Source organism: Companilactobacillus mindensis DSM 14500 (assembly GCF_001434275.1).
Lineage (GTDB): Bacteria > Bacillota > Bacilli > Lactobacillales > Lactobacillaceae > Companilactobacillus > Companilactobacillus mindensis.
The window spans coordinates 1-57,671 of sequence record NZ_AZEZ01000099.1 but is presented as its reverse complement, the minus strand read 5'-3'; the positions used below and the strand labels follow the sequence as shown (position 1 = coordinate 57,671).

The 57,671-nt window shown below is 39.1% G+C and carries 64 protein-coding genes, 1 other RNA gene, 2 pseudogenes, 1 riboswitch and 1 other annotated feature (1 of these 69 running past the window's edge); of the genes and pseudogenes, 54 read left to right on the top strand and 13 right to left on the bottom strand.

All coding sequences use genetic code 11. The features are described from left to right. The 33 genes from gltX to FD29_RS09935 form a co-directional block, all read left to right on the top strand. Positions 1-465: the final stretch of a glutamate--tRNA ligase gene (gene gltX / locus FD29_RS10085; protein WP_057888808.1), read on the top strand. The gene continues 1,032 nt to the left of window position 1, outside the view; only the last 465 of its 1,497 coding nucleotides appear in the window; its start codon lies off the left edge, out of view; the stop codon is at positions 463-465. 90 nt (positions 466-555) lie between these two features. Then, positions 556-1,962 carry a cysteine--tRNA ligase gene (cysS, locus tag FD29_RS10080; protein ID WP_057888807.1) on the top strand — a complete coding sequence of 469 codons (1,407 nt, stop codon included), beginning with the start codon at positions 556-558 and terminating at the stop codon, positions 1,960-1,962. Then, complete coding sequence (locus FD29_RS10075) at positions 1,955-2,368, top strand: Mini-ribonuclease 3 (protein WP_057888806.1); 414 nt, start codon at positions 1,955-1,957, stop codon at positions 2,366-2,368. Before cysS ends, FD29_RS10075 begins: the two co-directional genes overlap by 8 nt. Further along, complete coding sequence (gene rlmB, locus FD29_RS10070) at positions 2,349-3,134, top strand: 23S rRNA (guanosine(2251)-2'-O)-methyltransferase RlmB (RefSeq protein ID WP_057888805.1); 786 nt, start codon at positions 2,349-2,351, stop codon at positions 3,132-3,134. The genes FD29_RS10075 and rlmB overlap by 20 nt, the downstream gene beginning before the upstream one ends. A 131-nt stretch (positions 3,135-3,265) precedes the next feature. After that, the gene (locus tag FD29_RS10065; RefSeq protein WP_057888804.1) at positions 3,266-3,841 is read left to right on the top strand and encodes a sigma-70 family RNA polymerase sigma factor; all 576 of its coding nucleotides are present in this window, start codon (positions 3,266-3,268) and stop codon (positions 3,839-3,841) included. A 77-nt stretch (positions 3,842-3,918) separates the two neighbouring features. Next, entirely contained in the window at positions 3,919-4,068 is a 150-nt protein-coding gene (gene rpmG, locus FD29_RS11310) for a 50S ribosomal protein L33 (RefSeq protein WP_083477843.1), read from the top strand. Positions 4,069-4,082: 14 nt separating this feature from the next. Then, a complete protein-coding gene (secE, locus tag FD29_RS10060) occupies positions 4,083-4,268 on the top strand; it encodes a preprotein translocase subunit SecE (protein ID WP_057888803.1) in 186 nt (61 codons plus the stop codon). A gap of 97 nt (positions 4,269-4,365) precedes the next feature. Then, positions 4,366-4,908, top strand: a complete 543-nt coding sequence (nusG, locus tag FD29_RS10055; protein ID WP_057888802.1) for a transcription termination/antitermination protein NusG — start codon at positions 4,366-4,368, stop codon at positions 4,906-4,908. A 125-nt stretch (positions 4,909-5,033) separates the two neighbouring features. Next, a complete protein-coding gene (rplK, locus tag FD29_RS10050) occupies positions 5,034-5,456 on the top strand; it encodes a 50S ribosomal protein L11 (protein WP_057888801.1) in 423 nt (140 codons plus the stop codon). A gap of 103 nt (positions 5,457-5,559) precedes the next feature. Beyond that, positions 5,560-6,240: a 50S ribosomal protein L1 gene (gene rplA / locus FD29_RS10045; protein WP_057888800.1), complete on the top strand. Its 681-nt coding sequence runs from the start codon at positions 5,560-5,562 to the stop codon at positions 6,238-6,240. A gap of 34 nt (positions 6,241-6,274) precedes the next feature. Beyond that, positions 6,275-6,394: a sequence feature (ribosomal protein L10 leader region), on the top strand. A gap of 51 nt (positions 6,395-6,445) precedes the next feature. Continuing rightward, positions 6,446-6,952: a 50S ribosomal protein L10 gene (gene rplJ / locus FD29_RS10040; protein ID WP_057888799.1), complete on the top strand. Its 507-nt coding sequence runs from the start codon at positions 6,446-6,448 to the stop codon at positions 6,950-6,952. 44 nt (positions 6,953-6,996) lie between these two features. After that, the gene (gene rplL, locus FD29_RS10035; protein ID WP_057867318.1) at positions 6,997-7,365 is read left to right on the top strand and encodes a 50S ribosomal protein L7/L12; all 369 of its coding nucleotides are present in this window, start codon (positions 6,997-6,999) and stop codon (positions 7,363-7,365) included. A 70-nt stretch (positions 7,366-7,435) separates the two neighbouring features. Next, entirely contained in the window at positions 7,436-8,038 is a 603-nt protein-coding gene (locus tag FD29_RS10030) for a class I SAM-dependent methyltransferase (protein WP_057888798.1), read from the top strand. A 43-nt stretch (positions 8,039-8,081) separates the two neighbouring features. Further along, a complete protein-coding gene (locus tag FD29_RS10025; RefSeq protein ID WP_057888797.1) occupies positions 8,082-8,396 on the top strand; it encodes a hypothetical protein in 315 nt (104 codons plus the stop codon). A 1-nt stretch (position 8,397) separates the two neighbouring features. After that, positions 8,398-8,874, top strand: a complete 477-nt coding sequence (locus FD29_RS10020; RefSeq protein WP_057888796.1) for a nucleoside deaminase — start codon at positions 8,398-8,400, stop codon at positions 8,872-8,874. A gap of 43 nt (positions 8,875-8,917) precedes the next feature. Then, positions 8,918-9,000: signal recognition particle sRNA small type (gene ffs / locus FD29_RS11305), an RNA gene on the top strand. Between the two features lie 83 nt (positions 9,001-9,083). Further along, positions 9,084-10,796 (top strand): DNA polymerase III subunit gamma/tau, encoded by a 1,713-nt coding sequence (gene dnaX, locus FD29_RS10015; protein ID WP_057888795.1) that lies wholly within the window; start codon positions 9,084-9,086, stop codon positions 10,794-10,796. A 33-nt stretch (positions 10,797-10,829) separates the two neighbouring features. Beyond that, positions 10,830-11,138: a YbaB/EbfC family nucleoid-associated protein gene (locus FD29_RS10010; protein ID WP_222593573.1), complete on the top strand. Its 309-nt coding sequence runs from the start codon at positions 10,830-10,832 to the stop codon at positions 11,136-11,138. After that, positions 11,138-11,737 (top strand): recombination mediator RecR, encoded by a 600-nt coding sequence (recR, locus tag FD29_RS10005; RefSeq protein WP_057888793.1) that lies wholly within the window; start codon positions 11,138-11,140, stop codon positions 11,735-11,737. The genes FD29_RS10010 and recR overlap by 1 nt, the downstream gene beginning before the upstream one ends. A 1-nt stretch (position 11,738) precedes the next feature. After that, positions 11,739-12,026 carry a YaaL family protein gene (locus FD29_RS10000; RefSeq protein ID WP_057888792.1) on the top strand — a complete coding sequence of 96 codons (288 nt, stop codon included), beginning with the start codon at positions 11,739-11,741 and terminating at the stop codon, positions 12,024-12,026. A gap of 378 nt (positions 12,027-12,404) precedes the next feature. Next, positions 12,405-13,055, top strand: coding sequence for a dTMP kinase (gene tmk, locus FD29_RS09995; RefSeq protein ID WP_057888791.1), 651 nt, complete (start codon positions 12,405-12,407; stop codon positions 13,053-13,055). A 3-nt stretch (positions 13,056-13,058) separates the two neighbouring features. Continuing rightward, on the top strand, positions 13,059-13,385 hold the full coding sequence (locus FD29_RS09990) for a cyclic-di-AMP receptor (RefSeq protein ID WP_057888790.1): 327 nt from the start codon (positions 13,059-13,061) through the stop codon (positions 13,383-13,385). 1 nt (position 13,386) lies between these two features. Further along, positions 13,387-14,340: a DNA polymerase III subunit delta' gene (locus FD29_RS09985; RefSeq protein WP_057888789.1), complete on the top strand. Its 954-nt coding sequence runs from the start codon at positions 13,387-13,389 to the stop codon at positions 14,338-14,340. A gap of 11 nt (positions 14,341-14,351) precedes the next feature. Then, positions 14,352-14,714, top strand: a complete 363-nt coding sequence (locus tag FD29_RS09980; RefSeq protein ID WP_057888788.1) for an initiation control protein YabA — start codon at positions 14,352-14,354, stop codon at positions 14,712-14,714. Positions 14,715-14,732: 18 nt separating this feature from the next. Next, complete coding sequence (gene rsmI / locus FD29_RS09975) at positions 14,733-15,605, top strand: 16S rRNA (cytidine(1402)-2'-O)-methyltransferase (protein ID WP_057888787.1); 873 nt, start codon at positions 14,733-14,735, stop codon at positions 15,603-15,605. Further along, on the top strand, positions 15,605-16,348 hold the full coding sequence (locus FD29_RS09970; RefSeq protein ID WP_057888786.1) for an acyl-[acyl-carrier-protein] thioesterase: 744 nt from the start codon (positions 15,605-15,607) through the stop codon (positions 16,346-16,348). The genes rsmI and FD29_RS09970 overlap by 1 nt, the downstream gene beginning before the upstream one ends. Positions 16,349-16,409: 61 nt before the next feature. Next, positions 16,410-16,505, top strand: a riboswitch (THF riboswitch). Positions 16,506-16,561: 56 nt separating this feature from the next. Continuing rightward, positions 16,562-17,086, top strand: a complete 525-nt coding sequence (locus FD29_RS09965; protein ID WP_057888785.1) for a folate family ECF transporter S component — start codon at positions 16,562-16,564, stop codon at positions 17,084-17,086. A 65-nt stretch (positions 17,087-17,151) separates the two neighbouring features. Next, a complete protein-coding gene (gene tsaB / locus FD29_RS09960; protein WP_057888784.1) occupies positions 17,152-17,874 on the top strand; it encodes a tRNA (adenosine(37)-N6)-threonylcarbamoyltransferase complex dimerization subunit type 1 TsaB in 723 nt (240 codons plus the stop codon). Then, the gene (gene rimI / locus FD29_RS09955; protein WP_057888783.1) at positions 17,849-18,388 is read left to right on the top strand and encodes a ribosomal protein S18-alanine N-acetyltransferase; all 540 of its coding nucleotides are present in this window, start codon (positions 17,849-17,851) and stop codon (positions 18,386-18,388) included. The genes tsaB and rimI overlap by 26 nt, the downstream gene beginning before the upstream one ends. Before the next feature lie 31 nt (positions 18,389-18,419). Then, entirely contained in the window at positions 18,420-19,421 is a 1,002-nt protein-coding gene (gene tsaD / locus FD29_RS09950; protein WP_083477842.1) for a tRNA (adenosine(37)-N6)-threonylcarbamoyltransferase complex transferase subunit TsaD, read from the top strand. Positions 19,422-19,609: 188 nt separating this feature from the next. Then, on the top strand, positions 19,610-19,876 hold the full coding sequence (locus FD29_RS09945; protein ID WP_057888781.1) for an ACT domain-containing protein: 267 nt from the start codon (positions 19,610-19,612) through the stop codon (positions 19,874-19,876). Between the two features lie 9 nt (positions 19,877-19,885). Next, entirely contained in the window at positions 19,886-21,229 is a 1,344-nt protein-coding gene (locus FD29_RS09940) for a PFL family protein (protein WP_057888780.1), read from the top strand. 608 nt (positions 21,230-21,837) lie between these two features. After that, a complete protein-coding gene (locus tag FD29_RS09935; RefSeq protein WP_057888779.1) occupies positions 21,838-22,548 on the top strand; it encodes a hypothetical protein in 711 nt (236 codons plus the stop codon). Positions 22,549-22,592: 44 nt separating this feature from the next. On the opposite strand, the gene FD29_RS09930 is transcribed toward FD29_RS09935, so the two are convergent. Together FD29_RS09930 and FD29_RS09925 are read right to left on the bottom strand one after the other, a co-directional pair. Next, positions 22,593-23,444: a DUF368 domain-containing protein gene (locus FD29_RS09930; RefSeq protein WP_057888778.1), complete on the bottom strand. Its 852-nt coding sequence runs from the start codon at positions 23,442-23,444 to the stop codon at positions 22,593-22,595. 303 nt (positions 23,445-23,747) lie between these two features. Further along, positions 23,748-25,664, bottom strand: a complete 1,917-nt coding sequence (locus tag FD29_RS09925; protein WP_057888777.1) for an ABC-F family ATP-binding cassette domain-containing protein — start codon at positions 25,662-25,664, stop codon at positions 23,748-23,750. Between the two features lie 138 nt (positions 25,665-25,802). Here FD29_RS09925 and FD29_RS09920 point away from each other — a divergent pair, with 138 nt between their 5' ends. The 3 genes from FD29_RS09920 to FD29_RS09910 all read left to right on the top strand — a co-directional run bounded on the left by FD29_RS09920 (position 25,803) and on the right by FD29_RS09910 (position 28,994). Beyond that, positions 25,803-26,450, top strand: a complete 648-nt coding sequence (locus tag FD29_RS09920; protein ID WP_057888776.1) for a redox-sensing transcriptional repressor Rex — start codon at positions 25,803-25,805, stop codon at positions 26,448-26,450. Positions 26,451-26,473: 23 nt separating this feature from the next. Next, on the top strand, positions 26,474-27,442 hold the full coding sequence (gene manA / locus FD29_RS09915; RefSeq protein WP_057888775.1) for a mannose-6-phosphate isomerase, class I: 969 nt from the start codon (positions 26,474-26,476) through the stop codon (positions 27,440-27,442). 271 nt (positions 27,443-27,713) lie between these two features. Continuing rightward, on the top strand, positions 27,714-28,994 hold the full coding sequence (locus tag FD29_RS09910) for a cation:dicarboxylate symporter family transporter (RefSeq protein WP_057888774.1): 1,281 nt from the start codon (positions 27,714-27,716) through the stop codon (positions 28,992-28,994). Between the two features lie 130 nt (positions 28,995-29,124). On the opposite strand, the gene FD29_RS09905 is transcribed toward FD29_RS09910, so the two are convergent. Both FD29_RS09905 and rlmD read right to left on the bottom strand, forming a co-directional pair. Continuing rightward, complete coding sequence (locus tag FD29_RS09905) at positions 29,125-29,862, bottom strand: SDR family oxidoreductase (protein WP_057888773.1); 738 nt, start codon at positions 29,860-29,862, stop codon at positions 29,125-29,127. A gap of 99 nt (positions 29,863-29,961) precedes the next feature. Continuing rightward, complete coding sequence (gene rlmD, locus FD29_RS09900; RefSeq protein ID WP_057888772.1) at positions 29,962-31,344, bottom strand: 23S rRNA (uracil(1939)-C(5))-methyltransferase RlmD; 1,383 nt, start codon at positions 31,342-31,344, stop codon at positions 29,962-29,964. A gap of 66 nt (positions 31,345-31,410) precedes the next feature. On the opposite strand from rlmD, the gene recX reads away from it, so the two are divergent. The 6 genes and pseudogenes from recX to FD29_RS09870 all read left to right on the top strand — a co-directional run bounded on the left by recX (position 31,411) and on the right by FD29_RS09870 (position 36,506). Continuing rightward, the gene (recX, locus tag FD29_RS09895; protein ID WP_057888771.1) at positions 31,411-32,181 is read left to right on the top strand and encodes a recombination regulator RecX; all 771 of its coding nucleotides are present in this window, start codon (positions 31,411-31,413) and stop codon (positions 32,179-32,181) included. A 119-nt stretch (positions 32,182-32,300) separates the two neighbouring features. After that, positions 32,301-32,834 (top strand): nucleoside tri-diphosphate phosphatase, encoded by a 534-nt coding sequence (gene ntdP, locus FD29_RS09890; protein ID WP_057880898.1) that lies wholly within the window; start codon positions 32,301-32,303, stop codon positions 32,832-32,834. 642 nt (positions 32,835-33,476) lie between these two features. After that, positions 33,477-34,487, top strand: a complete 1,011-nt coding sequence (locus FD29_RS09885) for an aldo/keto reductase (protein ID WP_057888770.1) — start codon at positions 33,477-33,479, stop codon at positions 34,485-34,487. A 10-nt stretch (positions 34,488-34,497) separates the two neighbouring features. Next, a complete protein-coding gene (locus tag FD29_RS09880) occupies positions 34,498-35,391 on the top strand; it encodes an amidohydrolase family protein (protein WP_057888769.1) in 894 nt (297 codons plus the stop codon). Between the two features lie 98 nt (positions 35,392-35,489). Then, a pseudogene (locus FD29_RS09875) lies at positions 35,490-36,043 on the top strand (histidine phosphatase family protein). A gap of 73 nt (positions 36,044-36,116) precedes the next feature. Further along, positions 36,117-36,506 (top strand): hypothetical protein, encoded by a 390-nt coding sequence (locus tag FD29_RS09870; protein ID WP_057888768.1) that lies wholly within the window; start codon positions 36,117-36,119, stop codon positions 36,504-36,506. A 16-nt stretch (positions 36,507-36,522) separates the two neighbouring features. Here FD29_RS09870 and FD29_RS09865 read toward each other — a convergent pair whose 3' ends face one another. From FD29_RS09865 to FD29_RS09830, 8 genes and pseudogenes are all read right to left on the bottom strand, one after another. Further along, positions 36,523-37,278 carry an amino acid ABC transporter ATP-binding protein gene (locus FD29_RS09865; RefSeq protein WP_057888767.1) on the bottom strand — a complete coding sequence of 252 codons (756 nt, stop codon included), beginning with the start codon at positions 37,276-37,278 and terminating at the stop codon, positions 36,523-36,525. Continuing rightward, positions 37,278-37,962 (bottom strand): annotated as a pseudogene (locus FD29_RS09860) (amino acid ABC transporter permease). Before FD29_RS09860 ends, FD29_RS09865 begins: the two are co-directional and overlap by 1 nt. Positions 37,963-37,993: 31 nt before the next feature. Next, a complete protein-coding gene (locus tag FD29_RS09855) occupies positions 37,994-38,782 on the bottom strand; it encodes a transporter substrate-binding domain-containing protein (protein WP_057888766.1) in 789 nt (262 codons plus the stop codon). Positions 38,783-38,872: 90 nt separating this feature from the next. After that, the gene (locus tag FD29_RS09850) at positions 38,873-39,664 is read right to left on the bottom strand and encodes a transporter substrate-binding domain-containing protein (protein ID WP_371862713.1); all 792 of its coding nucleotides are present in this window, start codon (positions 39,662-39,664) and stop codon (positions 38,873-38,875) included. A gap of 72 nt (positions 39,665-39,736) precedes the next feature. Then, positions 39,737-40,474, bottom strand: a complete 738-nt coding sequence (locus FD29_RS09845) for an amino acid ABC transporter ATP-binding protein (protein WP_057888764.1) — start codon at positions 40,472-40,474, stop codon at positions 39,737-39,739. Next, on the bottom strand, positions 40,467-41,156 hold the full coding sequence (locus tag FD29_RS09840) for an amino acid ABC transporter permease (RefSeq protein WP_057888763.1): 690 nt from the start codon (positions 41,154-41,156) through the stop codon (positions 40,467-40,469). The genes FD29_RS09845 and FD29_RS09840 overlap by 8 nt, the downstream gene beginning before the upstream one ends. Further along, the gene (locus FD29_RS09835) at positions 41,137-41,796 is read right to left on the bottom strand and encodes an amino acid ABC transporter permease (RefSeq protein WP_057888762.1); all 660 of its coding nucleotides are present in this window, start codon (positions 41,794-41,796) and stop codon (positions 41,137-41,139) included. The genes FD29_RS09840 and FD29_RS09835 overlap by 20 nt, the downstream gene beginning before the upstream one ends. Before the next feature lie 264 nt (positions 41,797-42,060). Then, the gene (locus FD29_RS09830; protein ID WP_057888761.1) at positions 42,061-42,522 is read right to left on the bottom strand and encodes a hypothetical protein; all 462 of its coding nucleotides are present in this window, start codon (positions 42,520-42,522) and stop codon (positions 42,061-42,063) included. Between the two features lie 130 nt (positions 42,523-42,652). Between FD29_RS09830 and FD29_RS09825 the strand changes: the two genes are divergently transcribed. From FD29_RS09825 to brnQ, 4 genes are all read left to right on the top strand, one after another. Continuing rightward, positions 42,653-44,005 (top strand): hemolysin family protein, encoded by a 1,353-nt coding sequence (locus tag FD29_RS09825; protein WP_057888760.1) that lies wholly within the window; start codon positions 42,653-42,655, stop codon positions 44,003-44,005. Between the two features lie 124 nt (positions 44,006-44,129). Continuing rightward, positions 44,130-45,707 (top strand): peptide chain release factor 3, encoded by a 1,578-nt coding sequence (locus tag FD29_RS09820; RefSeq protein ID WP_057888759.1) that lies wholly within the window; start codon positions 44,130-44,132, stop codon positions 45,705-45,707. A 406-nt stretch (positions 45,708-46,113) separates the two neighbouring features. Further along, positions 46,114-47,127 carry a glycoside hydrolase family 73 protein gene (locus FD29_RS09815; protein ID WP_057888758.1) on the top strand — a complete coding sequence of 338 codons (1,014 nt, stop codon included), beginning with the start codon at positions 46,114-46,116 and terminating at the stop codon, positions 47,125-47,127. A 134-nt stretch (positions 47,128-47,261) separates the two neighbouring features. Continuing rightward, a complete protein-coding gene (gene brnQ / locus FD29_RS09810) occupies positions 47,262-48,617 on the top strand; it encodes a branched-chain amino acid transport system II carrier protein (RefSeq protein ID WP_057888757.1) in 1,356 nt (451 codons plus the stop codon). Between the two features lie 27 nt (positions 48,618-48,644). Here the strand turns inward: brnQ and FD29_RS09805 are convergent, their stop codons facing one another. Then, positions 48,645-49,589 carry a sugar-binding transcriptional regulator gene (locus FD29_RS09805; RefSeq protein WP_057888756.1) on the bottom strand — a complete coding sequence of 315 codons (945 nt, stop codon included), beginning with the start codon at positions 49,587-49,589 and terminating at the stop codon, positions 48,645-48,647. A 178-nt stretch (positions 49,590-49,767) separates the two neighbouring features. Here FD29_RS09805 and FD29_RS09800 point away from each other — a divergent pair, with 178 nt between their 5' ends. The 8 genes from FD29_RS09800 to citG are packed head-to-tail and all read left to right on the top strand — an operon-like array spanning position 49,768 to position 57,332. Further along, a complete protein-coding gene (locus FD29_RS09800) occupies positions 49,768-50,916 on the top strand; it encodes an NAD(P)-dependent malic enzyme (protein ID WP_057888755.1) in 1,149 nt (382 codons plus the stop codon). A 45-nt stretch (positions 50,917-50,961) separates the two neighbouring features. After that, the gene (locus tag FD29_RS09795) at positions 50,962-52,236 is read left to right on the top strand and encodes a 2-hydroxycarboxylate transporter family protein (RefSeq protein ID WP_371862714.1); all 1,275 of its coding nucleotides are present in this window, start codon (positions 50,962-50,964) and stop codon (positions 52,234-52,236) included. A gap of 10 nt (positions 52,237-52,246) precedes the next feature. Then, positions 52,247-53,257 carry a [citrate (pro-3S)-lyase] ligase gene (gene citC / locus FD29_RS09790; protein WP_057888754.1) on the top strand — a complete coding sequence of 337 codons (1,011 nt, stop codon included), beginning with the start codon at positions 52,247-52,249 and terminating at the stop codon, positions 53,255-53,257. Continuing rightward, positions 53,247-53,540: a citrate lyase acyl carrier protein gene (gene citD / locus FD29_RS09785; RefSeq protein WP_057888753.1), complete on the top strand. Its 294-nt coding sequence runs from the start codon at positions 53,247-53,249 to the stop codon at positions 53,538-53,540. Before citC ends, citD begins: the two co-directional genes overlap by 11 nt. After that, positions 53,540-54,442, top strand: coding sequence for a citrate (pro-3S)-lyase subunit beta (gene citE, locus FD29_RS09780; RefSeq protein ID WP_057888752.1), 903 nt, complete (start codon positions 53,540-53,542; stop codon positions 54,440-54,442). The genes citD and citE overlap by 1 nt, the downstream gene beginning before the upstream one ends. Continuing rightward, the gene (gene citF, locus FD29_RS09775; RefSeq protein WP_057888751.1) at positions 54,432-55,973 is read left to right on the top strand and encodes a citrate lyase subunit alpha; all 1,542 of its coding nucleotides are present in this window, start codon (positions 54,432-54,434) and stop codon (positions 55,971-55,973) included. The genes citE and citF overlap by 11 nt, the downstream gene beginning before the upstream one ends. 10 nt (positions 55,974-55,983) lie before the next feature. Next, on the top strand, positions 55,984-56,529 hold the full coding sequence (gene citX / locus FD29_RS09770; protein ID WP_057888750.1) for a citrate lyase holo-[acyl-carrier protein] synthase: 546 nt from the start codon (positions 55,984-55,986) through the stop codon (positions 56,527-56,529). Further along, on the top strand, positions 56,520-57,332 hold the full coding sequence (gene citG / locus FD29_RS09765) for a triphosphoribosyl-dephospho-CoA synthase CitG (protein ID WP_057888749.1): 813 nt from the start codon (positions 56,520-56,522) through the stop codon (positions 57,330-57,332). Before citX ends, citG begins: the two co-directional genes overlap by 10 nt. The last annotated feature ends 339 nt before the right edge of the window (positions 57,333-57,671 follow it).

The following is a 57,671-nucleotide window of genomic DNA, read 5'->3' as shown; positions in this document are numbered from 1 at the left end:
TCAGAAATTACTGATCTAGTAATTGCTAACTTGATCGAAGCTAAACGTATTCAAGCCAACCCATCAACTGATGAGATCCAATGGGTCCGTCACTTGACAGAACTTTACATGCCACAAATGAGTTACACACAACAAATCGTTGACTTGTCAGATGTCTTCTTTAACCAACCAGAACACCTAACAGACGACGAACAAAAAGAACTTGAAGATGACGATGCCAAGACAGCTATCAATGACTTGTTAGGCAAGCTAGAAAATCTAGATCGTTTCACAGCCACACAAATCATGAATGCTATCCAATCAGTTCGTGCTGATACTGGCGTTAAGGGTAGAAAACTATACATGCCTGCACGTATCGCAGCTACAAGAACTATGCATGGCCCTGCAATCGCTGAAACTATCGAATTGTTCGGTAAAGATGCTGCTATTAGTAACATCAAGAAGACTCTTGCAGAAATGAACTAAGATTTTTAAAACAGAAAAAAATTAAAGAGAGAGGTTGAAGGAAAACTTAGTTTTGCCTCCAGCCTCTTTTTTATTAGGTAGGTGAAATGTATGTTAAAGATTTTCAATACAATGACTCGTGAGAAGGAAGAATTTAAGCCCATAATACCGAATGAAGTTCACATGTATGTCTGTGGTCCCACGGTTTACAATTACATTCATATCGGGAATGCTCGTTCGATCGTAGCTTTTGATACCGTCCGCCGTTATTTGGAATTTTTAGGATACAAAGTTAAGTTTGTTTCCAACTTTACCGATGTTGATGACAAGATGATCAAAGAGGCTAACCGTGAAGGGATCACCGTTCCTGAAGTAGCTGATCGTTTCATCAAAGCTTTTTATGAAGATATCGATGCGATCAACGTCCAAAGAGCCACTATCAATCCACGAGCTACTGATAACATTCCGGAAATTATCGATTTTATCAAGGACTTAGTTGCCAAAGACTACGCCTATGAATCACAAGGGGATGTCTTCTATCGGGCTAGAAAATTCAAACATTATGGTGAACTTTCTGATCAAAATATCGATCAATTAGTTGAAGGTGCTTCCGAACACGTTGGCGATGCTGAATTTGCTAAGAAACAAGATCCAATCGACTTTGCGCTCTGGAAGAAAGCTAAACCAGGCGAGATCAAATGGGATTCGCCTTGGGGCGAAGGGCGTCCCGGTTGGCACATTGAATGTTCAGTCATGTCGACTAAATATTTAGGTGATACTTTTGACATTCACGGTGGCGGTCAAGATTTGGAATTCCCTCACCACGAAAATGAAATTGCCCAAAGTGAAGCTAAGACTGGTCAAAAATTCGTCAACTATTGGATGCACAATGGTTTCGTAACGGTTGAGAACAACGAGAAGATGAGTAAATCACTTGGAAACTTTGTGACGGTCCATGATTTAGTTAAGAAAACTGACCCACAAGTTTTACGTTTCTTCTTGTCATCAACGCACTATCGTCGACCATTGGAATATTCTCAATCAAATCTTCAAAAAGCAGCCGATAATTTGAATAAGATCAAGACAGCTTATAACAATTTGAAGTTCCGATTGGATGGCGCTACTGACGATGACGATGCTGATATCAAAGCTCAAGTAATTAAGATTGAAACTGACTTTAAGACAGCCATGAACGACGATTTCAACGTTCAAAATGGTTTGACGGAAATATTCAACTTAGTCAGTTTGGCAAACAACTACGCTGCTTCAGAGACGGTTGCGGAAATTCCTGCAAATGTTATCCTAAAAGCTATGGTTGATTTGACAAGTATTTTGGGCGTGAAGTTGGATGATCAAAAAGATCTTTCCGATGAAATTCAAAAGATGGTCGATGAACGTGACCAAGCTCGGGCAGACAAAGACTTTGCTACCAGCGACAAGTTACGTGATCAACTAAAAGATATGGGTGTAATTCTCGAAGATACACCACAAGGAACACGGTGGCATATTAATGACTGATGTTAAGCAACTGAACGGAGTAACTTTGGCATATTTAGGAGATGCGGTCTATGAAATTTATATTCGTGAACATCTCTTGAACAAAAATATTTCTAAAGTGAATGAACTACAAAGACAAGCCAAGCATTACGTTTCGGCGAAAGCTCAAGCTTCTTTGATAACTCTGATGATCGACAAGGACGTTTTGTCTGACGAAGAGATCAGAATTTATAAGAACGGACGCAATGCGAAAAAATATACTAAAGCTAAGAATACAAGTGTCGTCACATATCATATGTCAACTGGTTTTGAAGCACTTTTTGGTTATTTAGATATTACTGGTAACAAAGCACGTGTAGAAGAATTAGCACAGTGGTGCATAAACGAAGTGGAGACAGGTGAAGCCGATGACAGACAATTCGAATAGACGTAACAACAGTAACAATTTAGAAGAAAATGAATTAGTTTACGGAGTACATTCCGTAATTGAACTATTGAAGTCCGCAACTGCAGATCAACGTGTCAATAAAGTTCTCGTTCAAAAGGGACTTTCTAGTGAACATATTGGTGAAGCTATCAAGTTATCCAAACGTGATGGTTTGATCGTGCAAGAAGTTCCTAAGAACAAGTTGGACGACATCAGTAATGGTGGCAATCACCAAGGGATGGCAGCTTATGTGGCTCCTTATCAATACGCTGAATTGGAAGATATTTTCAAGAGTGCCGAAAAGAAGGGGACTGATCCTTTCATCTTGATCCTTGATAAGATCGAAGATCCTCACAATTTGGGCTCAATCATGCGTACCGCTGATGCTGTGGGTGTCGATGGTATTATCGTACCTAAGCATCGTTCAACCGGACTGACTTCAACCGTTGCTAAGACGTCAACTGGTGCGATTGAACACGTGCCAGTCGTTCGCGTAACTAATTTAGTTAATACTATTAAAGACCTAAAGAAACGTAACGTTTGGGTCTTTGGTACGGCTATGGAAGGTGACAACTACCGTAACTGGAATGCCAAAGGGGCCATCGCTCTGATCATTGGTAATGAAGGTAAGGGTATTTCACCATTAGTTCTTAAACAAGCCGATCAAACCTTGAATATTCCTATGGTGGGACATGTACAAAGTTTGAATGCTTCGGTAGCTACTGGTATCTTGTTGTATCAAGCTTTTGCTTCACGTAATGCTTAATTAATAGTATGAAATATAATTTCGTAAATTATATTTCATACTATTTTTTTGTAAACGTACGTTCGCTTACAATCTGGTATAGACAGATGTTATTCTATAACCATAAAATTATTATCCGTAAAAAAGTCTAAATGAATGAAGCTACAGAACAGCTATGGATTGAATGCGTCAAAGAAAACAATGATTCAGCAGCTCTTGTTAATTTAGTTGAAAAGTATCAACCGATGGTCAATAATCTGCGTTCACAATTTTTCATCAATAATTATGAAGCAAATGATTGGTATCAAGATGCCTTGTTAGTTTGCTATCAGACTTGTTTGATTTTTGATGGAAATAGCGGATCAAAATTCGGTAGTTTCTTTAAACTTAGATTTAAAAATTATATTGTCGACTGTATCAGACGTGACAATGCTCATAAGAGAAGAGCTAACATTGGTACTAAGCCACTTGAGTCAGTGCCATTGGCTGAACAGGCTGATGTCGGTGCTATCAATGACAGTAGTCGTATAATCATCCAAAAACAATTACAAGAAGTTCTAGTTGAATTCAGCGAACTAGAGTTGTTAGCTTTCCAATATTTAATTGGAAAATTATCTAAAGAAGATTTACAAAAACAAACTAAATACGATATGAAAAAAATTGATTCGGCTATCTACAGAGCCCAAGCTAAGTTACATAAAGGCAAGTCGTCGACTGATTTGTCATGAGTTTGCAATGGACAATTTATATCTGAACGTATACAATTAAAAAGATTAAGATATAAATTGGATTTTGGAGATAAACAATGGGATTAAGAAAAGTCGCACTTGCTTGTACTGTTTGTGGTTCAAGAAACTACACAGTTACAGAAAACCCTAATCGTACAGAACGTCTAGAGATCATGAAGTTCTGTAAACACTGTGGTAAACATACTTTGCACAAAGAAACAAGATAATTCTGGAGGAACAAATGAAACTATTTAAATTTTTTGGTAGTGTCAATAAAGAAATGAAATTAGTCGTTTGGCCTACATTCAAAGAAAACAGACGTGATACATGGACTGTTGTCGCTACATCATTAATGTACGCAATCTTCTTTGCTTTAGTGGATTGGGGACTAATTTCTCTATTACAAACATTTGTAATGGGTAAATAGATTGTAAGACGTAGCAAAATTTGCTATGATATTATCAACGAGAAAAACTTCGACCTTAGTTCGGAGTTTTTTTATTTTGAATTTTTTGGAGGAAATTATGGCTGAAGCTGGCGAAAAACAATGGTATGTACTACATACCTATTCAGGTTACGAAAACAAAGTTAAGGAAAATCTTGAATCACGTGCTCAATCAATGGGTATGGAAGATTACATTTTCCGTGCAGTTGTTCCTGAAGAAGAAGAAACAAAAATGAAGAACGGTAAAGAAAAGAAAGAAATGGAAAAAACTTTCCCTGGCTACGTTCTAGTAGAAATGGTTATGTCTGATGAATCATGGTTTATCGTTCGTAATACACCAGGTGTTACCGGATTTGTCGGCAGTCACGGTTCGGGTAGTAAACCTGCTCCACTATTACCAGAAGAAATTGACAACATTTTGAGTCAATTCGGTATGGATTCACAAAAACCATCAGACTTTGAAGTGGGCGAAGTAGTTAAGATCACTGACGGTGCTTTCTCAGATATGACTGGTAAGATTACTGAAATCGATGACGAACACAGAAAACTCAAGGTCGACGTTGATATGTTCGGTCGTATGACTTCTGCTGAAGTAGACTTCACATCTGTTGAAAAACAATAATAATACTTATTGCTAATCTTAGTAGGCCGTGCTACTATATAACGGTATGTTTTTGAGACATACATGTGGGAGAGAAAATTTAGATTCTCATCATGACCACATCACGGAACAAGGAGGTATGCACCGTGGCTAAAAAAGTTGCTAACGTAGTAAAATTACAAATCCCTGCTGGACAGGCTACTCCAGCTCCTCCAGTTGGTCCTGCTTTAGGACAAGCTGGTATTAACATTGTTGCCTTTACAAAGGACTTCAATGCACGTACACAAGATCAAAGAGGAATGATTATTCCTGTTGTTATCTCAGTATATGAAGACCGTTCATTCGATTTCGTTACTAAGACACCACCAGCTGCTGTTCTATTGAAGAAAGCTGCTGGCGTTGAAAAGGGCTCTGGCGAACCTAACACAAACAAGGTTGCCACAGTTACTGAAGACCAAGTTCGCGAAATTGCTGAAACCAAGATGAAAGACCTAAACGCTGCTAGTGTTGAAGCTGCAATGCGTATGGTTGCTGGTACTGCAAGAAGTATGGGCTTTGAAGTAAAGTAAAAGACTAAATTTTCGCAGTTACAGGGATGTGAAAGCATTCTTAACAAGTGGGAGGAGAAAATATTATTCTCCGCATAGACCACAAAGCAAGGAGGAACTTAGCATGGCTAAGCATGGAAAAAAATATACAGAAGCTCTAAAACAAGTAGATAAAAACGCAACTTATACTGCTGAAGAAGCTGTTGAGTTATTAAAGAAGGTTGACTTTGCTAACTTTGATGCAACTGTTGAAGTTGCTTACAATTTGGATGTAGATCCTAAGCAAGCTGACCAACAAATTCGTGGTGCCGTTGTTCTACCTAACGGTACTGGTAAGACACAAAAGGTTATCGTCTTCGCTGAAGGACAACAAGCTAAGGATGCTGAAGCAGCCGGTGCTGATGTTGTTGGCTCAGATGACCTTGTTGAAAAGATTCAAGATGGCTGGTTGGACTTTGATGTTGCCGTTGCAACACCACCAATGATGGCTAAAGTAGGTCGTTTAGGTCGTGTTCTTGGACCTAAAGGTTTGATGCCTAACCCTAAGACAGGTACAGTTACAATGGATGTTACTAAGGCTGTTAACGATATTAAAGCCGGACAAGTTACATACCGTGTAGATTCAAACGGTCTTATCCACGCACCAATCGGTAAGATTTCATTTGATACAGCTAAGATCGTTGAAAACTTCAATACTTTCAACGAAACAATCTTAAAAGCTCGCCCTGCATCATTGAAGGGTGCATATGTTGTTAGTGTAAACATGACATCTACATTTGGACCTGGTCTTAAAGTTAACGCTTAATTAGTGTTGACTAACTACCAAAATAATGATAGATTAATATAGTTGATTTCTACCGAAGACTCAGGTGATGAAAGTCTTAATATCCTGCCGAGGCCAGAAGATTATTTCACTTAATCTCTGTGTCCCTTGGGCACAGAGATTTTATTATTTTTAAGCCGAAATTTGTAGATAATTAACTAAAAAATTGTGGAGGTGAAACGTAATAATGAAGCAAGATGTATTAGCAGCAAAACAAGCACAAGTTGATGAAATTGCTAAACAACTAGTTGGCGCAAAATCAGTAATCGTTGTTGATTACTTAGGTCTAACTGTTGAACAAGCTACAGAAATGCGTGCTGAATTACGTGAACAAGGTGCTACAATGCAAGTCGTTAAGAATACAATCTTGAGACGTGCAGCTGAAAAAGCCGGTGTTGAAGGCCTAGAAGAATACTTCGTTGGACCTACAGCTATTGCTTATTCAGAAACAGATCCTGTTGGACCTGCTAAAATAGCAGCTAAGTTTGCCAAAGATGTTGACGCCGTTGAAATCAAGGGTGGTATCATCGAAGGTAAAGCAGCAACTCTTGAACAAATTCAAGAACTTGCAACACTACCAGACAGAGATGGCTTGCTATCTATGTTGGTATCTGTATTACAAGCTCCAGTTCGCGACTTTGCTATGGTTGTTAAGGCCGTTGCAGACTCAAAAGACGACGAACCTGCCGCTTAATTTAATTTAAAACAAAAAAACTCAATTATTTGGAGGATACAATAATGGCTTTAGATACACAAAAGATTATTGATGATTTAAAAGATGCTTCAATCCTAGAACTTAACGACCTTGTTAAGGCTATCGAAGAAGAATTTGACGTTAAGGCTGCTGCTCCAGTTGCTGCTGCCGGTGCTGCTGGTGGCGACGCTGCTGCAGAAAAAGACTCATTTGACGTTGAACTTACAGAAGCAGGTCAAGAAAAGGTTAAGGTTATCAAGGAAGTTCGTGGTATCACAGGACTTGGCTTGAAGGACTCAAAGGACCTTGTTGATGGTGCTCCTAAGGTTATCAAGGAAGGCGTTGCTAAGGCTGACGCTGACGACATGAAGGCTAAACTTGAAGCTGTTGGTGCAACAGTTACATTGAAGTAATAACTTTATGTTAAAATTAATCCTCGTAAGAGGATTTTTTTTTACCCTAAAATAAAGGAAGGGGAAAGATATGGCTAATCAATACTTTGAAAATGATCCCGATTTGGAGCACGAACTGAAGAAATTCGATTTCACTTTGCGCAAGCACAACCTCAACTTCATTTCAGACAGTGGGGTCTTTTCACGACAGACGATCGACTATGGTTCCAGAGTCTTGATCGAAGCAGTCGATTTTTCCAATATCCCAGCTGGCAATATTTTGGATGTCGGCTGTGGCTATGGTCCAATTGGTTTAGCTTTGGCCAAGGAACAAAAGACTCGTCAAACAACAATGGTCGACGTGAACTTACGGGCTTTGAAATTGGCTAAACAAAATGCAGCCGACAACAATATTGATAATGTTGAGATCTTTGAATCTGACGTTTACCAAAATGTTTCGAATAAGTATGCACTGATCGTTTCAAATCCACCTGTCAGAGCTGGTAAGAACGTTGTGACGGCTATTTTGGCTGAATCAAAGGATTACTTGGAACCAAATGGGGAACTTTGGATCGTGCTACAAAAGAAACAAGGAGCACCTTCAGCTAAGAAGTTGATGGATAAAACTTTTGGCAATGTTGAAGTTGTTACTCGTGATAAAGGTTATTATATTTTAAAAAGTAAATTAATTTAAATTAATCTCTAATATGGTATATTCATATTGGAGGCGTTTACTTATGAAGAAAAAAATATTTATCGGCATAATTTTATCCGCAATTTCAACTGGATCATTCTTTGCAGGACGTGCATTAGTTAAACATATGCAACACAGTGCAGTAAAAAAAGACCGTGAAAAATTGGAATCTTATGTTGAAAAATATCTTCACGGTAATGAGAAATTGATGGAATTCGTGGGAACTTTATCCGATACCCAAGTGAAAGAATTGCTTGATATCCTTAGTTCTTTACAAAAGGAACAAGATCAATTAAAAATCAAAGCACCAGTTTTTCCAAAATACTTAGAGAAGAAAGTAACCAACTTAATTAGTTAAAATGATATTTTCAGAAGATAAAATAAATGAATACATGGATTTAGCAATCGCTGAAGCCAAAAAAGCTGAGACTAGAAGAGAAGTGCCCATCGGTTGCGTGATCGTCGATAATACGACTGGTGAAGTGATCGGTAGAGGTTCCAACGAACGTGAAGAGACCCAAAATGCCATCAAGCATGCGGAGATCATTGCGATCGAAGAGGCTTGTGCTAAAGTTGGCAGTTGGCGTTTGGAGCATACTAGCTTGTTCGTAACTTTGGAACCATGCCCAATGTGTGCCGGAGCGATTATCAACAGTCGCATCGAAGAAGTTATTTTTGGAGCCAGCGATCCCAAGGCCGGATCAGTTGGTTCAATCAATAATTTATTGGCTGAAACGCGCTACAATCACCAACCAGAGGTCCTCGCCAATGTTAAAGCTGACGAGACGGCTGCTTTATTACAGAATTTCTTTCGGGAAATTAGACGCAAAAAGTAGCATAATTCACTGATTTATAGTATTATAGTTATTGCCGCAAGGCCTTAGGGCAATGGTGCTCTTGTGAATCGTGTCAGGTTCGGAAGAAAGCAGCACTAAGTAAGGTGTGCCATGTGCCTTTTGTTATGTAAATTAGCCTCCTAATCTGTAAGGGTTAGGAGTTTTTTTGTGTTAAAATTTAGATATCCGAATTTTTTAAGGAGCAAACAATGGCATATCAAGCACTATATCGAGTTTGGCGTCCCCAAACTTTTTCTGATGTAATCGGCCAGGAAGTAATCACGCAGACATTGCGCAATGCGGTCGCTAGTCATATGACCAGTCATGCCTACTTGTTCAGTGGTCCCCGTGGTACAGGAAAGACTTCTTGTGCCAAAATCTTAGCCAAAGCAGTCAACTGTCTGAATCCACACGATGGCGAACCATGCAACGAATGTGAAATCTGCAAGGCTGCTAACGAAAATCGTTTGAATGATGTGATCGAGATCGATGCCGCCTCTAACAACGGTGTTGAAGAGATCCGTGATATTCGTGACAAGGTTAAATATGCACCGACTGAAGCCAAATTCAAAGTTTATATTATTGATGAAGTTCATATGCTTTCTCAGGGTGCTTTCAATGCCTTATTGAAGACACTAGAAGAGCCACCTGAAAATGTTATGTTCATTTTGGCAACAACCGAACCACAAAAGATCCCAGCAACAATTATTTCTAGAACGCAAAGCTTCAACTTCCGCAGAATTTCTAAGCAAGATATTTTGAAGCGGATGACTTACATTTTGGATGATAAAAAAATCGTCTATGATGAAGAAGCTTTGAATATTATTGCCGCCTCAGCTGAAGGTGGAATGCGTGATGCTTTGAGTATTTTGGACCAAGCTTTGTCGTATGGCGATGATGAATTGACTCTGAAAAATGCCCAAGAAGTTACTGGTGCCTTGAGCAACGAACAAATCGTCTCATACATGACGGCAATTGCGGACAACCAACCAGCTGAAGCTTTGACAAGTTTGTATCAAATTTTAGCCAGTGGGCGTTCAGCTTTGCGTTTTACAGAAATGATCATTCGCGTCTGCCGTAATTTGATCTTGTACAATTCCAATTCAGATTTATCAAAGCAGATGGACAATTCAGTGATGACCCAAGAGTTACTTGATATTGCGGACAAATTCGACAATACACGCTTGTTTTACATTGTCGACCAAGTCAGTGCAACGCAAAAGAATCTCAAGAACTCGAATCAGACTGACATTTATATGGAAATTTTAACCGTCAAGATCAGTGAGCCCAAAGTTGCTCAAGTTCCAAGCGAAGCTCCCCAAGAAGCCAACGGTGAATCAGAAAACCTTGAGATCGACAAGTTACGTGACGAGATCTCACATCTTCAAAATGAGGTTCAGGGCTTATCCAAAGGCGTTCAAGTTCCAGTCCAACCTAAGCCAAAAACTCGCCGCCGTTCCAATACTAATGCTCGCTTAAATAAAACAGCGATTTACAAAGTCTTGGGCAGTGCGACAAAAGATGATTTGATGAATGCTCGTGATGTTTGGCCGGACCTAATGAGTATGCTTTCAATCACACAACGTGCTATGATGAAGGTCGCTGAACCAGTGGCAGCCTCGTCTGAAGGTATCGTCGTGGCGTTTGATTACGCAATGTGGTTCGAACAAGTTCAAGATGATATGGACTTTTTGAAAGAACTCAGCGACAATACAAGTCGACTAATGAAAAAAGATTGTCAGATCGTTTTAGTACCTAAAGCCGATTGGCCTAAGATACGTAAAGAATATATTGACAATAATATTGATTTGAACAGTAAAGACAATGTAAAATCTAAGAAAGAAACTAAAAAGACTGATCCTACCGTTGATGAAGCATTAAAATTATTCGGTAGCGATGTAGTGGATGTAAAAGACGACTAGGAGGAATTTATTATGAGTAAAGGTATGCCAAATATGGGTGGAATGGGTGGCAACATGGCCAACATTATGAAACAAGCCCAAAAGATGCAAAGAGAAGTTCAAGCAGCTACTGAAGAATTGAACAAGACAGAATACACAGGCAAGTCAGTTGATGACTTCGTAGTTGTCAAAGTTACTGGTGAAAAGAAGATTGCTGACCTTACAATCGATGACAAGATCATTGATCCTGATGATCCTGACACATTGCAAGATATGTTGATCGATGCACTAAATAATGCCTTCGATGCCGTAGATAAGGATAAGAGCACCAAACTAGGCAAATACACAAACGGGTTGATGTAATGAAATATCCAGAACCAATTTCTAAATTAATTGATAGTTATATGATGTTACCCGGAATCGGTCGCAAAACCGCAACCCGGATGGCATTTTTCACCCTTGGAATGGATAAAGACCAAGTGGATGAATTCGCTAAGAATTTGATTGCTGCCAAAACCGATTTAAAATCATGCAAGATTTGTGGCAATATCACTACTGATGAGATTTGTTCAATTTGCAGTGATAAGAATCGTGACCAATCAACGATCCTAGTCGTAGAACAAGCCAAAGATATCATGTCGCTCGATGACATGAATGGCTACAATGGTTTGTATCACGTCTTAGGAGGCGTCTTGTCGCCAGTTGATGGTATTGGTCCCGAAGATTTGAATATCAAGTTGTTGCTGAACCGTTTGAAGGAGAATCAAAACGTCAAAGAGTTGATCCTCGCTACAAACGCAACTCCAGAAGGGGAAGCAACGGCTCAATATTTAGCCAAATTAGTTAAGCCAGCAGGAATAAAAGTAACTAGATTAGCACATGGATTAGCTGTCGGATCTGATATCGAATATGCAGATGAAATGACTCTAAAGAGTGCCGTTCTAGGTCGCAGGGAGATTTAGCATGTTTGGTAGAAAAAAAGTAACCGTCCAACAAATGGAAAATGATCGCCTTTTAAATAATATTCATCAGATTCAACAAAGAATTGGTAATACACAGAGAATGATCAACAATTCAGTTGACGTGGATGACACAACAAGAGTCCACTTAAAATTGGACCAGTTGAAATATCAATTCTTGTACTTAGAAGCTAGAAGAAGAAAAGCTACCGCTAAGGCTACGACTAATATTATCTTTGGCGAAGAAGATACTTTTTTAAGACAACCAAGCCGAGCTGAAAAACACTGGTAAAAATGAAATAGTGTTAATTGAAGAAAGAATCTATACCAATGAAATAATGGTATAGATTCTTTTTAATTATCTGTTTAGTTATAGATTATTTAGATACAAGGAGACGGATAAGTATTATTTAGAATACTATCATTCATTCTAGATAGGATTTACATATTAGTGGGAATTAGTCTGGAATGGAATTTCGTTAGATGCTCTCGCAGCGTTCCAGCGTCTAACGAAATTTCATGGAAGACGGGAAGTAAAAAATTCTTTAACTAAAAAGGGGAATAAGTTATCCACAATCTACCGTCTTTTTAGAGTATATCTAAGAGCTAAAGTTTCATTTATTTGTATTTTCAAGTAAAATAGTAGTAATCATCTAGGAGAGATTATTATATGTCAGGAATATTTATATCATTTGAAGGACCAGATGGGGCAGGAAAAACAACTGCTCTCAAAAAATTAATGCCACTGTTGCAGGAAAAGACCGACCAAGAGATCGTGCTTTCCAGAGAACCTGGTGGCAGTCCCATTTCTGAAAAAATCAGAAAGATCATTTTGGATATTCATGATGAAGAAATGGATCCTCGGACGGAAGCCTTGTTGTACGCAGCGGCTAGACGTCAACATTTGATCGATGTTATTTTGCCAACACTAAAAGAAAATAAAATCATGTTGAGCGACCGTTTCGTTGACAGTTCAATCGCGTATCAAGGTGGCGGACGTGAAATCGGTACGAAAGAAGTAGCTGAGATCAATGACTTTGCTATCGACGGCCACTTGCCGGATTTGACGATTTACTTTGACGTTACGCCAGCAGTTGGTTTAGCGAGAATTCGTAAAGACCATGAAGGTCAAATGGACCGTTTGGAAAAGGAAGCCATCAGTTTCCACGATCGGGTCTATGATTCATATGAACAAATAGTCAAGGATAACCCTAAACGTATTAAGAAAATCAATGCCGAACAAGCTCCTGAAAAAGTTGTCAGCGATGCTTTGGCAGTTATTGTGAACAGATTTCCTGAAATTTTTAACAAAGGAGAATAAATTATGAAATTAATTTTAGCCATTGTCCAAGATAAGGATAGTCAACATCTTCAAACTAAACTGGTCAAAGGTGGCTTCAGAGCCACACAACTACCTTCAACTGGTGGTTTCTTGAAGGCTGGTAACTGTACATTCTTGATTGGTGTCGAAGAAGAAAAAGTCGACGCAGCCTTGGATGTCATTAAAAAGACTTGTCACACTAGAACACAATTTGTTACTCCAACGTTCATGATGCCAGAAGCCGCTTCAAGCATGACTGATCCCGTTGAAGTTCAAGTCGGTGGCGCAACTTGTTTCATCTTGCCTGTCGATAAATTCGTGAGATTCTAAAATGGAGAGTTTAGTAGAAGAGCAACCCAAGGTTGTTCATGAATTTCAAAAGGCTATCTCCGCCAATATGTTGTCGCACGCCTATTTGATCGACAGCGCCTCTTCAAAGATCAGACATCAGATGGCAATTTGGCTGGCTCAAAGTCAATTCTGCGACAATTTAAAAGATGGCGCGCCGGATCAAACTTGTCAAAAATGTCAGACGATTGCTTTGGGCGACAATCCCGATGTCTTGGAAGTTAAAACCGACAAACAGAGCATCGGTGTCGATGATATTAAGTTTTTCAAAAAAGAAGCTAGTATGACGGCCACACAAGGTAAACGACGGATTTTGATCATTGATGAAGCTGAAAAAATGACCAATGCCGCCAGCAATAACTTGTTGAAAACAATCGAAGAGCCAGAAGGAAACTTGATGATGATCTTGTTGGCTGATTCGGCTAAGCAAATGTTGCCAACGATTCAGTCACGAGTGCAGATCTTTCACCTTTCCAATAAGAGCAACGATGATGAGATCGATTCATTAGTCAAGCTTTGTTTCAAAGCGGAACAAGCGCAAAGAGCATTGAGTGTAACTGATATTAAATATTTAGAAAGTATCGATGGCGAAAAATATCAGTCTTTAGTCGTAGCAATTACGAATTGGCTAAAAGAAGTTAATAACCAAAAAATAAATTGTTTTATCGACGTACAGACTGATATCATGCCGTTGATTGAGAATAAAGATCAACAACATTTGTTATTCGACATGTTGAATCAATTTTTTAGTGATATATTATCAATTAGGTACAATTTCGAAAAATCAACATTGACGTCTGTGGATATCTTAAATAAAAAATCGATCAAAAGAGTCGTTGGGATGTCCGATGACTTATTCACAGCCGAACAGATGTGGAAAAGCAATGTATCGTTTCAAGCAATTTTAGAAGATTTGTCATTAAAATTTGTGGATTAGTAGGTGAGATTATGGCAGATAAAGATTTATATGATGAATTTGAGACAATCACAGATCAACTAAATGATATTAGTAAAAAAGTTTCACTACTCAAGGAAGAACTTTCTAAAACTCTGGAAGAAAAAGAAGAGTTAAAGATGGAAAATCATAACCTCAGAAAACATTTGGAACAAAGCGGTTATGAAGAGGAAGACTTCGATGGCAATAAATTATCCAATTCACGTTTGAATTTGGAAAACTTATACCTCAAAGGATTCCACGTTTGCCAACAATTCTATGGTGCACATCGCGATAGTCATGAAGATTGTATCTTCTGTACCGATGTACTATATGGAAATAAGAAAAAAGGCAAAAAGAATAAAGTTAAAAATTAGATAAGGGGAGCTATTTGAATGAAGGAACAAAGGAGTTTTGTTGATAATTCGAAGGGCTGCCTTTTTTTAGTACCAACACCAATTGGTAATTTAGAAGACATGACTTTTCGGGCTGTGAACACATTAAAGGATGCAGATCTAGTCGCAGCTGAAGATACTCGTAATACCAAGAATTTATTAAATCATTTTGAAATACCAACAGAATTAATAAGTTTTCATGAACATAATACTGCTCAACGTATTCCAGAATTAATAGAAAAAATGAATGACGGCCTAAAAATTGCCCAAGTCAGTGACGCAGGTGCACCTTCGATCAGTGATCCAGGTAAAGAGTTAGTCAAAGCCGCTATCAAAGCTGATATTCCAGTCGTACCATTGCCCGGAGCAACTGCCTCAGTTACGGCGTTGATTGCCTCAGGTATTGCACCGCAGCCATTTTATTTCTTCGGTTTCTTGCCACGTAAGGGTAAAGAAAGAACGGAAGCTTTGAACAATCTGGCTCAATGTGAAGAGACGACTATCGTTTATGAATCGCCCTATCGGGTCAAAAAGACGATCCAAGACTTGATCGAAAATTTTGGTGGAGATCGCCAAATTACCTTAGCTCGAGAATTGACGAAGATCCACGAAGCCTTTTTAAGGGGAACTTTGGATCAAGTAGCAGAATATTATCAGGACAATGATCCTAAGGGTGAATATGTTTTGATCATTGCTGGCAAACCAGAAGAAGTCGCTACACAAATGGAGTCAGATGATGATTTAGTTAAGGCTGTCGATAACTTGATAAAACAAGGTCAAAAGCCTAACAAAGCTATCAAAGAAATTGCTACGCAAAATGGCTTAAAGAAACAAGACGTTTATAACCTTTATCACGGAATTGGAGAAGAATAGTGACAGAGAAGAGAACTTTTTCTATTGAAATGGAAGTACCATATTATTTTGTAAACTTTACCGGCGACATTCGTTTGTCAGCTTTGGTCGATATGATGCTTTTGACATCGGAGAAGCAATTGCACCAAGCGGATGCAGACAGTACGGAAATGGTAAAAAACAACGGTTTAGGCTGGGTCGTAGTGCAATATCACATGGATGTCAAAAAGATGCCTAGACTTGGTCAAAAATTGAAGATCACTACTCAAGCTACGAGCTACAACAAGTATTTCTTCTACCGTGACTTCTGGGTCGATGATGAGGATGGCAACCGCATGGTGGAAGCTACCAGTGCTTTTGTATTGATCGACATCAAGGCTAGAAAGATCGTCAGTGCCGCTGACCGTTTGGAAGATAAGTTCGGTGCAGAAGAGACGACTAAGTTAGTTCGTTTCCCTCGAGTAAAAGTGCCAGATGAATTCGACTTTGAACAAGCTCAACACATCGGCTATTACAATATCGACGTTAATAAACATGTTAATAATTCATATTACTTCGACTGGATGGTCGACACTTTAGATATGGACTTTATCAGCAGCCACAGTCTCAAGAGTATGGATATTAAATACGATAAAGAATTGAATATGGCCAGTGATCCGGTATCGTATGCTAAACTCGATAATACGAATAATAAATCTATTCATTGGATTAAAAATGGTGACGTCCTGAACGTTGTTGCTCAATTTGAGTGGAATGATAAATAAAATCCAAACAAACTACTTGCCACTTCAAAATATAGTGATATTATATACGAGTACTAAAAAATTTGGGGTAGGATACAGGGCGTTAAGTGCCGATGGAACGGAATGCTGAACGTCGGACAAAGAGTTTTCTCGCGATCCTGTATCCGCATTCGCCACTTTATATACGTCTCTATGCCTATATCTGGTGGCAGCTCCGTCTAGGAGATGTCGATTATGAACAGTAGAAGTACAGTAGTAAGCGTGCAAGAAGTAACTTGGATGGCATTGTTGATTGCCATGCAGATGGTTTTATCCAAACTGTCTATTGGTAGCAATACTTTAAAAGTTGGCTTCAGTTTTATCGCAATAGGATTATTGGGTTATTATTTTGGACCATTTAAAGCTGCAGTAGCTAACGTCTTAGCTGATGTGATCAGTAACGTCGTGATGCCATCGTCAGGTGGATTCTTCTTAGGATTCACTTTCTCAGCTTTAGTCGCTGGAGTTATTTATGGATATATGTTGTATAACCATAAAGTAACGATTTTGAGAACTTTCATCACCGTCCTATTGATTACCGTTATCGTCAATACCGGGATGAACACCTTGTGGATTCACATGATGACAAATGTTCCTTATCCAGCATTATTGATCCCAAGACTTACCAAAGAGGCGTTTAGTTTGGTTTACCAAACAGGTCTTTTATATATTGTCCTGAAGTGGATTGATAATTCGAAGTTTAATAAAATCGGCCGTTAAGGCTGGTTTTTTTTTTGCACAAAATTCTGTGTTAAAATAGGTTCTATTAAGAATGAGGGATAAATATGAAAATATTAGCGTTTGATACATCAAATAAACCGCTATCCGTTGCCGTTGTAGATGATGGCAAAGTTTTAGCACATACCGAATCGACAGAAATGAAGACCCACAGTATTTCAATTTTGCCAGATATCAAAGAAGCTTTAGAAAAATCTAACTTGACGGTCGATGATATTGATCTGATCGCAGTTGCCAAAGGACCGGGTTCATATACCGGCGTTAGAATTGCTGTGACCGTAGCGAAAACTTTGGCTGATACGTTGGCTAAAAAATTAGTCGGTGTTTCCAGCTTGAAATTGTTGGCTGCCAATGGTGATCAAACACATATTTTGGTTCCTTTAATGGATGCTAGAAACGACAATGCTTTTGCCGGTGTTTATCAAACCGTCGACGGTAAATTAGAAAACATTATCGAAGATCAGCATACTTCCATGGAAAAACTATTTGAAAAGTTGGCTCAGTACGATGAGAATAGTTTGGAATTTATCAATGCAACGCCAAGGTTACAAGAATTAATTCAAAATCAATTTCCAAATGCTCAAGTTATTACAACTGAAAATTCATTGCCAGATGCTGCCAAACTAGCTCAATTAGCTCAAACAACTAAACCAGTCGAGGATATCGATAGCTTCGTACCAACTTATCTTCGTTTAACGCAAGCTGAACATGACTGGTATGCTAAAGGACATAAGGACGACGGCAATGTTTCCTATGTTGAAGAAGTTTAAAGATTTATTTTTAAACAAAACTGAGAAATTTGATTTTGAAGAGCAAAATGTAACGATTGAAGACCAAAAGTTTGCTTTGCGAAAGGCCCAACAAAAAGATGCCATCGAATATATGCAGATTCAGGAGACGATTTATCCAATTCCAGTACCTTGGCCAATCGATATCGTCCAAATGGAGATCGACAATAAGAAAGCACTCTACTTATCATTAGTTGACGATAAGAACGTGATTGCTTTTATTGGCGTTTCCTTGAGTGATCAAGTGGAGTCGCATATTACTAATTTGGCTGTCCATGCCGATTATCACAATATGGGGATCGGCCACTTGTTGTTGAACGAAGTATTCAAATACTGCCGCAAACGTCATTTTAAAAAGATGTCTTTGGAAGTCGATGTCACTAACGACTCGGCTCTGGCACTGTATGATGCTTTTGGCTTCAAAGTTCGGACTGTACATAAAAAGTATTATTTTAGAAATCATCACGACGCTTTAGAAATGATGGTTGATCTGTGAGGAGATTATTGTGGAAAAGGATACATTAATAATGTCATTCGAAAGTAGCTGCGATGAAACATCAGTCGCAATTATCAAGAATGGCAATGAGATACTATCAAATATCATCGCAACACAAATAAAGAGTCACCAACGTTTCGGCGGGGTCGTTCCAGAAGTTGCCAGTCGTCATCACGTTGAAGAAGTTACTAAATGTATCAATTTGGCAATGGATGAAGCCAAAGTCACTTATGACGATATCGATGCCGTAGCTGTTACTTATGGACCAGGTTTAGTTGGTTCATTGTTGATCGGTATCATGGCGGCTAAAACAGTTGCTTTTGCCCACAATTTACCTTTGATCAAAGTTAATCACTTGGCTGGACACATTTACTCGGCTAACTTTGTGACTAAGTTGCAATATCCATTCATGGCTTTATTAGTCTCAGGTGGCCACACAGAACTTGTTTCCGTTACCGCTCCCGGCGTGTTCCATACTTTGGGTGATACGCGTGACGATGCTGTTGGTGAAGCCTACGATAAAATTGGCCGTGTCTTAGGTATCAATTATCCAGCTGGTAAAAAAGTCGACCAAATGGCTGCTGTTGGCTCAGACACATTCGATTTTCCAAGAGCTATGGTTCAAGAAGATAACTTGGACTTCAGTTTCAGTGGATTGAAGAGTGCCTTTATCAATACTGTTCATCATGCTGATCAAGTTCATGAAGAATTGAACAAAGATGATTTAGCTGCTAGTTTCCAAGGCGCCGTTTTGGATATTTTGACTAACAAGACTTTCAAAGCTTTGAAAAAGCATCCCGTAAATCAATTGATCGTTGCCGGTGGAGTTTCAGCTAACCAAGGTTTGAGAAAACGTCTCGCTGCTGAAATTGCCAAAAGAAACCTCGATATCGAGTTGGTTTTCCCACCACTACGTCTATGTGGCGACAACGCCGCAATGATTGGAGCTATGGCCCAGATTCAATATGAGAAGGGCGATTTCGCTGATTTGAGTTTGAACGCTGATCCTAGCTTGGATTTTGATATGGAATAAAAATTATTGAATATTAATGTAAAACTACCTCTAATTCAGAATTTTTGAATCAGAGGTAGTTTTTTTTAAGTGGAAAAATAGTTGTGTCGAAAATTATTTTTATTATTAAAATATTTTAATTTTTCTATTGTCCCCAACAAATTTATACCTTATGATAGTCTCAATACTTTTGCGAAAGAGGGATCACTATGAAAGCTATTCTGACAGTTCTAGGACATGACCAAGTAGGTATTGTTGCCAAAGTTTCGACAAGGTTGGCGGAATTAAATGTCAATATTATCGATATTTCTCAAACATTGATGCACGGCAATTTTACGATGATGATGATGGTAACTTGGGATGATGCAACAAAATTTGAAGTTATCAAAGAAAAGTTGACCGATTTGAGCAAAGAAACAGGTTTGGACATCAAGATTCAACGTGAAGAGATCTTCGATGCGATTCAAAAACTTTAGGAGGTTATCATGGAAACTAATTCAATTTTAGAAACGATTCAGATGATCTCTGAAGAAAAACTCGATATTAGAACTATCACGATGGGAATCTCACTCTTTGACTGTATTGACAGCGATGGGAAGAAAGCTCGTCAAAAGATTTATGACAAGTTGACTACTAAGGCTAAAGATTTGGTCAAAGTTGCCAATCAAATCGAATCTGAATATGGAATTCCTATTGTCAACAAGCGTATTTCCGTCACACCAATTTCAATGATTGCCGCAGCTTCTGGTGATAGCGACTATGTTGAATACGCAAAGACGATGGATAAAGCTGCCGCTGACTTAGGCGTCGATTTGATCGGTGGTTTCACATCATTAGTTCAAAAGGGCTATCAAAAAGGCGATGACATTTTGATCAAGTCGATTCCCCAAGCTTTGACAGAAACCAGTCGGGTCTGTGGCTCAGTCAATGTCGGTTCCACGCGTTCGGGAATCAATTTGGATGCTGTAAAGCAGATGGGACAAGTCGTCAAAAATTTGGCCAAAGTCGATCCAGTCAACTGTATGAGTTTGGTGATTTTTGCCAATGCGGTTGAAGACAATCCATTCATGGCTGGGGCTTTTCACGGTGTCGGCGAGGCTGATTGCGTGATCAACGTCGGTATCAGTGGCCCCGGTGTGGTTAAACGTGCTTTGGAAAAAGTTAAGGGTCAGCCAATCGATGTAGTAGCAGAAACGATAAAGAAGACTGCCTTTAAAGTAACCAGAATGGGTCAATTCGTCGGTAATTTGGCTTCTGAGGCCTTAAAAGTTCCTTTCGGTATCGTTGACTTGTCGTTAGCTCCAACGCCTAATGAAGGCGATTCTGTGGCTGAGATACTTGAAGAAATCGGTTTGGAAAGTGTCGGAGCTCCCGGAACCACTGCTGCCTTGGCTATGCTCAATGATGCTGTCAAAAAAGGTGGCGTCATGGCTTGTGAACACGTCGGTGGTTTGTCAGGCGCCTTTATTCCTGTTTCTGAAGATATCGGCATGATCCGAGCTGTTAATGCGGGCAATTTGAACATCGAAAAACTCGAAGCAATGACAGCCGTATGTTCAGTTGGTTTGGACATGATCGCCATTCCTGGTGACACAACTGCAGAAACTATCAGTGGAATGATTGCGGACGAAGCTTCTATCGGTGTGATCAACAACAAGACCACAGCGGTCAGAATTATTCCAGCAACTGGCAAAAAAGTCGGTGACGAAGTTGAATTTGGCGGACTGTTTGGTCGAGCACCAGTTATGGCGGTCAATACTAATAGTCCTAAGGACTTTATTCACCGTGGTGGCCACATTCCATCACCAATTCACTCATTCAAAAATTAGGAGATATTGGTGGTTGGTTCACTGCCGTCTTCCATGAAATTCTGGTGGATTTGGAATACTGTGAGAGCAACTTCGAACCAGTTCTACGAACTGTTTTGAAGCTTGTCTGTCTCTAAGCTGGCAAAGAACGACCAGCCAAGAGACTACCACGGCTGAGCATCCACCAGAATTCCATTCCAGACTAGAGGGTTTAAGGATTTTGGTTCTTGAACTATTTCATATAGTCAGTTTAATTAAAATATCAGTAAAAAATCGAACTGTATAAACAAGGCCGTAACTCCTAGTAATTAAGAGTTACGGCCCTTTTTAAATTAAAAAACATATTATCAAATATTATATATACCAACTAAACAACGAAAACCCTAGCCTGGAGAGCAAAAGCTGATGGGCTCAGTGGTGGCTTAATCTTAGTCAGCGTTTTTCAGCTGGCTTAGATTACTGACGAGCTTGAAGACGATTTTTAAATTGGCTCCAAGTCGTGCTCACTACGTTCCAGCCCAATCAGCTTTTGATCGGAAGGCGGCATATTTAAATTACCTCAAAATTTATTTCACAAAAATTGTTAAAAAAAACATTCATTTATGGTAAAAATAATGGGAGGTGTCTTAATGAAAAGTAGAACAAGAATTTCATACGTCGTTTTAAAGTATGACGACGAGACTGATAGTATTTATACTAAGTTGCTTGCTAACGATAGCCGCATATATGAAGTGCCGAGCATTAATTATCGGCAAAAAGATGATGCCACTTTTCAGGATTTGAAGAGTTACCTCCTTGAAAAGCTGATCGATGTCGACACAATAGTTGATGAAAATCACATCTTTATACCATATGTACAAGTAAGTTTTGAAAAAGAATACATAATTTATAACTATATTGCCTTAGTTCTGGAATCAAAATATGATTTCTTTACTAACCTGACTACTGAGGCTTGGAATCGGGTTGAATATGACCGCGAGAATTCAACTTGGCAATTGCCTTATGAACGTGGGATCCATGAACATATCAGTTATCGGATCAAAGATTACTCGTTGGAAGATTATCATCTTGATTACGATGGAAACGATGATACTATCTTCACGAACGTGATGCACTTTATTTCGGAAACAACCAAAGAATTTCCCATATTGGGCTTGATGGCTGGCAACAAATTTACAATGAAACAAGTGTTGCATTATCAAGATTTATTGGGCATGGATGCTTTGAAAGCTGGCAACAACGCAACCTTCGAAAGCCAATATGCTAATTCGATCCAAACGATCCAAGATAATCATCTGACAACGTCATACAAAATAAAAAATGAATTTTTACAAAAATAAAATAACAGCTTAGTACAAAACTAAATTAGTTTTGTACTAAGCTGTTATTTATATTGGTCTTCTAATTTGCTCATCCACAAGGCCAACAGGCAGCCGAGAATAAAAAGGATGACGCTGAGAAACATTTCTAAACTTGTGATTCCTTGATAAGAAATGCTGTCGGGAACAGAAGGGTTAGGAATCAAAATCAACACGGTACTAGCTAAAACAATACCGAGGATAAAATGATAGACGCGGGAATGATAGTTTTTGATCAGATTCTCCATGACTTTGGAAAAAACCAAAATCGATACGATTCCACCTAACGCAATCGGAATGAAGACTAGAGGGTTAAAAGTTTTGAAACCTTGGAGCATCGGTGTATATAGCCCCAAAATGATCAATAAATTAGATGGACTCAATCCGGGAACTAAGACGCCCAAGGCAATCAGAATTCCCGCGATGAAAAAGCCCAAAAAGTTAGCGGGGATAGTCCCGAGAATTTGGTTCATGAAGAAGAGAAATAATCCGCCACCGATAAACATCGTAAAGAACCAAAGTAAATCGATTTTGTCACGTTTAGTTTTTGAAGTTGACGTTTTGATCAGAGTCGGCAATGTTCCAAGAATCGTTCCGGCAAAGCCCCAGAGAACGACAACTTGAAAGTGTTGCAGTAAGTATTCCAGTGGTTTTGATAACAAGCCGATGCCGACGATGCCACCGATACCAACCGGAAGAAAATAGAGAAAGTCGCGTTTGAAATTTTGGCGGACGTGAGCCATAAAGCTCAAAAGTCGTTCGTAGATACCAAGGATCGCAGCTAAAACTCCACCGGAAACGCCCGGTAGAATAAAGCCTAAGGCAATGATCACTCCTTTAATAAATCGACTGAGAAAATTGTCTGTTTTGGTTTTCATAGGCTCCTCTGTGAAAATGTTATTTAAGTCAATTTAGCAAATTTTTGGTGATAAGGCAATGATGAAGTGATATACAAGGTGGGACACACAACTATATTTTTCATTAAATATGCAGCGTAAGGAACAAAATATGGCCAGCTTTCGTTAATACTCGAAAGCTGACCATGTTTTATTTTTTTTGAAACGAGTTACACAAACCAGATTCTTGTGCATTGCTACGCCTTAAAAATCATCCACCAAAATCGGATGGCTAATTTCCAAGTCTAGGCAATTGCTCAGAATCTAAGCAGTTTGTTCCACTCTCTATTCTTCATTTTTAAAATCTTCGAGTTCGATCGACTTTTCAGTCCATTCTTCTTCGACTTTATCTTGTTGAGCTTTGTTTTCATCGAGTTCTTTTTGGAGATCAGCTAATTTGCTATATGAAGTGAGATTTTCTTCTTTGGTCATTTCCGCTTGAATAGCGCTGTTCTTTTCTTCTAGCTCGGCGATTTGTTTCTCTAAGTCTTCAACTTGGCGGCGCAATTTGCGTTCTTGCTTTTGTTGTTCCTTAGATTGTTGATATTGAACTTTCTTTTCACTGACAGTGGAGACTTTTTTCTCTTCGGCGACTGGTTGATCGGTCGTCTTTTCGAGATAGTAGTCGTAATCACCCAGATAGATTTTGCTGCCGTGAGAACCGATATCAACGATTCTGTCGGCAAGAGTGTTCAATAAGTAACGGTCATGGGAAACGAAGAGGACGGTTCCGGCAAAACTCTTCAGAGCGTCTTCCAAAACTTCCTTACTGTCGATGTCCAAGTGGTTAGTTGGCTCATCCATGATCAAGAAGTTGTTGTTTTCCATTGAAAGGACCGTTAGTGTCAAACGGGCTTTTTCACCACCGGATAGCCCAGCAACTGGTTTCAAAACGTCATCGCCACTGAATAAGAAAGCCCCTAAGCGTTTACGGATAACTTGTTCATCTAAGCGAGGGTAGCGGTTCCATAGTTCGTGAAGAACATCCTTAGTAGGATCTAATCCCTTGAGATTCTGATCGTAGTAACCAACAGTAACGTTAGCTCCGAATTGAGCAGTACCTTTGATCATAGGGATTTTGCCAAGGATGGACTTCAAGAAAGTTGACTTACCGATACCGTTAGGTCCGATAATACCAACACGTTCGCCTTTTTTGACGTCGAGATTGATCGGTTCAGACATGATCTGATCATCGTAACCGATAGCGGCATCTTTGACCAAAAGCACGTCGTTACCACTTTCTTTGTCGATATCGAATGAGAAGTGGACGGAACCTTGGTCGGAACCTGGCCGATCCAAAACATCCATGTGCTCCAACTTCTTGCGACGACTCTGTGCCATTTTAGTCGTTGAGGCCCGGACAATATTCTTTTGAATATATTCTTCGGTCTTTTTGATCTCAGCTTGTTGTTCTTCGTAATGTTTCCAAGCAACGGCTTGATTCTTCTTCTTTTCTTGCAAGTAGAAAGTATAGTTGCCTGAATAGTGAGTTGAAGAATGTTGGTTGATCTCAACGATTTCGGTAACAACTTTGTCAAGGAAGTACTGATCGTGAGAAATGATCAAGAGGGCGCCACGATAGTTTTTCAAATAACCTTCAAGCCACTCGACGGTGTTGATGTCCAAGTGGTTAGTTGGTTCATCCAACAGCAAGATATCGTGATGTTCCAAAAGCATCTTGGCCATTGCTAAACGAGATCTTTCACCACCGGATAGGGTTGAAATCTTGTCTTGCCAAACATCTTCGTCAAAGCCAAATCCTTTGAGAACGCTGCGGATCTCTGATTGATAGCCGTAGCCATTTTCTTGACGGAAGGTGTTTTGTAGTTGGTCGTATTGCTTCAAGATACTGTCATAATCATCTGTCGATGGATCAGCCAGTTTTTCTTCTAAGGCGTGCATTTTCTTTTCTTGTGCCTTGAGATAGTCGAAGACTTTTTCCATTTCGGCAAAAATTTGATTATCGCTGTTGAGACCTGAGTCCTGAGCTAGATAACCGATATTGGTATCTTTTTTGAGGGCAATATTGCCACTGTTATAGCTTTCTTGGTCGGAGATGATCTTCATCAAAGTCGATTTACCGACCCCGTTGCGACCAACTAGACCAATGCGGCTGTTGTCTTGGATTTCGAAACTTACATTAGAGAAAAGTTTCTTAGTACCAAAATTTTTCGTAATGTTTTGTGCTTGTAATAAAATCAAGTTAATAACTCCTTTACCTTATTCACAATTTTATCATTAAATAATAATTTATGTCTTTATAGGTTTAACGTATTGCGTTTTTTCTGATTTTTATTTACTATGAATGTTAGTGAAATGAAACACATATGGTGGTAAATTATGACAAAAACAACAGTTCCAAACGCAACAATAAAGCGCTTACCGATTTATTATCGCTACTTCCAATTTCTTAAAGATGAAGGAACAAAAAAAATATCTTCTGGTGAATTATCGGAAGGTGTTAAGATCGATAGTGCTACAATAAGACGTGACTTCTCATATTTGGGAGCACTTGGAAAACGTGGATATGGTTACGATGTAAACGATTTAGTTGCTTTCTTCAAAAAGCTTCTAAATCAAGACAAACGTACCAATGTAGCTTTAGTCGGTGTCGGTAATTTAGGTAACGCCTTACTAAATTATAACTTTTCTCGGACGAATAATGTTCGAATTGCGGCAGCTTTTGACATTAATAAGGAAATTGTGGGCACTGTTAAGAGTGGCGTCCCTGTTTACGACATTAGTGAATTGAAAGAACAACTCAACTTACAACAGATCGATGTTTGTATCTTGACGGTCTCTTCCAATGCTGCGCAAACGACGGCTGACTTGTTAGCTGACGCAGGCGTTCGCGGTATTTTGAACTTTACACCGGTCATTATCAACGTTCCAAGCAGCATCCGCGTTCACTATGTCGATTTGGCAAATGAATTGCAGACACTGATCTTCTTCCTAGATCGTGACAAGTCGAGTGAAGAAACTAATTAAATTTTTTGGGGGGGAAATTTTTTATGAGTGAACCACTATTTTTGAAGCCAGTATTCCACGAAAAGATTTGGGGTGGAAGAAAACTAGAAACCAAATTTGGCTACAAGATTCCAGATGGCAATATCGGTGAATGTTGGGCTATTTCCGGACACCCACATGGTAGATCACAAGTCGAAAACGGAGAATTTGCTGGTCAATACGTTGATGACCTTTGGAAGAACCATGGTGAATTATTTGGCAATCCTAAGGGTAAAGTTTTCCCAATGTTGACAAAGATCTTAGATGCTGAAGCTAGTTTGTCAGTTCAAGTACACCCTGACAATGCCTATGCTGAAGAGCACGAACATGAATTAGGCAAGACTGAATGCTGGTACATTATTGATGCGGAACCAGGTTCATATTTGATCTATGGCCACAATGCTAAAAACAAAGCTGAACTCGACCAAATGATCGAATCAGGAGACTGGGATCACCTTTTGAGAAAAGTTCCAGTTAAGAAGGGTGAATTCTACTATGTTCCAAGTGGTACAGTGCACGCCTTGAATAAGGGTATCATGGCTTTGGAAACACAACAAAGCAGTGACACAACTTATCGTTTGTACGACTATGACCGTGTTGAAAAAGCAACTGGTGAGAAACGTGAACTTCACATCAAACAATCTGAAGATACAATCACGGTTCCTCACAAAGATCCACAATTGGATATCGAATCTAAACAAGTTGGTAAGAACAAATTTACTACATTTGTTAAACCACCAATCTCACCATTCTTCTCCGTTTATCGTTGGGAAATTCAAGAACCAGTTGAACTTCACCACCAAATCGGTAAGTATACTTTAATCTCTGTTCTCGATGGTGAAGGTAAGATCACTGTCGACGGTAAGGACTACGACTTGAAGAAGGGTATTCACTTGATCGTTCCTGCAACAGTTGATGCATGGACTCTATCAGGTAACCTTGATATTATTGCCTCAGAATCCGGCGAAGAATAATTAGAATAAATCAAAATTAGTGAATAAATTAGCACTAAATACGTTATAAAATGAGAAAAATACAGAATTACGGAAAAATAAATCCGTATATTCTGTATTTTTTCGTCTCAAAAAGAAGTAGAAATAGAACAATAATGACGTTGCAACTAAAAATTGTTCGTACTAATTAACAAAATGAAAAATATTTTAATTTGAAATCGCTATCATTTTCCGATTTGGTGAAAAATCTTCTATACTAAGAGATAAGTTAATTCTAAAGGGGACTTTTAAAGTGCAAAGACAACGTTTTTTTCGAATTAGTCTAGGCTGGCAGATTATTATTGGTCTGATCCTAGGTATCGTATTAGGACAGATATTCTACCAGAACAAGGCGGCTATTCAGGTCATGCAAAATATTGGGACGATGTTTATCTCAATGATTCAAATGATCGTTTTGCCAATTGTTATTTCGTGTTTGACCGTCGGAATCGCCAATATGGGGGATATCAGAAAACTCGGTCGAATTGGATTAAAAACTTTAATTTATTTTGAAATTATGACAACATTAGCGATTATTATTGGTATTATCGTTGCCAATGTTACACATCCCGGTACATATATTGATATTCACAGTCTAAAAAGTTCGGATATTAGCCAATATGCAGCTACGGCTAAGACGGCCAAACATTCGGGTATTTGGTCAATCTTGATGAGTATCATTCCAACCAACATTTTCGCTTCACTTGGTAAGGGCGATATGTTACCAATCATCTTCTTCTCAGTACTATTTGGTTTAGGAACAGCCTCGATTGGCGAACAAGGCAAGGTCATCGTCGATATTTTAAATGCTGTTGCTAACGTAATGTTCAAAGTAACTAACTGGGTCATGCGTCTGGCTCCCATTGGTGTCTGTGCTTTGATTGGTGTTACTGTTGGTGAAATGGGCTTTAGTTCATTGAAACCTTTGGGATTATTCATAATTATCGCGTATGCGACGATGGCCTTTTTCGTTTTCGTCGTCATGGCGATCGTTGGTCATATCTTCCATGTTAGATTCTTTGAATTATTCAGAATTATTGAAAACGAAGTTGTGTTAGCTTTCACAACTGCCAGTTCAGAAGCTGCATTGCCTAAGATGATGGAAAAAATGCAAAAGTATGGTTCATCCAAAGGTATCGTTTCTTTCGTTATTCCAACTGGATATACTTTCAACCTCGATGGATCCGCTATCTATCAATCATTAGCAGCCTTATTCTTGGCTCAAGCATATAATATTCACCTAACTTTAGGGCAACAAATTACCCTTGTGGTCGTATTGATGCTAACATCTAAGGGGATGGCCGGTGTACCCGGAGCATCGTTCGTTGTACTCCTAGCCACAGTATCAACAATCGGTGTGCCAATGGCAGGTTTAACCTTCATTGCCGGGATCGACCGTCTCGTAGATATGGGACGTACTGCAGTCAACGTCGTTGGTAACTCATTAGCAACTGTTATTATTGCTAAGAGTGAAAACGAGTTCGATGAGGACAAACGTGAGAAGTATGTTGCATCCTACACAAGAGGGGATTAGTGAAAACATTCCTCGTTTAGTACAAACATTTTAAACACACATGAGAGAGCGGGACAAAAATGTTCAGCTTTCGACAAAGTCGTCTTTGATTCAGCATTTTGAATCAGGGACGGCTTTTTTTTTATCAGATTTAAATCTGAGCGGTTGGTCTGATGATTATCTCATTCATCGTGGTGTCTGCCGGAGCGTTGATGGCAAAGTCGATTGCGTGAGCTACACGTTCAGGTTCCACGGCATAATTTTGATAAAATTTATCCAGTTGTTGTTTGGTCTCAGAATCTTTGACATGGTCAGTCAATTCCGTAGCGATTGCTCCAGGAGAAATGACGGTAATGCGGACATTGGTTTTATCATGTGCTTCTTCTTGGCGCAACGATTCACTCAAGGCCAAAACAGCTGCTTTAGTGGCAGAGTAGACACCAGAACCAATGCTGACTCGATGTCCGGCAACGGAGGAAATATTGATGATCTGACCAGAATGTTGTTGACGCATACTTGGTAAAGCAGCATCGATACCATAAAGCGTACCTTTCAAATTGACATCGATCATTTGGTCCCATTCGTCGACGCGACCTTTGTACAATTCAGAACGGGGCATTAACCCTGCATTGTTGATCCAGACGTCGATATTTTGGAATTTGTCGATAGCTACTTGAGCTAAATTTTTAACTTGGGTCAGGTCAGTCACATCACAGGTTTGATAAATAGCTTGACCACCTTGGTGTTTGATCTCGGAAACAATTTTTTGTAGTCGGTCTTCACGGCGAGCAGCCAAAACGACTGTATTGCCATTTTTTGCTAGTAGTTTGGCAGTACTTTCACCGATACCACTGGAAGCACCTGTTATTACGATAATTTTTTTATCCATAAGAAAAAATCTCCTTTGAACTTGAATGTCCAAAGGAGATATTAAACTATTGTATTTGATTGTATTAATAATTTGATTGAATCTGACGAAATGTCTGTTCTAACGACGAATCATTTTGACGATAGTTTCAACGTGCGGCGTTTGTGGGAACATGTCGACTGGCTGTAAGTAAACTACTCGATATGCATCAGACAACTTAACCAAGTCTTTAGCTAGTGTAGAAGGATTGCATGAAACGTAGACTAACTTATTGACCGGATTGCGAGTCAAAGTAGCCAATAGTTTGCTATCTAAACCAGTACGTGGTGGATCGACAACGATGGCATTGACTCCTTTGCCTTCCTTTAATAATTTAGGATAGATCTCATCGGTTGAACCGACGTAGTAGTCAGCGTTAGTGATATTGTTTAGCTTAGCATTTTCTTTGGCATCGTCGATAGCTTCGGGAATGATTTCGATTCCGTAGACATGCTTAACTTTTTCAGCCATCGTGATACCGATCGTACCAACACCACAGTAAGCATCCAAGAGTACGTCACGAGAATTTGGTTCGAGCGCTTGATTGACTAAATCGTATAATTTGTCAGTTTGAAGTGAATTCAACTGCAAGAAAGCACGTGGTGAAAAGTTGAAGACATAGCCGTTGATATCTTCTTGTAAATACTTGTCGCCCCAGAGCAATTTAGTTTCGTCGCCCCAAACAGCCCCTTTGTCTTCCTTGTTGACGTTTTGTGAAATGGAGCTGACTTCGGGAATTTCCTTTTGAATGCGTTCGATCAATTGATGTTCCTTGACGAACTTAGGTGAACGAGTGATGAAAGTGACCTGGAGTTGGTTGAATTCGACTGATTCACGAATGACGATCATGCTCAAAATGCCAGATTTAGTTTCGGGGTTGAAAACCGGAATATCTAAATCTTTGATCATTTGGACGATCTTGCGCATGGCTTGCATCGTTAAGTCCATTTGAGTTGGCATTTCTGTCAGATCAACTAATTCTTGCGTGCCAGTTTTGTAAAGTCCACAGCGGATTTTGCCATCGATTTCTTGGATCGGGAATTGAGCTTTGTTACGATATTTTTCTTGTTGAACAGAACCGACGGTTGGTTTGATCATGTATTTATCGTGGGCGTAAGGCTTATATTTGTCCAAAGATTCTCGAAGAATATTGGCTTTGAAGTGAAGTTGGTCCTTGTAGTTGATGTGAGCAAATTCTAGTCCACCAACTTGATTGGCTAGTTCTGGCGTGTCAGGATTGCGGAAACGACCTGGTTTTCTGATCTTGTGAATCCGGCCGTTTAAGAAGCGTTCATGGATATCGGTAATTTCACAAACGATGACATCTTCAGGGACAGCTTTGGGAACAAAGACGATAACGTGTTTGAAGAAACCGATCCCTTCACCGTTGATACCGATACGTTTAATCGTTAGCGGAAATCTGTCGCCAACTTTTAATTCTTGCGTAATATTATTTGTGTTCATAGTTTTTCCTTTGATTAGTTTTGCGATAAACTCATATTAGAGTATAACATGGAGAGGTAAATTATATTGTCAAAAGTCACGAAAATCCAAGCCCAGAAACGTAAGGGACGTTACAATATTTACCTTGATGGTAAGTATGCGTTTCCGGTAGCCGAGAATACTTTGATCGAATTTCGACTGATGAATGGAACTGAATTGACCGATTCTCAGATCAAAGAGATCCAGGACCGTGAGAACGTCAATAAGGCGTATGGAGATGCGGTCAATTATTTGAGCTACCAGTTGCGGACGGAAAAAGAAATCAAAGAGTATTTATATAAGAAGGAATATCACAAGGATGCCGTAGAGTTTGTCTTAAAAAAACTAGAAGATCTGCATTATCTTGACGATAATTCTTATGCGACAAGCTTTATCAATACACAGTTGCGAACGACAGCCAATGGACCTAGGATCATTGAACAAAAGTTGGCTCAAAAAGGTGTTCCCAAGGTAATTATTCAAGATAAGATGTTTGAGATCAATCAAGATATCTTGCTGGAAAATGCGACTGAGTTTGCCAAGAAACAAGCCCGCAAACAAAAACGAGCTTCATTTTCACAAATGTTGACTAAGATCCGCCAAGGCCTCTATCAAAAAGGTTTTGACAAAGAAACGATTGAAGATGCTATCAAAACACTTGATTTAGAACCGGATGAAGATGAGGAAATCGATAAACTCAAGACTTTGATCGACAAGGTCAAACATCGTTATGACAAGCCAGCCAAGTTGATCAATTATTTGATGACCAAAGGCTATCATTATGATGAAATAAAACGAGTTTTGGATGCCGATAATTAATTATTTGCCGATTTGGGATGTGGAAAGAATCACAATTGGAAAATGATGACTTTTATTAGTTTCACAGCTCTGGTATAATTTTTTTGGATAAGAATTAGATTCGAGAAAGCTGGTACGTTATGCAAATTCCTAGAGAAGGGGATTACGTAGCAATCCAGAGTTATAAGCATGATGGTCATTTACATCGTACTTGGCGTGAAACAATGGTGCTAAAGACAAGTGAAAACGAAATTATTGGTTGTAATGAGAATACTCTTGTCACAGAAGCGGATGGACGTCGTTGGGTAACAAGAGAGCCCGCATTAGTCTACTTTCATAAAAAATATTGGTTCAATATTATAACTATGATAAGAGAAAGTGGCGTATCTTATTATTGCAATTTAGCGACACCGTTTGCGCTCGACAAAGAGGCCATCAAATATATTGATTATGATTTAGATGTTAAAGTTTTTCCAGATGGAGAAAAAAGACTGCTGGATGTAGACGAATACGCTGCACACAGCAAAATGTGGAATTATCCACCTGAAATAGACACGATTTTACATGATAATGTCGACGTTTTAATTGATTGGATCGATAAGGGCAAAGGACCATTTTCACAGGCTTATGTTGACCTTTGGATGCAAAGATATAAGGAACTGTCACACCATTAGGATTGCTATATCCTAGCGAGAACCGCCTGTTGGGTGGTTCTTTTTTTTACAAACTCTTAGCGACTTGTCACTTAGAGTTCGTTATGGGGTTGCGCAAGCAACCGTATACCTTGATAGTGACTTGTCGCTTAGAGTTTGTTATATGGGGTGTTGCCGAAGGCAACCTTCTGACTTATTGAAGCAATTGTTTAGGGTTTATAATGCTAATCACGATAGCAATAAAAAGTCATTACGATTGATATTCAGTTTGATTTTCAAAATGAATCCACTCATATAATACGAATATCTTCAAGTTCACTATCATAAACCAAAAGAGAACCCATTAGTCTGGAATAAAATTCTGATGGATGCTCAGCCGTGGTAGTCTCTTGGCTGGCGAACTTTGCCAGGTTAGAGACAGACAAGCTTAGAGACAATTTGAACTGTAATTGGCTCTAAGTTGCTCTCACAGCGTTCCAGCGTCCACCAGAATTTCATGGAAGACGGCAAGCAAAAAATAAACCAACATTTTTAAAAAAATTATATAACTAAAAAACATATTTATTGATTAATAATAGGTATTATACATTTCACCAATTTGGCGCCATACTAAAGATGTTCTCCTGCGAGGACGTCTATTTTTTTACGAAAGGTGAAATTTTAATGGATTATCGAAAATTAGGTAACACAGGATTAGATGTTTCACGGATTTGTTTAGGAACTATGGGCTTTGGTCGTCCAGAGTCGGGGATGTTTCCTTGGGCAGTCGATTATGATCAGAGTGAGAAAGTTATCAAGGAAGCTTTGAAGTTAGGAATTAATTTCTTCGATACCGCTAATATTTATTCACACGGCGATAGTGAAGAATATCTTGGTAAAGCTTTGAAGAAAAACGCCAACCGTGACGAAGTCGTCGTTGCCACCAAGGTTTTCTTCAGTCCATCGGATAAGCCTAACCAAGCAGGATTATCACGTAAGGCTATCATGTCGCAGATCGATCAGAGTTTGAAGCGTTTGGACATGGATTATGTCGACCTTTATATTATTCATCGCTGGGATTACAACACGCCGATCGAAGAAACTATGGAAGCTTTACACGATGTTGTCAAAGCGGGTAAAGCTAGATATATTGGAGCTTCAGCTATGTACTCATGGCAATTTGAAAAGGCTCAAGCAATTGCTAAAGAACATAATTGGACACCATTTGTTTCAATGCAAAATCACTTGAACTTGTTGTACCGTGAAGAAGAACGTGAAATGATGCCCCTTTGTGAGGACCAAAATATTGCCGTGACACCATATAGTCCTTTAGCCTCAGGACATTTGACTCGTCCAACTTGGAATTCAAAGACTAAACGTTCACAAACTGACAAAGTAGCTGTCAGCAAGTACGATCAAGCTGAAACTAATGACATGGAAATCGTCAAGCGAGTTCATGAAGTTGCTAAAAAGTACGATGCTACAATGGCTCAAGTAGCTTTGGCCTGGTTGCTACAAAAGAAACAAGTTGTCGCTCCAATTATCGGGGCAACTAAACCCGATCACTTAGCAAGCTCAGTTGACGCCTTGAAATTGAATTTGGCCGCAGACGACATTGCTTATATGGAAGAACCATATCAACCGCACGCTTTAGTCGGTGCCTTCACTAAAAAGAATAATGACTTTACTCGTTAAGGAGAAAACTATGAAAATTGATGCTTTCGCACATGTTTTGCCAGTTGGCTTGTTGAAAGAGTTACAACAGAGAGTGCCGGATATTATTGAACAAAATCCCTTCTTGAAGATTCCAGCTTTGACTGACCTAAAGTTGCGTAGGGAAAATTTTCCTGCAGATGTCAAACAAATCATTTCTAATGTTAATTTGAATCCTGAGGATTACGTCGATTCAGAAACAGCCGGAAAATTGTGTGTCGATGCTAATGATGAGCTTTTACAGTTGGTAAAAAATAATTCCGATATCTTTACCGAAGCTGTGGCAATGGTACCAATGAATAATTTGCCAAAGGCTTTGGAAATCATTGAACAGTTGCCAAACAATTTTGTGGGGATTCAGTTGTTTACTAGAGCTTTGGGCAAGTCGATTGCTGATTCTGAATTTGAAACCATCTTTGCCGCAATGGCTAAAGCTGATTTGCCGATCTTTTTGCATCCAGTCTTCGACAAACGAAAGCCAGATAACAATATTACCTTTAGTTGGGAATATGAATTGACGCAAGCTATGTATCAAATCGTCAAAGCAGGGTACTTTGAAAAGTATCCTAATCTCAAAGTTATCGTCCATCATGCCGGAGCAATGGTGCCATTTTTCGCCGGTCGAATCAAATATACGATGACAACACAAGAGTACCAAGATTTCCAGAAATTTTACGTAGATACGGCTATTTTGGGAAATCCTAAGGCCTTAGATCTAGCGGTGGATTTCTTTGGTGAAAGTCATGTCTTATTGGGAACTGATGTGCCGTTTGCCGTCATGCCTAATGGAGCAACTGAAGAAATTTTGCAGACCATTGAACAAATGAATGTTGCAGCTGATGTTAAAGAAGATATTTATAGTCGTAATGTTTTGCAGTTGATTTGATTGAAGGAACGAATAGTTACCAATTTATGTGTGATACAATTTATTTTGTTACCGCTTTCAAATAAGGAGAAATAACTTTGACAAAAACACTGTATTTAATGCGTCACGGACAAACTCTATTCAATCAATTACATAAAATTCAAGGTGCTTGCGATTCACCTTTAACACAACAAAGCATTGACGATGCTAAAAAAGTCGGCCAATATTTCAAATCAGCCGGATTGAAGTTTGACCACGCTTATTCATCTACTCAAGAGCGTGCTTCAGACACGTTGGAATTGATCACTGATCAGCCATATCAACGTTTGAAAGGAATTTCGGAGTTTTTGAGGCAGAGTCTGAGGCGTTGAATCCTAAACATCCCGGTCAAGACTCTTATGGCGACTTCTTTGTGCAATATCAAGGTGAAGCAGCCAGCGCGGTTCAAAAACGGGTGAGCGATACATTGACTAAAGTCATGCAACAAGCTGACGATGGGCAAAATGTTTTAGCTGTCAGTCACGGCGGTGCGATCCACATGTTCCTTTTGAAGTGGATGGACCCAGAAGTTAAGCGTGAAAAGGTTCATTTGGGCAACTGTGCGGTCGTCAAATTAACTTTTGCTGATGATAAATTTCACTTTGAAAAAGTGATTGATGCCTTAAATAATTAAATTTTCTATAGGAACAATCCCAAACAATTGATATCTTGCTATACTAATAAGCAGATTTTAAAGGGGGATTTTCGTGATCGTTAATAATTTATTGCCAAACCTACTTCTGTTAGCTGCATTAGTTATGACGTGCGATACTCGAATGAGATTGAAGGATGCTAAAGGTATTACAGCTTACGTGTTGATTGCGGCAGCTTTTGCAATCAAATTGCTGACGCAAACTTGGGGTCACAATATTTGGCTTGTATTATTTTTAGTAGTTCTCATTCAGAGTAATTCGTTAGTTCAAAATATGGTAACCGGCTTTCGAGAAGAATTAGGCTTTTGGCCATTTTTAGGTGTGATCCTGATAGGATTGATCGGCTTTAGAATGTTGTATGCCATGGTACGCTTGTTGTTGCCACTGGCAATCGTTATCTTATTGATCTTTTTGGTCAGTACAAAAAAATCCAGTCAACGTTAATTCGTCGACTGGATTTTTATTTTGAGATTTTACTATCATCGAAAGTGATTCCCGAAAGGAAATCTTTGATTCTCGTTGTAGGGTGATTGAAGAAATCATCCGGAGTGCCATCGAAGAGAATGTCGCTATTTTCAACGAAGACAATTTTGTCAGCAACTGAGCGGGCAAATTCCATATTGTGAGTCACGATGATCATTGATTGATCATTTTTGCTCAACTCTTCCAAAATCAATAAGACTTGTGTTTCCAATTCTGGATCCAAGGCACTAGTTGGTTCATCTAACAAAATGTATTCGGGATTCATTGCCAAAGCCCGGCAGATCGAAATACGTTGTTGTTGACCACCAGATAATTGGCTAGGATAACGATCCTTATAATCAGCTAAACCGACCGCTGCAAGCAATTTAGTAGCTTGAGCTTCAACGTCATTTTTGGAACGTTTTAAAACGGTCATTGGAGCGGTAGTTACGTTTTGGAAAACCGTCAAGTTAGGGAAGAGGTTCCAATTTTGAAAGACCATGCTAGTCTTTTTACGAAGATCGAAACTATCCTTTTTTGAAACTGGTTTACTGTAATCCAAAGTGATATCAGGAAAACTGATCGTACCACTTTCTGGACGAACTAAGAGGTCCAATGATCTTAACAAAGTAGACTTACCAGAACCAGATGGTCCTAGGATAACAGTCGTTTTACCTTCAGGAAAATCAACTGATAGATTCTTTAGAACGGTTTTATCACCGTATTTTTTAACGACATTCTTAACTGAGAGCATTAGGCTTCACTTCCTTTAACGTATTTTGAAGTTCTGCGTTCGAGATAATGTTGCAATAGTGTGAGCAACGTGCAGACAACCGCATACAAGAAAGCAGCTAATGAGTACATCAAGAGTGGTTGGAAGTTCTTGGCCGTGATCTGTTGACTGACTTGGAACATTTCCAAAATAGTGATGGAACTGGCCAAAGAAGTATCTTTTACCAAACCAATAAATGAATTGGATAGTGGTGGCAAAGCGATTCTAACAGCTTGTGGCAAGACGATTTTCATCAAAGTTTGCTTAGTCGTAAAGTTCAATGTAAAAGCAGCATCCCATTGATCTTGTGGGACTGACATCAAGGCTGAACGGATGGTTTCTGAAGCATAAGCCCCAGTGTTCATTGAGAAACCGATAACGGCAGCAATGAATGGCGATAGTTGTTGGAAGACCAAAGAAGATGATAAACAATTGAACTAGCAATGGAGTGGAACGGAACAACCAAACGTAAAAGTCCGCAATCGCACGGAGTACGAGCCAAGGATATTTGATCAGTTTGTTTTCACTCGGTTTAATAAATTTAATTAATGCGGTCAAAACGGCTAAGATCAAGCCAAAGATGAACGAGATGATTGCCAAAGGAATGGTGTACTGCAACATTGCAGAAATCATTGCTGGCAAAGATGTAATGATAGTATGCCACATGAAGTTAAAACCCCCTCAATGAGTTTAAGATTTATTTTTTAGTAATGTCTTCACCGAAGTACTTAATTGAAAGTTTCTTCATTGTGCCGTCAGCGTAAAGTTCTTTGATAGCTTTGTTGACGCGGCCACGTAGGTGAGTAGATTTCTTGTTGTAGATTGGAGCAATCTTTGATGGTTCTAGTTTGTTATCAGGAATAGTGATGTATTTCAAATCAGTACTCTTGTGACTCTTCTTCCAATATAAGAAAGCTTCCTTAGAGTTGATAGCACCAGCAACACGTCCTTGGTCGATCATTGACATGTCAGTTTGGAAATCAGCTGCAGGAACTACTTTAGCACCGAATTTTTCAGCATGGTTGTAGTTGTCAGTACCAGTACCGGCAGAAATCTTCTTACCTTTGATATCGTCAACTGAGTTGATACCTGTACCATCTTTAGTGATGATAACTGATTTTGAGTAAATGTAAGGTGTTGAGAAGATGTAGTGCTTTTGACGTGATGGATTTTCAGCCACGTTGTTTAATACTACATCAAATGTGTTTGAGTTCAAACCTGCAATTAGTGAATCCCACTTTGTAGGTACGAACTTAGCCTTTAGATCAAGTTTCTTAGCTACGGCCTTACCAAGGTCAACTTCAAAACCAGTGAGTTTACCATTATCACGGTAAGAGTATGGTGCGTAAGTACCCTCAAGACCAATAGTCAAAGTACCGGCTGTCTTAGTGTCATCATTGGCACTCTTTTTACCATTAGAGCAACCAGTCAAAACCAAGACCAAGGCTACAATTGTGGTTAAAATTAAAGCAATTCGCTTTTTCATTTTGTATATCTCCCTCTATAAATATAAAAATTCATCATTTTTTATTGTCTCATAAATTAAAGTTACGTAAAAAGAATATGACTTCTATTTTTACTTTTGAGGCAAAATAATGTCAGATGGTTTAACTTCACTACCAAAGTATGGTTTCAATTGAGCATTGTAATCATCGGTGAAGAAACCTTGTTTGTTTAATTTAGTGATCTCTTTATTAGTCCAGTTAAGTAGTGACTTGTTACCTTTCTTAACAGCAGGTGAAACATATTGCTTAGGTCCGATACTCTTGATTCCAACCGTGTAAGTTGGGTTGTTCTTGACCCAGGCATAAAGATACGAGTTGTCATCAGCTAGAGCTACACCACGATTATTCTTTAAGGCGTTGAATTGTTGCGTCTTGGAATCAAATTTTAAGAGATCAACCTTTGGCTGTTTAGAAGTGAAGTAGTTTTCGGCGGTCGTACCTTTAGTAACAATCAAGTTCTTACCTTGAAGTTGTGAAGCTGAGGTGATGGCTTTGTCTTTTGGTGAAATAACTCCCACAGAGACTTTCATATATGGTTTAGCAAAGTCAACGATACCTTTACGTTCAGGTGTGACGGTGAAATTAGCTAAAACGATATCGACTTTATCAGAGTTCAAAGCATCAACTCGATTATTGGCATTAACTTGAACAAACTTAGGTTTTACACCGAGGTCCTTAGCAATTTTACGAGCCAAAGTAACATCGTAGCCGACACGTTGGCCATCTTTATTGACCCAGCCGTAAGGAGGTAAGTCGCCGAAGACAGCAATTCTAATTGTGCCACGTTTTTTGATGGCCGCAACACTACTGTTGTTATCGGAACTGGCTGAACTACTATTGCCACAGCCAGCTAGAACCAACATTAAACTAGCGATAAGACTGATAATTGCAATGGTTCTGATCCATATTTTTCTCATAATAATAATCCCCTTAATTTAAAAATTCATACTCTCTAAAAATTCTTTGGCACGCGTTGTTTGTGGATGGTCGAAGAACTGATTTCCCGGTGTATCTTCTAAGATTTTGCCATCTTGGAGAAATAACACCCGGTCGGCAACTTGTTTAGCAAAGTCCATTTCGTGAGTCACGATGATCATCGTCATATCATCTTGGTCAGCGAGGTCACGGATGATATTTAACACGCCTCGAACCATTTCTGGATCCAGTGAAGCTGTTACTTCATCAAATAACATGAATTCAGGATGGAGAGCTAAAGCTCTGACAATAGCAATACGTTGTTTTTGTCCACCGGATAATTGTCGAGGGTAGGAATCTTCGTAATCAAGCAAGTCGACTTTTTTCAACAAGGCGCGTGCTTGGGCGATAACTTCTTCTTTAGCACGTTTTTGGACTTTCGTGGGTCCTAAGATGATATTGTCCATGACGGTCAAATTAGGGAAGAGGTCATAACTTTGAAAGACCATCCCAATTTTTTGCCGAAGGGTTTGCCAATTTTTATCATTTGGAACCACTTTCTTTCCATTAAAAGTGATTGTCCCGGATTGATATTTTTCCAAACCGTTCAAAGTTCTGATCAAAGTACTCTTACCAGATCCAGATGGACCAAGGAGGGTAACCACTTCACCTTTCGCAATGGAAAAGTTAATGTCATGTAAAACAGGTTGCTTTTGATAGGATTTATCTAAATGTTCTACTTTTAAAACCTCAGTCATTGATATTCTCCATTCTCTTTTGTTCTAAGCGATTGGCCCACCAAGATAGTGGGTAGTCGATTAAGAAATATAATAGGAAGATTAATCCATAAACCCAGAAAACACCGGTTGGATAATGTTGATTGTTAGCTTCGATGATTTGTTGACCGATATTGATAACATCCATTACGCTGATCAACATCAATAAAGAAGTTGTCTTGATGATTCTGGTGATCAAATTGATGGTTGCTGGTAGTTCTAGGGTAAAGGCTTGTGGAATCAAGATGTAACGATAGAGTTGATATCTTGAAAGCCCAATTGCCAGGCCTGATTCACGTTGATGTTTAGGTACGGAGATCAAGGCTCCACGTACGATATCACTCATTTCGGCAGCCATCCATAAGGCGAAGACTAATGTTGCCATCTGTGGTCCCGGTAAGTGGATATTCATTTGCCGTGGCAAAATATAATAGAATAAAAAGAGAAGCACAGTCGTTGGTACGATCCGGAAAAACTCTAAATACAGGCGCAAAACTAAGCGTAAGAGTGGATTATGAAAAGTTCTTAAAACACCCAAGATAATCCCTAAGATCAGACCGATAATGATGGCCACTGCAGCTATTTGAACTGTAGTCCACAAGCCTCCCAACAGACGTGTGAAGTTGGTGCCTTCAAATAGTACGTTAATTCCCGAATGTGCCATAACGAACCCTCTTTTCTAAAAATGTCAAAATAATTGAGAGTGGAATCAAGATGATGGCATAAGCAATTACTAAGACGAATAAGTATTCATTGGAATTGTAGTAAAGTCCAATCAGATCCATTGCTGTATTAGTTAGCTCTGGAATGGCGATGACGGTGAAAATCGATGTTTCTTTGATCAAAAAGATGATGTTAGCCGCTAGAGCCGGAACGCTTAAAGCAAATCCTTGTGGAAAGACCACATAACGAGCTAATTGCCAATTATTGAGGCCAATAGCTTTACCAGACTCAATTTGATTTTTCTTAACGCCGTTGAAACCCCCCGTAAAACCAGAAGCCATGTAACTGCCACCTAAGAAAATTAAGCCGATAATGCCACACAATTGAGCACTGATTTTAATGCCAATAGCTGGAAAGGCGTAGTATAAGAAAAATAACTGAATCAATAGTGGTGTGTTACGTGAAATCTCCACGTAGATAGCAACGATTCGTTGTAAGACCGGTATTTTAAAATATTTAATTAGGCTACTAGCCAGTCCCACAATGATCGAACCGATAATACCGACCAGTGATAAGTAAAGCGTTAACTCGAATCCTTTTTGAAACATCGGTAAACTTTGTTTAATGATTTCCCAATTCATTTCCCCTGTATTTCCCTTCTAAGTAGGTCTAAAAGCACAAAAAAAGCGGGGCTGACTAATGTCAACTCCGCTTGATAGTTTTTAGTTTTCACTACTTGATTATCAATTGAGTGGTATTAGACATGCTGAAAAAGTATAGTAATGTTCGTTCATTACTACACAACAACATGATTCAACTTGTTTTTGATTAAAATTCAACATGTCCGATTCCTCCTGCAATTAAGTTGTCTCAAATTTACAATTAAAAATTTGAGAAGTCAAGGTTTATTTCTTTTTTTCTGTATAAATCGATAATGATTCGAATTCCAAATATGAGGCCAATGTCAGTGATATCACTAAAACAAGTACCAACCAGCCAAGCGTTCTACCCAAAACGATCGTTAGTGGCATGAACTTAGCAACTAAGTAAATACTTAACATCGACAGACAGAAGTCGACTGCCAAATTGGCTCCGATAACTACTTTGCTACGTTCAAGAATAAAGAAGTTCAGCAAGCTCTTTAAGATTTTACGTGTCGAACTACGATACATGATCAAAACTGGACGTTGAGCGATAACTTTGACCGCAAACATTCCAAAGGCGCCCACGATGCCACCGACGATAATTCTCCATGTCAGTGCGTGCAAGACGAGTGAGTTATATGAGACCCCAATGATCGATAAACAGAGAACATAAGGAATGATAAAGAAGAGTAGGTAGATCACAGCAATTTTTTTATTAGACATATTAGAATACTCCCTATATACTGATATTCTTATTTTAGCATTAAAAAGCCTTATTGTTGAATACATTAACACCTGTTATAATTGTTTTGTTTCTATTCTAATTTTACTAATGAAAGAGAGTGCGAGTTAAATGAGTGGTGACTCTTCTGGAGCGTCGCTGTCCGGACAGCTGATTTTAATAATTGTTTTAACAATGTTGAATGCATTTTTTGCAGCCGGCGAAATGGCGATTGTTTCTTTAAATAAAACGTCGGTTGAGGAGAAGGCTAAAAGTAGCAAGAAAGCCAAGAAAATCTTACAATTGATCAATGAACCAAACAAATTCTTATCAACGATCCAAGTGGCAATCACTTTGGCAGGTTTCTTATCATCTGCCAGTGCCGCAACGACTTTGAGTGCAGGTTTGGAAAATTTGATGGGAAGTTTTCCTGGTAGCCGGGAAGTGTCCATTGTGGTCATAACGATAGTTTTGTCGTTTATCACTTTGGTTTTGGGAGAATTATATCCCAAAAGAGTAGCGTTACAACGCCCATATGAAGTGGCAAGTTTTACACAACCATTGATTGGATTGTTCGGTTGGTTATTAAAACCGTTCGTCTGGTTGTTGAATATCACGATCATTGGTCTGATGAAGATCACACCGATCGATTTCAGCCAAAAGGACGAGCCAACAACTCGTAACGAAATGATTGCGACCTTACGAAAGTCGCGGAATAATGGTTCGATCAATTCGGATGAGTACCAAATGCTTCAAGGAATTATCCGCTTTGGCGACAAAACAGCGCGAGAAATAATGGTTCCTAGAACCGATACTTTTATGATCGATATCAATGATTCGGTCGATGAAAACATCGATGCTATCTTGAACCAACCATATTCAAGAATTCCTATTTATGGTGGCGACAAGGATAATATTATCGGTATTATTCATATCAAGGACTTATTGAAGAAGTCCCGTGAAGTTGGTTTTGAAAATATCAGCCTCAAGAGCTTGATGAAGGAGCCATTGTTCGTTCCTGAAGCTACTAATATTGATAGTTTATTAGTAAAGATGCGTAGTACCCAAACACAGATCGCCATGGTCGTTGATGAATATGGTGGAATCGTTGGGTTAGCTACGATCGAAGATATCTTGGAAGAAATCGTCGGTGAGATCGATGATGAGTACGATGACGTAACCAAGAATTTCCAAAGATTGGGAGCCAACAAGTTCTCAGTTACTGGTTTGATGACAATCGAAGATTTTGATGATCTGTTTGAAGAAGAAATCAAAGTTGACGATGTCGATACGATCGCCGGTTATTTAATTATGAATATCGGTGAAATACCTGATGCAAAACATCCCAAATCGTTTAAACTAGATGATGGCATTGTAATTACATCTGGTGAGTTGAATGGTTCACGAATCGAAAATGTTATCGTGACCGTTCCAGACGACAAATTAAAGAATGTAACTACTAACATGTACAAAAAGGAATACTGATGTATTTCTTTTTTTTCGAGGAAAATTATGTTGTAAATATATTACCTGATATATCCAATATTGAATTTTTACTTATATATGGAGGAAAAGTGTTCCAAAGAAATTTGCAAGCACTTAAATAAAAATGGATCAAAAACAATTAGAACAAGAAGTAAACAAACGTAGAACCTTTGCCATCATCTCTCACCCGGATGCTGGTAAGACAACAATTACAGAACAAATGCTTTATTTTGGTGGAGTTATTCGTTCCGCTGGTACTGTTAAAGCTAAGAAGTCTGGTCAATTTGCTACATCTGACTGGATGGAGATCGAAAAGAAACGTGGTATTTCCGTTACCAGTTCAGTTATGCAATTCCACTATCGTGACAAGGATATCAACATTTTGGATACCCCAGGACACGAAGATTTCTCTGAAGATACTTACCGTACTTTGATGGCGGTTGATGCGGCTGTCATGGTTATCGACTCGGCCAAAGGTATCGAACCACAAACTAAGAAATTATTTAAGGTTGTTAAAAAACGTGGTATTCCTATCTTCACTTTCATGAACAAATTGGACCGTGATGGTCGTGATCCGTTGGATCTGATCGCTGAACTTGAAGAACTGCTCAATATCGAAGGCTGTGCTATGAACTGGCCTATTGGTATGGGTAAGGAACTAAAAGGGTTATACGATATTCGTAACAGCCGTTTGGAACTTTACCGAAAAGATGGCGACGACCGCTTCTTACCATTGAACAAGGATGGCCAATTGGCTGAACACAATCCAATCGAAGATGAGAGTGTTTACGAACAAGCTCTTGGTGAAGTTGATTTGATCAAAGAAGCTGGTAATCAATTTGACTTGAAAAAGATCATGGCTGGTAATCAAACACCTGTCTTCTTTGGTTCAGCTTTGACAAACTTCGGAGTTGAAACCTTCTTGAACAGCTTTTTGGATATGGCTCCAGCTCCAGCTGCGCATAAGGAACAAGATAGTGATGAAGTTGTTAAACCAGATGATCCTGAATTTTCAGCGTTCGTCTTCAAGATCCAAGCTAATATGAACCCTAATCACCGTGATAGAATTGCTTTCGTCAGAATTTGTTCCGGTGAATTCGTTCGAGGAATGGATGTTACCTTGAATCGGACCGGCAAAGTGATGCGTTTGAACAATGCGACTGAGTTCATGTCTGACCAAAGAGAAACTGTTAAGACAGCCGTAGCTGGAGATATTGTTGGTTTGTACGATACGGGTAATTTCCAAATTGGCGATACGATCTATTCTGGTAAAAAGGCCGTTCAATTCGAAGATTTGCCACAATTTACTCCCGAAATGTTCATGGAAGTTCAAGCTAAAAACGTTATGAAACAAAAATCCTTCCACAAGGGAATGCAACAACTAGTTCAAGAAGGTGCCGTTCAGTTGTACAAGAAATACACAACTAACGACTACATCTTAGGTGCCGTTGGTCAACTACAATTTGAAGTCTTCCAATTCAGAATGAAGAACGAATATAACTGTGATGTTATTATGAAACCAATCGGCTCAAGAATTGCTCGTTGGGTCGACCCAGAACAACTTGATCAATCGATGTCTTCAACTAGAAATATGCTTGTGAAAGATTTGGATGATAAGCCATTGTTCTTATTTGAAAATAAATTTGCTGAGAACTGGTTTGTAAGTAAATATCCAGATGTTAAGTTAAGTTCAAAATTATAGGAAATCGCTGAATAGCGGTTTTTTTTATTGTAAAATTTTGTTGGTAGTGTAAAAACTCACAATTAAAAGGAGGCCTAAGGAAACGTTCAATAAGGCTCGAAACGCGTGACAGCAGGGGATTTTAAACGATTAATGAAAAAATAATTCAAACTACCAATTATTCTTTAAATATTAAGTCAAAATAGTTATTCAATTTGATAAGGAAAAAAGCCTTAAAAAAAGAATATAACTATTATTTAATGATAAGAATTCTTTAGATTCTTAAGGAATTCTTTAAGTCAAGAGACAAAAAATTACAATTTATTTTCGAATGTTTAATTCTTGTTACAAAATCCGAGTTTTATTGAAACTACTTTTTTTAAATAGTAGTCTATAACTAGATTATTTATTAAGGGGAAACCATTCTATGTCTAAAAAAACTCTACTCACTAGTGCTTTAGTACTTAGCACTTTAGCCGCAACTGCTGCTCCTTCAGTAGTATCAGCTGCTACAACTAATGATGCAGACTCAGCTACATCTCAAACAAGTACAGAACAAGTAAGTAATAAATCACAAGATAACAAATCAAACATCATTGCCGGATCAGACGTAAAAAAGGCTGATACAACTGTTGCTAACTCAGCTACTGTTCAAGCAGCTAGTGAAACTTCAGCAACTGCTTCAAATACTACTGCAATTATTCAAGCAGCTTCAGGAATCACATCAGCTCAACAACAAGCTTTCTTGAACTCTGCTGTACCAATGGCTCGAAAAGCTGCTAATCAATATGGTGTTTATACTTCTGTTATGTTGGCACAAGCTATCCTTGAAAGTGCTTGGGGTACATCTACTCTAGCTACTCAAGGTCACAATTTGTTTGGTATCAAGGGTGATTACAACGGTTCATACGTAACTATGCCTACAGCCGAATGGAGTGCTTCAGCCGGTTGGTACACAATCAATGCTAACTTCAGAAAGTACCCAAGCTACTACGAATCATTTGCTGACAATGGTAACAAATTGCGCAACGGTGTTTCATGGAATTCAAGTTATTACAGTGGTACATGGAAAGAAAACACAAGTTCATACAAGGACGCTACTGCTTGGTTGCAAGGTAGATATGCCACAGCACCTAACTATGCATCTTCATTGAACAACTTGATCCAAACATACAACTTGACTCAATACGACAATGCTAGTGGCAGTGCCGAAACAAATGGTAGTTCACAAACAAACAACCACAGTATTACTGTTAACAATCCTAACGCTTCATACGTTAGATTAGTTTCATTTAACAGTGACGGCTCAACTTCATTGATCGGTAACCGTGCCTTGGCAAATAACACACCTTGGTACACTGATCAAACACGGACATACAATGGTCACACATATTACCGTGTTGCTACAACTGAATGGGTTGAAGATACTTATCTAGCTTAATGCAATAAAAAAATAGAATTGATCCATTTTGGATTAGTTCTATTTTTTTTGTCTAATTAGTTGTCATGGAAGCAGTTACTCGCTTATTATATTTAGATGGACTTTATGCAAAAATAAGAGAGTGAAATAAATAAATGAATGAAAAATTAACGTGGAGAAATTTATTCTTTATCGGATCAATGTTGTTTGGACTGTTTTTCGGTGCTGGTAATCTGATTTTTCCAGTCTTCTTAGGTCAACAAGCCGGTAGCAACGTCTTTTACGCTATTATTGGACTGTTGATCACCGGGGTAGGCTTGCCACTTTTAGGTGTAGCCAGTATGGGGATGACCGGCTCCAACAGTGTTTTCGACTTGGCGGGCAAAGTGAATCGTCCTTACGCTTATGGATTTACGATTTTGCTGTATTTAACGATGGGACCATTCTTTGCGATTCCCCGGTTAGCAACGATTTCGTTTCAACTAGGAATAGCTCCGTTTGTCGGACGTGGCAGTCAAAAAATGGTTTTGCTGATCTTTTCGGCTATTTTCTTTATCGTAACTATTTTATTAGCTAGAAAGCCAAGTAAGTTAATGACTTATGTTGGCAAGTGGTTAACGCCAATTTTCTTGGTATTGTTGGGGATATTGGTTGTAACGGCCTTTATCAAACCAATGGGGAGTTTAAATGTTGCTCCGCACGGACAATATGTGAAATCACCAGTCTTGACCGGATTTACAGAAGGCTATAATACGATGGACGCTTTAGCTTCGTTGGCCTTTGGAGTTGTCGTGATCGATACGATCAAATCACTAGGCGTTAAACATCCCGGTCAAATTGCTAAGGATACGATCCGTTCAGGCTTGATCAGTGTGGTTTTGATGGGAATTATCTACGCTTTCTTAGCTCTGATTGGAACGATGAGTGTCAATAAATTGCCGCTGGCAGCCAATGGTGGCGTGACTTTGGCTCAAGTGTTCAATTACTACTTTGGTTCATTTGGTAGTTTATTGTTAGCTTTGATAGCTATTATTGCTTGTTTGAAAACCTCGATTGGCTTGACGTCGGCTTTCGGTGAGACAGCCAAAGAGATGTTTCCTAAGTTTAATTATCAGTGGGTTTTGATTTTTGCCAGTGGTTTGTCATTTTTAGTAGCCAATATTGGTTTGACTAGATTAATCAACTATTCAACGCCAGTTTTGATGTTCTTGTATCCGTTGGCAATGGTCTTGATCATCATTGCCGTTTTGGAACCATTGATTGGCGATTCTAAGTGGATCTATAATATTACGACTTTGTTCACAGTGATCCCAGCCTTGTTTGCTGGATTGGATGCTTTGCCAAGTGCTTTAAAACAGACTGGCTTCGTTCAAGAAATTTTAAGTTGGAATAACTATTTGCCATTGGCACAACTCAGTTTGGGTTGGGTAGTTCCAGCAGTAGTTGGTTTAGTGATAGGTCTAATAGTTAGTAAAGTAAACAAAAGCGATATAAAAACAGGTCTCGAATAATTTCGAGGCCTGTTTTTTTGTGAAAAATTATAATTCAGCCAAAACTTTATTAGCTGTTGGTTCATTCAAAATTACGTCAGTAAAGTAATCGCCTTGTAAAGCTGCATTTAAAGCTGATGATTTGAACTTGTCGTTGACGATAGCGACCCTAGTAGGAACTTCTAACACTTTTTTGAAATTGATACCAAAGACTTTGTCATCTTCCTGACTGACGAGCAACTTACCATTTTTGTCGATTGGCCGACCATAAACTAATGCCGCAATTGAATTGGGATTGACGTCAGGGAACAAGATGTTTTTACTGCTGTCCCAAGAGTCGATACTGTTGAGCGAATCAAGCGTTCCAACACTCGTGAAAATCAGATCCAATTGTTGAGCGGTAGCCAAAGTAGGTTGAATAGCTGGTTCCAATGAGAGCAGCCGTCTGACTTCCTTATTAATGATGTAAAGTGGGGCATCGATGGTTAAGTATTTACCATTGTAGCGAGTGGCAACTTTTTGGACCATGCGCATCGAACCGGCCAGTGAATTGTGCTTACCATTTTCACCGATGAATTGGGTAAAAACCATATTGTCTTTAGCCGATGTTTGGAATGAATCGATGACGTGATAGATCGTGTCTCCCCAAGTTAAACCGATGATTTTTTTGCCGTCAATCAAATCTTGTAAATATTTGGCGGAAAAGGAATAAAAGCGGTCATTTTCGTGAGCAATGTCTTCAGTATTCTTCAAAACGTAAAAATTAGGATTGGGGAAGGCTGATTTGAGTCGACTTTCAAGGTCATGACTTCGTGAAAAAGGTGAACTAATACTAATTGTCACAATTTTTTTGTCGACTGCTTCATTCAAGTATTTGGAAATTTTGTAACGACTGATATTGTACTTTGCGGAGATCTCACCCAAATTTAAATGGTTTAAATAGTAGTCTTGAGCCAAATCTACTAAAAGCGAAGTGCTTTCTTCCTGAGCCATAATATATCTCTCCTTCTATTAATATATAAATTACCTTATTTATCATCTGATTTCAATTTTTAAAGTTTGTGAACTTTGTGAAACTATTTACATTTTTTTAAAATATAGAGTAGTATACGAATTGAAAAATGTTAAATAAGAACGATATTTTTTAAATATTTTAAAAGAGGCGACACCTATGGATATGGAATTAGTTAAAAAAATACATAAAGATCATACCGGTGTTCTTCAAATTGATGGAGAATTACCCGTATCGACAATGGAGGAATTGGGCGAAGCTTATACACCCGGCGTTGCTGAAATCAGTAAGATCATCGCTAAGAACCACGATTTAGCACAAGAATACACCGTCAGTGGTAAGTTAGTGGCTATCATTACCGATGGCTCGGCCGTTTTAGGCTTAGGTGATATTGGACCTCAAGGTGGCTTGCCTGTTATTGAAGGTAAAGCTCTATTGTACAAACGCTTATCCAATGTTAATGCGATTCCTTTGGCTTTAGACCAAGTTGACGTTGATGAATTCGTCCAAACAGTTGTTAATATCAGCAAGAGTTTTGCAGGGATTCACTTGGAGGATATCGCCGCTCCCAGATGTTTTGAAATCGAACAAAAGTTAGCTGAAAAATTGGACATCCCTGTTTATCACGATGATCAAGAAGGAACAGCTATCGTTGTTTTAGCTGGTTTGATCAATGCAGCTAAAGTAGTCAACAAAGATCTTAAAGATTTGAAAGTCGTTATCAATGGTGTCGGCGCTTCTGGTCTCGCTACTGCGGAATTATTGTACAAGAGCGGCATCAAAAATATCGTTCTAGTTGACCAAAAAGGTGTCATCAATAGTAAAGAAACTAGTTTGAATGATTACCAATATGATTTGATGAAGAGAATTGGTCTTAAATCAGACGCCAAAACGTTAGCTGACGCAATGAAGGGTGCTGATGCCTTCGTTGGTCTTTCCGTTGGCGGTTTAGTTACTAAAGAAATGGTTGCTTCAATGGATAAAGGAATCGTCTTTGCGCTTGCTAATCCAAAACCTGAGATCGAACCAGAACTTGCTAAAGAAGCTGGAGCAGTTGTTGTTGCCACTGGTAGTTCACAACATCCTAACCAAGTAAACAACATCCTAGCTTTCCCAGGTCTATTCAGAGGATTGCTAGAAAATCATGTCGACCACTTCAGTACCGAAATGGAAGCTAGCGTGGCACATGGTTTGGCATCAATGATCAGTGATCCTAAACCTGAAAAGATCATTCCTGGAGTTTTTGATAAGAACGTTGTTAAGACCGTTTCAGATGCAGTTACAAACTTTGTAAAAAATGAGGGGTAAATCATGCAAATAAACTCGGTTCCTGATGGAGATCAACCAAAAAATATCTTTCAGAAATTTATGGCTTTAAATATCGGAATTGTACCAATGCCACTTTATCTACTATTATTAGTAGCTTATGTTTTATTGACAGTTACGAACCAAATGCCCAACGATATGATTGGTGCTATCGGAATTATGACGTTGTTTTCTTTCATCCTTGAAGAAGTTGGGAAACACATTCCTGTTTTAAATTCTTTAGGTGGAAAAGTTTTAGTCGTTACCTTTTTACCATCTTACTTGGTTTATATGAATTGGTTACCAAGCAGTACTACTAAAGTCGTAACCAGTTTTATGAACAATAATAATTTTCTAGCCGTTTTCATTGCTCTTTTGATCGTTGGTAGTATTTCAGCCATGAACCGAAAGACTTTGATTCAAGCTAGTATGCGGATCATCGTCGTTCTTTTGATCTGTGAAGTTGTTGGGATGGGAGTCGGCATGTTACTTGGACTTTCAGCTTATAAGTCATACTTCTTCATTGTTGCACCAATTATGGCCGGTGGTGTCGGTGAAGGTGCTTTGCCATTGTCACTAGGTTATGCCGCTATTATTTCCATGGGTCAACAAGATATCTTTGCTCAAATCTTGCCATGCGTTATGTTAGGAAGTTTAGTCGCTGTTATCGAAGCCGGTATCTTGAGACAAATCGGTGTTTGGAAACCCAATTTGACTGGTAATGGCCGTTTGGTTGAATCAGATGAGAACGCTGATGAACTTGGCAGCCTTTCTTCAAAGTCAGATACAGCCAACATTACTAAGATGCTCGTTTCTGGTATTTTAGCTATTACGCTTTACATGCTTGGTGTTTACGTCAATTCTGTTATTCACTTGCCAGCCCCAATCGTTCTTTTGATCGTCGTAATGGTTGCTAAGATGCTCGGCTGGATCCCTGATTCAGTTCAAGAAGGTGGAAAGTCCCTTTACAGTTTGACAGTTAAAGGTATCTCACCACTTCTATTGTTCGGGGTCGGTGTTGCGATGACGCCTTGGAAGTCATTAGTAACTGTCTTCACGAATGTACCAATGTTGATCACAATTTTCATTACTGTAACAGCTATCGTTGCCGCTGCTTTCTTCAGTGCCAAAATGTTGAATATGTACCCAGTCGATACAGCGATTGCCGTTTCATGTTGTTCTGGTCAAGGTGGTACAGGTGCTTTAGCAATTCTTGCTGCTGGGGATCGGATGAACTTGATGCCATTTGCGCAAGTTGCCGTACGTTTAGGTGGTGCTATCACCGTTACACTATCAATTTTCCTAATGAGATTCTTTGCTTAGGAGTGAGACTTTGGATACAACAACTTTGAATTTGCAAGATCCATATTATTACCAACAGTGGAAAGGCCTGATTCAATCTGAGGGTCTTTTTATTGAGAGTCTTGATGATATCACCGAGACCCTTGGTATTTACGAAGGAGACCAGTTGATCGCGACGGGTTCTTACTATGAAAATGTGCTTAAATACTTGGCCATTGCCCCAGATTTTCAAGGTGGCAATACCTTCAACAAGTTAGTTTCAACGTTGATCAATGAATTGGCTACGCAAAATATTTTTCATATCTTCGTCTTTACCAAACCGCAGTACCAACAGAGTTTTAAATATTTAGGGTTCAAAGTCGTCGCTCAAACCGAATATTCGACTCTTTTAGAAACGGGCGACTATTCGATCGACCAATATATTGCCAGTTTGCCAAAAGTTTCCGGTCAGAATATTTCAGCTATCGTGATGAATGCCAATCCCTTTACTTTGGGACACCGCTATTTGATTGAACAAGCTAGTAAAGTGAGTGATTACGTCTATGTTTTCGTAGTCAGTCAAGATGCTTCTTTGTTCAAAACAAGTGAGCGAATGGAATTGATCAAAGCTGGCATTAAAGACTTAACCAATGTCAAAGTTGTCAACGGTGGTCAATACATGGTCAGTTTTGTCACGTTCCCGGCTTATTTCATCAAGAGTCGAGCTGACGTAGCGACTTATCAAACCAAACTCGACGCTGAAGTGTTCAAACGGATTGCTAATGGTTTGCATATCAACAAACGGTTTGTCGGTAGCGAACCATATTCACCAACGACTGAAATTTATAACCAATCAATGGAGAGTGTTTTGCCACCCGAAGTTGACTTGGAGATTTTGGATCGTAAAGCAATCGGTTCCGACATCATCAGCGCTACCAAAGTTCGCCAAGCCATCGAAAAAGAAGACCTGACAACTGTTCAAAAGTATGTTCCTGAAACAACCTTTACGTTTATTAAGAATAATTTACAGACACTATTAAGGAGGATCAATGATGGAAATTAAGCACACAGCACTAGCCGGAACTTTGGAATCTAGTGACATCCAATTCACACTTTCAAAAGGTACAGGCGTTGAGATCAATCTCGATTCACAAGTTGAAAAACAATTTGGCAATCAGATCAGAAAGGTGATCACAGACTTATTGAAGGATTACGACATCACTGATGTTAACGTTCGGGCCGTCGATAAGGGAGCCTTGGATTGTACGATCAAAGCTCGTTTGATTGCTGCTATTCAACGTGCTACTGATACACAGAATCAACCTAATTGGGAGGTACTTGGATAATGGAACGTTTGAGAAGAACTATGATGTTTGTTCCTGGTAACAACCCAGCAATGATCAAGGATGCTGGTATCTATGGAGCAGATTCAATTATGTTTGATCTAGAAGATTCAGTTTCGTTAACTGAAAAAGACACTGCTAGAATGTTGGTCTTTGAAGCTTTACAAAACGTTGATTATGGCAATTCAGAACTTGTTGTCAGAATCAATGGCCTCGACACAGAAATGGGTAAGGCTGATATTTACGCAATGGTCAAAGCCGGCGTTGAAGTTATCCGTTTGCCTAAGACTGAAACTCCTGACGATGTTGTCGAAACTGAAAAAGTCATCGCTGAAGCTGAAAAATTCTTTGGCATTGAAAATGGCCGTACACACATGATGGCTGCCATCGAAAGTGCTGAAGGTGTCTTGAATGCTCCAGCAATTGCGAAAGCATCTGATCGTTTGATCGGTATTGCCTTAGGTGCCGAAGATTACGTCACAATGATGAAGACTCACAGATACCCTGATGGGGCTGAACTTTCCTTCGCCCGTAACATGATCTTGCATGGTGCTCGTGCTGCTGGAATTGCTGCCTTTGATACTGTCTACTCAGATGTCGACAATACTGAAGGTTTCAATCACGAAGTAGAAATTATTCATGAACTTGGTTTTGACGGTAAATCAGTTATCAATCCTCGTCAAATCCCATTAGTTAATGCGATTTATGCACCAAGCGACAAAGAAATTAGAAATGCCAAAGATGTTTTGAACGCCATTGAAGAAGCTCACAAGAAAGGCTCAGGGGTTATTTCTCTACGTGGTAAGATGGTCGACAAGCCCGTCGTTGCCCGTGCCCAAAGAACTATGGCTTTAGCTAAAGCTTCAAATCTAGTTGACGAGGACGGTAATATTTATGCTAAATAAAGTAAATCGTGAAATTCCTGACGATATTTTAAAAGATAAAAATTACAAACCATTTACAACAACTGAAATCGGTGATCCCGAAACAACTTATGTTGCTCACCAAGTAAAAGTTTCTCAAGGCGACAATAAATTAGTTGATTCAATTCCCGAAGTGATCGGAAAAACTGGTTTGAAGAATGGGATGACAATTTCTTTCCATCACCACTTCCGTGAAGGCGATTTTGTCTTCAACATGGTCATGCAAGAAATCATCAACGAAGGCTTCCAAGATTTAACTTTGGCCCCAAGTTCATTGACTAACGTTATGAACGACATGGTTATCAAAGCTATCAAGGCTGGTACGATCTCACATATCACTTCATCTGGTATGCGTGGCGAACTCGGTGATTTCATTTCTCACGGTGGTTTAAAGGATCCTGTTGTGCTTCGTTCGCATGGTAACCGTGCTCGTGCAATCGAAAATGGCGATATCAAAATTGACGTTGCTTTCTTGGGTGTACCAAATGCCGATGCTGTTGGTAATGCCAATGCCATTCACGGTGACGCTGTCTTTGGTTCAATGGGTTACTCATTGATGGATGCCAAATACGCTGATAAAGTTGTCTTGTTGACTGACACTATCATGCCTTATCCAAATACGCCAGCAAGTATCAAACAAACTCAAGTTGACTATGTTGTCAAAGTTGATAAAGTCGGTGATCCCGACAAGATCGGTTCTGGAGCAACTCGTTTCACTAAGGATCCTAAGGAATTAAAGATTGCCGAAATGGTCAACCAAGTAATCACACATTCACAATACTTCAAAGATGGTTTCAGTTTCCAAACTGGTTCCGGTGGTGCTGCTCTTGCTGTCAGCCGTTATCTTAGAAAGTCAATGCTTGAAAAAAACATCAAGGCATCATTTGCTTTGGGTGGGATTACTAAACCAACCGTTGATCTACTTGAAGAAGGTCTTGTAAGTAAGATTTTGGATGTACAAGATTTCGATAAAGGCGCTGCAGCCAGCATGGCTAACAACGAAAACCAACAAGAAATAGATTCATCATGGTATGCCGATCCATACAACAAGGGTGCTGCTGTTAACCAACTAGACGTATGTATCTTGTCAGCACTTGAAATCGATACTAAATTCAATGTCAACGTTATGACTGGTTCTGACGGTGTACTCCGTGGGGCTATCGGTGGTCACCAAGATGCTGCTAATGCTAAGTTGACGATCATTTCAGCTCCACTTGTCCGTGGTAGAATTGCTACCGTTGTACCAGACGTTACAACGGTTGTTACACCTGGTGACAGTATCGACGTACTTGTTACGGAAGTTGGTATTGCTATCAATCCTAAACGTAAAGATTTAATTGAAGCTTTGAAGAATGTTCCTGGTGTTCCAGTTTACACGATCGAAGAACTTCAAAAACGTGCTGAGGCTGTCGTCGGCACACCAGAACCACTTGAATTTACTGACAGACCAGTTGCTTTGATCGAATACCGTGATGGTAGTTTGATCGATACAGTTTACCAAGTTAAAGACTAGGAGTGAGATTATGATTGATTTATTTTCTGAAGGTATTGAGCAAGACATCGCTCATGTGTTACAAAATCGTGATGCCAGAGTTATGGAACAAAAATTGCTCTTTAAAAAAGTAAAAGACAATCAATCATTGATCAACGCCAAATTGAATATTCCTGGACCAATCAAGAACAATTACTATCTGATGTCGGTGTTTCGGTGGGGGCTGGAACAGTTTTTGAGAGGGATGTCAGTTAGTTATCAGTTGATTTGGGATGTTTCTACCGGTCCAGAAGCTTTTGTAATAATTGATGCACAATCCAGTAGTGTTAAAGAAAACGCAACCAAGTTCGAAGATCATAACGAATTTGGTAGACTATTTGATATTGATGTTTTAATATTAAAAAATGAAACCTTGCATCCGTTGAGTCGCAGTGACTTCAAGGAACCTGAGCGCAAATGTCTGATTTGTGATAAGCCAGCCAAAGTATGTGCTCGGAGTCGAACTCACAGCGTGGCCGAAATGCAAGCATACATAAATAAATTAATTAATAATAATTTGGAGTTTTCATGGAATTAAGTACACATTTAACTAATGCTGCACTGAAAGCTCTGTTGTACGAAGTAGACGTCCAACCTAAACCAGGGTTAGTTGATCCTGTTGATCACGCAACCCATTTAGATATGGACGTTTTTACTTTCATCGACAGCGCCATTTCATTGCAACCATATTTTAAGAGATTTGTTCAAACAGGAATCGACTTTGATGGGGATGACTTGACTGAGTTATTCAAAGCGATTCGCCCGATAGGTATAGAAGCCGAAAAGGCCATGTATGAAGCTACTGGTGGAACCAATACGCACAAAGGTGCCATTTTCTCTTTGGGAATTTTACTAGCAGCTGGTGGATATGATCAAAACAATATGCGCCAAGTCGTTGAGAAAATGTTGCGTGGTTTGACTGAACACGACTTCAAGGACCTTGATAAGAAAAGGGAACTGACCAATGGTGAACGAATGTATCTGCAATATGGTATCACTGGCATTCGTGGCGAGGCTGAAAAGGGTTATCCGGTTGTTTTTGAAAAATCATTGCCATATTTAAAAGCTCATTTTGGCAACGATTTTGGAACAGTTTTATTGGATACTTTGATGGTCATCGTCTCGGAATCGTATGATTCAAATGTGGTTAAACATGGTAACTTGGAATCGTTAGAAAATATTCAAAAATACGCTGAAAATATTTTGGCTGAAGGTGGCTGCAGTCATCCTGAAGGTCGAGAAACCTTAGATGATATGAATAGTTACTGCAACGAGAACGATCTCAGCCTTGGTGGCAGTGCCGATTTGTTGATCATTACGATTTTCTTGTTTTTGATTTAAAGAATTGAAGATAGAGGTGGTTGAAATATGCCGCCTTCCGATCAAAAGCTGATTGGGCTGGAACGTAGTGAGCACGACTTGGAGCCAATTTAAAAATTGTCTTCAAGCTCGGCAGTAATCTAAGCCAGCACAGTACGCTAGCTAAGATTAAACCACTACTGAGCCCATCAGCTTTTGCTCTCCAGGCTAGGGTTTTCGTTGTTTAGTTGGGATATATAATATTTGAGTAAAAATCATTTGTTTTTTAAATAGTTTTAAATAGAAGAAGACCGTAATTCCTAAGTTAATGCGTTGGCACCTGTCAAGTTGACGTTTGAAATAATATAAATTTGAATAGTG

Coding starts and splice junctions, on each gene's coding strand:
- secE (WP_057888803.1), top strand. CDS start 4,083: ATGAAACTATTTAAATTTTTTGGTAGTGTCAATAAAGAAATGAAATTA.
- FD29_RS09800 (WP_057888755.1), top strand. CDS start 49,768: ATGGATATGGAATTAGTTAAAAAAATACATAAAGATCATACCGGTGTT.
- FD29_RS09815 (WP_057888758.1), top strand. CDS start 46,114: ATGTCTAAAAAAACTCTACTCACTAGTGCTTTAGTACTTAGCACTTTA.
- dnaX (WP_057888795.1), top strand. CDS start 9,084: ATGGCATATCAAGCACTATATCGAGTTTGGCGTCCCCAAACTTTTTCT.
- nusG (WP_057888802.1), top strand. CDS start 4,366: ATGGCTGAAGCTGGCGAAAAACAATGGTATGTACTACATACCTATTCA.
- FD29_RS09830 (WP_057888761.1), bottom strand. CDS start 42,522: ATGTCTAATAAAAAAATTGCTGTGATCTACCTACTCTTCTTTATCATT.
- rsmI (WP_057888787.1), top strand. CDS start 14,733: ATGAAGGAACAAAGGAGTTTTGTTGATAATTCGAAGGGCTGCCTTTTT.
- citF (WP_057888751.1), top strand. CDS start 54,432: ATGCTAAATAAAGTAAATCGTGAAATTCCTGACGATATTTTAAAAGAT.
- FD29_RS09965 (WP_057888785.1), top strand. CDS start 16,562: ATGAACAGTAGAAGTACAGTAGTAAGCGTGCAAGAAGTAACTTGGATG.
- FD29_RS09845 (WP_057888764.1), bottom strand. CDS start 40,474: ATGACTGAGGTTTTAAAAGTAGAACATTTAGATAAATCCTATCAAAAG.
- FD29_RS09985 (WP_057888789.1), top strand. CDS start 13,387: ATGGAGAGTTTAGTAGAAGAGCAACCCAAGGTTGTTCATGAATTTCAA.
- FD29_RS09835 (WP_057888762.1), bottom strand. CDS start 41,796: ATGAATTGGGAAATCATTAAACAAAGTTTACCGATGTTTCAAAAAGGA.
- citX (WP_057888750.1), top strand. CDS start 55,984: ATGATTGATTTATTTTCTGAAGGTATTGAGCAAGACATCGCTCATGTG.
- FD29_RS09990 (WP_057888790.1), top strand. CDS start 13,059: ATGAAATTAATTTTAGCCATTGTCCAAGATAAGGATAGTCAACATCTT.
- FD29_RS09805 (WP_057888756.1), bottom strand. CDS start 49,589: ATGGCTCAGGAAGAAAGCACTTCGCTTTTAGTAGATTTGGCTCAAGAC.
- FD29_RS10075 (WP_057888806.1), top strand. CDS start 1,955: ATGACTGATGTTAAGCAACTGAACGGAGTAACTTTGGCATATTTAGGA.
- rplL (WP_057867318.1), top strand. CDS start 6,997: ATGGCTTTAGATACACAAAAGATTATTGATGATTTAAAAGATGCTTCA.
- FD29_RS09850 (WP_371862713.1), bottom strand. CDS start 39,664: ATGTTGGTTCTAGCTGGCTGTGGCAATAGTAGTTCAGCCAGTTCCGAT.
- FD29_RS10010 (WP_222593573.1), top strand. CDS start 10,830: ATGGGTGGAATGGGTGGCAACATGGCCAACATTATGAAACAAGCCCAA.
- FD29_RS09880 (WP_057888769.1), top strand. CDS start 34,498: ATGAAAATTGATGCTTTCGCACATGTTTTGCCAGTTGGCTTGTTGAAA.
- FD29_RS09825 (WP_057888760.1), top strand. CDS start 42,653: ATGAGTGGTGACTCTTCTGGAGCGTCGCTGTCCGGACAGCTGATTTTA.
- ntdP (WP_057880898.1), top strand. CDS start 32,301: ATGCAAATTCCTAGAGAAGGGGATTACGTAGCAATCCAGAGTTATAAG.
- FD29_RS09905 (WP_057888773.1), bottom strand. CDS start 29,862: ATGGATAAAAAAATTATCGTAATAACAGGTGCTTCCAGTGGTATCGGT.
- FD29_RS09865 (WP_057888767.1), bottom strand. CDS start 37,278: ATGCTCTCAGTTAAGAATGTCGTTAAAAAATACGGTGATAAAACCGTT.
- rplA (WP_057888800.1), top strand. CDS start 5,560: ATGGCTAAGCATGGAAAAAAATATACAGAAGCTCTAAAACAAGTAGAT.
- FD29_RS10030 (WP_057888798.1), top strand. CDS start 7,436: ATGGCTAATCAATACTTTGAAAATGATCCCGATTTGGAGCACGAACTG.
- citD (WP_057888753.1), top strand. CDS start 53,247: ATGGAAATTAAGCACACAGCACTAGCCGGAACTTTGGAATCTAGTGAC.
- FD29_RS09885 (WP_057888770.1), top strand. CDS start 33,477: ATGGATTATCGAAAATTAGGTAACACAGGATTAGATGTTTCACGGATT.
- rpmG (WP_083477843.1), top strand. CDS start 3,919: ATGGGATTAAGAAAAGTCGCACTTGCTTGTACTGTTTGTGGTTCAAGA.
- FD29_RS09935 (WP_057888779.1), top strand. CDS start 21,838: ATGAAAAGTAGAACAAGAATTTCATACGTCGTTTTAAAGTATGACGAC.
- FD29_RS10020 (WP_057888796.1), top strand. CDS start 8,398: ATGATATTTTCAGAAGATAAAATAAATGAATACATGGATTTAGCAATC.
- FD29_RS09855 (WP_057888766.1), bottom strand. CDS start 38,782: ATGAAAAAGCGAATTGCTTTAATTTTAACCACAATTGTAGCCTTGGTC.
- brnQ (WP_057888757.1), top strand. CDS start 47,262: ATGAATGAAAAATTAACGTGGAGAAATTTATTCTTTATCGGATCAATG.
- tmk (WP_057888791.1), top strand. CDS start 12,405: ATGTCAGGAATATTTATATCATTTGAAGGACCAGATGGGGCAGGAAAA.
- rplJ (WP_057888799.1), top strand. CDS start 6,446: ATGAAGCAAGATGTATTAGCAGCAAAACAAGCACAAGTTGATGAAATT.
- tsaB (WP_057888784.1), top strand. CDS start 17,152: ATGAAAATATTAGCGTTTGATACATCAAATAAACCGCTATCCGTTGCC.
- recR (WP_057888793.1), top strand. CDS start 11,138: ATGAAATATCCAGAACCAATTTCTAAATTAATTGATAGTTATATGATG.
- manA (WP_057888775.1), top strand. CDS start 26,474: ATGAGTGAACCACTATTTTTGAAGCCAGTATTCCACGAAAAGATTTGG.
- rlmB (WP_057888805.1), top strand. CDS start 2,349: ATGACAGACAATTCGAATAGACGTAACAACAGTAACAATTTAGAAGAA.
- FD29_RS09930 (WP_057888778.1), bottom strand. CDS start 23,444: ATGAAAACCAAAACAGACAATTTTCTCAGTCGATTTATTAAAGGAGTG.
- FD29_RS09945 (WP_057888781.1), top strand. CDS start 19,610: ATGAAAGCTATTCTGACAGTTCTAGGACATGACCAAGTAGGTATTGTT.
- tsaD (WP_083477842.1), top strand. CDS start 18,420: ATGTCATTCGAAAGTAGCTGCGATGAAACATCAGTCGCAATTATCAAG.
- FD29_RS10000 (WP_057888792.1), top strand. CDS start 11,739: ATGTTTGGTAGAAAAAAAGTAACCGTCCAACAAATGGAAAATGATCGC.
- FD29_RS09820 (WP_057888759.1), top strand. CDS start 44,130: ATGGATCAAAAACAATTAGAACAAGAAGTAAACAAACGTAGAACCTTT.
- citG (WP_057888749.1), top strand. CDS start 56,520: ATGGAATTAAGTACACATTTAACTAATGCTGCACTGAAAGCTCTGTTG.
- FD29_RS09980 (WP_057888788.1), top strand. CDS start 14,352: ATGGCAGATAAAGATTTATATGATGAATTTGAGACAATCACAGATCAA.
- FD29_RS10065 (WP_057888804.1), top strand. CDS start 3,266: ATGAATGAAGCTACAGAACAGCTATGGATTGAATGCGTCAAAGAAAAC.
- rlmD (WP_057888772.1), bottom strand. CDS start 31,344: ATGAACACAAATAATATTACGCAAGAATTAAAAGTTGGCGACAGATTT.
- FD29_RS10025 (WP_057888797.1), top strand. CDS start 8,082: ATGAAGAAAAAAATATTTATCGGCATAATTTTATCCGCAATTTCAACT.
- FD29_RS09940 (WP_057888780.1), top strand. CDS start 19,886: ATGGAAACTAATTCAATTTTAGAAACGATTCAGATGATCTCTGAAGAA.
- cysS (WP_057888807.1), top strand. CDS start 556: ATGTTAAAGATTTTCAATACAATGACTCGTGAGAAGGAAGAATTTAAG.
- rimI (WP_057888783.1), top strand. CDS start 17,849: ATGTTTCCTATGTTGAAGAAGTTTAAAGATTTATTTTTAAACAAAACT.
- FD29_RS09840 (WP_057888763.1), bottom strand. CDS start 41,156: ATGGCACATTCGGGAATTAACGTACTATTTGAAGGCACCAACTTCACA.
- FD29_RS09920 (WP_057888776.1), top strand. CDS start 25,803: ATGACAAAAACAACAGTTCCAAACGCAACAATAAAGCGCTTACCGATT.
- citE (WP_057888752.1), top strand. CDS start 53,540: ATGGAACGTTTGAGAAGAACTATGATGTTTGTTCCTGGTAACAACCCA.